The 54,040-nt window shown below is 61.3% G+C and carries 60 protein-coding genes and 1 pseudogene (2 of these 61 cut by a window edge); 37 read left to right on the top strand and 24 right to left on the bottom strand.

Annotation, left to right across the window (positions count from 1 at the left end; translation table 11 throughout):
- Window positions 1-639: the 3' portion of a spermidine synthase gene (locus FP026_RS01405; RefSeq protein ID WP_149632854.1), read on the top strand. Its footprint begins 30 nt before the window's first position; the window shows 639 of its 669 coding nt (coding positions 31-669); its start codon lies off the left edge, out of view; it ends in the stop codon at window positions 637-639.
- Window positions 640-648: 9 nt separating this feature from the next.
- On the opposite strand, the gene FP026_RS01400 is transcribed toward FP026_RS01405, so the two are convergent.
- The 5 genes from FP026_RS01400 to FP026_RS01380 all read right to left on the bottom strand — a co-directional run bounded on the left by FP026_RS01400 (window position 649) and on the right by FP026_RS01380 (window position 3,579).
- Window positions 649-1,053, bottom strand: coding sequence for a GFA family protein (locus FP026_RS01400; RefSeq protein ID WP_149632853.1), 405 nt, complete (start codon window positions 1,051-1,053; stop codon window positions 649-651).
- Window positions 1,054-1,058: 5 nt separating this feature from the next.
- Entirely contained in the window at window positions 1,059-1,541 is a 483-nt protein-coding gene (locus FP026_RS01395) for an SRPBCC family protein (protein WP_149632852.1), read from the bottom strand.
- Window positions 1,525-1,866, bottom strand: a complete 342-nt coding sequence (locus tag FP026_RS01390) for an ArsR/SmtB family transcription factor (protein WP_149632851.1) — start codon at window positions 1,864-1,866, stop codon at window positions 1,525-1,527. The genes FP026_RS01395 and FP026_RS01390 overlap by 17 nt, the downstream gene beginning before the upstream one ends.
- 91 nt (window positions 1,867-1,957) lie before the next feature.
- On the bottom strand, window positions 1,958-2,344 hold the full coding sequence (locus FP026_RS01385) for a VOC family protein (protein WP_149632850.1): 387 nt from the start codon (window positions 2,342-2,344) through the stop codon (window positions 1,958-1,960).
- A gap of 14 nt (window positions 2,345-2,358) precedes the next feature.
- Entirely contained in the window at window positions 2,359-3,579 is a 1,221-nt protein-coding gene (locus FP026_RS01380; RefSeq protein WP_432444079.1) for an MFS transporter, read from the bottom strand.
- 157 nt (window positions 3,580-3,736) lie between these two features.
- Between FP026_RS01380 and FP026_RS01375 the strand changes: the two genes are divergently transcribed.
- The gene (locus FP026_RS01375; RefSeq protein ID WP_149632849.1) at window positions 3,737-4,612 is read left to right on the top strand and encodes a LysR family transcriptional regulator; all 876 of its coding nucleotides are present in this window, start codon (window positions 3,737-3,739) and stop codon (window positions 4,610-4,612) included.
- Window positions 4,613-4,675: 63 nt separating this feature from the next.
- On the opposite strand, the gene FP026_RS01370 is transcribed toward FP026_RS01375, so the two are convergent.
- Complete coding sequence (locus tag FP026_RS01370) at window positions 4,676-5,578, bottom strand: LysR family transcriptional regulator (protein ID WP_149632848.1); 903 nt, start codon at window positions 5,576-5,578, stop codon at window positions 4,676-4,678.
- 126 nt (window positions 5,579-5,704) lie between these two features.
- On the opposite strand from FP026_RS01370, the gene FP026_RS01365 reads away from it, so the two are divergent.
- Window positions 5,705-6,454: an SDR family oxidoreductase gene (locus FP026_RS01365; protein ID WP_149632847.1), complete on the top strand. Its 750-nt coding sequence runs from the start codon at window positions 5,705-5,707 to the stop codon at window positions 6,452-6,454.
- An 84-nt stretch (window positions 6,455-6,538) separates the two neighbouring features.
- Here the strand turns inward: FP026_RS01365 and FP026_RS01360 are convergent, their stop codons facing one another.
- Entirely contained in the window at window positions 6,539-6,985 is a 447-nt protein-coding gene (locus FP026_RS01360) for a nuclear transport factor 2 family protein (protein ID WP_188112478.1), read from the bottom strand.
- Window positions 6,986-7,198: 213 nt separating this feature from the next.
- On the opposite strand from FP026_RS01360, the gene coaBC reads away from it, so the two are divergent.
- On the top strand, window positions 7,199-8,410 hold the full coding sequence (gene coaBC / locus FP026_RS01355) for a bifunctional phosphopantothenoylcysteine decarboxylase/phosphopantothenate--cysteine ligase CoaBC (protein ID WP_149632845.1): 1,212 nt from the start codon (window positions 7,199-7,201) through the stop codon (window positions 8,408-8,410).
- On the opposite strand, the gene FP026_RS01350 is transcribed toward coaBC, so the two are convergent.
- Window positions 8,397-9,212, bottom strand: coding sequence for a class II glutamine amidotransferase (locus FP026_RS01350; protein WP_149632844.1), 816 nt, complete (start codon window positions 9,210-9,212; stop codon window positions 8,397-8,399). The two genes, coaBC and FP026_RS01350, sit on opposite strands and share 14 nt — an antisense overlap.
- Window positions 9,213-9,777: 565 nt before the next feature.
- Between FP026_RS01350 and otsB the strand changes: the two genes are divergently transcribed.
- Together otsB and otsA are read left to right on the top strand one after the other, a co-directional pair.
- Window positions 9,778-10,572: a trehalose-phosphatase gene (otsB, locus tag FP026_RS01345; RefSeq protein ID WP_149632843.1), complete on the top strand. Its 795-nt coding sequence runs from the start codon at window positions 9,778-9,780 to the stop codon at window positions 10,570-10,572.
- A 110-nt stretch (window positions 10,573-10,682) separates the two neighbouring features.
- Window positions 10,683-12,059: an alpha,alpha-trehalose-phosphate synthase (UDP-forming) gene (gene otsA, locus FP026_RS01340; protein ID WP_149632842.1), complete on the top strand. Its 1,377-nt coding sequence runs from the start codon at window positions 10,683-10,685 to the stop codon at window positions 12,057-12,059.
- A gap of 1 nt (window position 12,060) precedes the next feature.
- Here otsA and FP026_RS01335 read toward each other — a convergent pair whose 3' ends face one another.
- Window positions 12,061-12,969 (bottom strand): choline sulfate utilization transcriptional regulator, encoded by a 909-nt coding sequence (locus tag FP026_RS01335; protein WP_149632841.1) that lies wholly within the window; start codon window positions 12,967-12,969, stop codon window positions 12,061-12,063.
- A gap of 99 nt (window positions 12,970-13,068) precedes the next feature.
- Here FP026_RS01335 and FP026_RS30715 point away from each other — a divergent pair, with 99 nt between their 5' ends.
- The 3 genes from FP026_RS30715 (at window position 13,069) to FP026_RS01325 (ending at window position 15,020) form a co-directional block, all read left to right on the top strand.
- The gene (locus tag FP026_RS30715) at window positions 13,069-13,200 is read left to right on the top strand and encodes a hypothetical protein (protein ID WP_281408564.1); all 132 of its coding nucleotides are present in this window, start codon (window positions 13,069-13,071) and stop codon (window positions 13,198-13,200) included.
- A 20-nt stretch (window positions 13,201-13,220) separates the two neighbouring features.
- Window positions 13,221-14,735: a choline-sulfatase gene (betC, locus tag FP026_RS01330; protein ID WP_149632840.1), complete on the top strand. Its 1,515-nt coding sequence runs from the start codon at window positions 13,221-13,223 to the stop codon at window positions 14,733-14,735.
- Window positions 14,736-14,810: 75 nt separating this feature from the next.
- Complete coding sequence (locus FP026_RS01325; protein WP_004108310.1) at window positions 14,811-15,020, top strand: TOBE domain-containing protein; 210 nt, start codon at window positions 14,811-14,813, stop codon at window positions 15,018-15,020.
- Here FP026_RS01325 and tsaA read toward each other — a convergent pair.
- Both tsaA and FP026_RS01315 read right to left on the bottom strand, forming a co-directional pair.
- On the bottom strand, window positions 15,017-15,541 hold the full coding sequence (tsaA, locus tag FP026_RS01320) for a tRNA (N6-threonylcarbamoyladenosine(37)-N6)-methyltransferase TrmO (RefSeq protein WP_149632839.1): 525 nt from the start codon (window positions 15,539-15,541) through the stop codon (window positions 15,017-15,019). The two genes, FP026_RS01325 and tsaA, sit on opposite strands and share 4 nt — an antisense overlap.
- Window positions 15,542-15,564: 23 nt before the next feature.
- Window positions 15,565-16,590, bottom strand: a complete 1,026-nt coding sequence (locus FP026_RS01315) for an iron ABC transporter substrate-binding protein (protein WP_149632838.1) — start codon at window positions 16,588-16,590, stop codon at window positions 15,565-15,567.
- A gap of 305 nt (window positions 16,591-16,895) precedes the next feature.
- Here FP026_RS01315 and FP026_RS01310 point away from each other — a divergent pair, with 305 nt between their 5' ends.
- Together FP026_RS01310 and FP026_RS01305 are read left to right on the top strand one after the other, a co-directional pair.
- Window positions 16,896-17,288, top strand: a complete 393-nt coding sequence (locus tag FP026_RS01310) for a nuclear transport factor 2 family protein (RefSeq protein WP_149632837.1) — start codon at window positions 16,896-16,898, stop codon at window positions 17,286-17,288.
- 69 nt (window positions 17,289-17,357) lie between these two features.
- Window positions 17,358-18,187 (top strand): annotated as a pseudogene (locus FP026_RS01305) (helix-turn-helix domain-containing protein).
- A 46-nt stretch (window positions 18,188-18,233) separates the two neighbouring features.
- Here FP026_RS01305 and FP026_RS01300 read toward each other — a convergent pair.
- Complete coding sequence (locus FP026_RS01300; protein ID WP_149632836.1) at window positions 18,234-19,817, bottom strand: peptide chain release factor 3; 1,584 nt, start codon at window positions 19,815-19,817, stop codon at window positions 18,234-18,236.
- A 91-nt stretch (window positions 19,818-19,908) separates the two neighbouring features.
- On the opposite strand from FP026_RS01300, the gene dut reads away from it, so the two are divergent.
- On the top strand, window positions 19,909-20,379 hold the full coding sequence (gene dut, locus FP026_RS01295) for a dUTP diphosphatase (RefSeq protein WP_149632835.1): 471 nt from the start codon (window positions 19,909-19,911) through the stop codon (window positions 20,377-20,379).
- Window positions 20,380-20,389: 10 nt separating this feature from the next.
- Here the strand turns inward: dut and FP026_RS01290 are convergent, their stop codons facing one another.
- A complete protein-coding gene (locus tag FP026_RS01290) occupies window positions 20,390-20,854 on the bottom strand; it encodes an Lrp/AsnC family transcriptional regulator (protein WP_149632834.1) in 465 nt (154 codons plus the stop codon).
- 108 nt (window positions 20,855-20,962) lie between these two features.
- Between FP026_RS01290 and FP026_RS01285 the strand changes: the two genes are divergently transcribed.
- Both FP026_RS01285 and FP026_RS01280 read left to right on the top strand, forming a co-directional pair.
- A complete protein-coding gene (locus FP026_RS01285) occupies window positions 20,963-21,877 on the top strand; it encodes a DMT family transporter (RefSeq protein WP_149632833.1) in 915 nt (304 codons plus the stop codon).
- Complete coding sequence (locus FP026_RS01280) at window positions 21,874-22,176, top strand: NIPSNAP family protein (RefSeq protein WP_149632832.1); 303 nt, start codon at window positions 21,874-21,876, stop codon at window positions 22,174-22,176. Before FP026_RS01285 ends, FP026_RS01280 begins: the two co-directional genes overlap by 4 nt.
- Window positions 22,177-22,179: 3 nt before the next feature.
- On the opposite strand, the gene FP026_RS01275 is transcribed toward FP026_RS01280, so the two are convergent.
- Genes FP026_RS01275 through FP026_RS01265 form a run of 3 tightly spaced genes read right to left on the bottom strand, consistent with a single transcriptional unit; the run spans window position 22,180 to window position 24,021 of the window.
- Window positions 22,180-22,806, bottom strand: a complete 627-nt coding sequence (locus FP026_RS01275; RefSeq protein ID WP_149632831.1) for a phosphoglycerate mutase family protein — start codon at window positions 22,804-22,806, stop codon at window positions 22,180-22,182.
- Window positions 22,806-23,438, bottom strand: coding sequence for a LysE family translocator (locus FP026_RS01270; protein ID WP_149632830.1), 633 nt, complete (start codon window positions 23,436-23,438; stop codon window positions 22,806-22,808). The genes FP026_RS01275 and FP026_RS01270 overlap by 1 nt, the downstream gene beginning before the upstream one ends.
- 25 nt (window positions 23,439-23,463) lie before the next feature.
- On the bottom strand, window positions 23,464-24,021 hold the full coding sequence (locus tag FP026_RS01265; protein WP_149632829.1) for a cysteine hydrolase family protein: 558 nt from the start codon (window positions 24,019-24,021) through the stop codon (window positions 23,464-23,466).
- Between the two features lie 129 nt (window positions 24,022-24,150).
- On the opposite strand from FP026_RS01265, the gene FP026_RS01260 reads away from it, so the two are divergent.
- Both FP026_RS01260 and cysK read left to right on the top strand, forming a co-directional pair.
- Window positions 24,151-24,768, top strand: coding sequence for a LysE family translocator (locus FP026_RS01260; RefSeq protein WP_149632828.1), 618 nt, complete (start codon window positions 24,151-24,153; stop codon window positions 24,766-24,768).
- A 136-nt stretch (window positions 24,769-24,904) separates the two neighbouring features.
- Window positions 24,905-25,873 carry a cysteine synthase A gene (cysK, locus tag FP026_RS01255; protein ID WP_149632827.1) on the top strand — a complete coding sequence of 323 codons (969 nt, stop codon included), beginning with the start codon at window positions 24,905-24,907 and terminating at the stop codon, window positions 25,871-25,873.
- A 201-nt stretch (window positions 25,874-26,074) separates the two neighbouring features.
- On the opposite strand, the gene FP026_RS01250 is transcribed toward cysK, so the two are convergent.
- The 4 genes from FP026_RS01250 to FP026_RS01235 all read right to left on the bottom strand — a co-directional run bounded on the left by FP026_RS01250 (window position 26,075) and on the right by FP026_RS01235 (window position 30,451).
- Window positions 26,075-27,607, bottom strand: a complete 1,533-nt coding sequence (locus FP026_RS01250) for a YifB family Mg chelatase-like AAA ATPase (RefSeq protein ID WP_149632826.1) — start codon at window positions 27,605-27,607, stop codon at window positions 26,075-26,077.
- 192 nt (window positions 27,608-27,799) lie between these two features.
- Window positions 27,800-28,747 carry a glutathione synthase gene (gene gshB, locus FP026_RS01245; protein WP_149632825.1) on the bottom strand — a complete coding sequence of 316 codons (948 nt, stop codon included), beginning with the start codon at window positions 28,745-28,747 and terminating at the stop codon, window positions 27,800-27,802.
- A 108-nt stretch (window positions 28,748-28,855) separates the two neighbouring features.
- Complete coding sequence (locus FP026_RS01240; RefSeq protein WP_188112467.1) at window positions 28,856-29,359, bottom strand: cupin domain-containing protein; 504 nt, start codon at window positions 29,357-29,359, stop codon at window positions 28,856-28,858.
- Between the two features lie 96 nt (window positions 29,360-29,455).
- Window positions 29,456-30,451 carry an endonuclease/exonuclease/phosphatase family protein gene (locus FP026_RS01235; protein ID WP_149632823.1) on the bottom strand — a complete coding sequence of 332 codons (996 nt, stop codon included), beginning with the start codon at window positions 30,449-30,451 and terminating at the stop codon, window positions 29,456-29,458.
- A gap of 269 nt (window positions 30,452-30,720) precedes the next feature.
- Here FP026_RS01235 and FP026_RS01230 point away from each other — a divergent pair, with 269 nt between their 5' ends.
- Window positions 30,721-31,146, top strand: a complete 426-nt coding sequence (locus tag FP026_RS01230) for a hypothetical protein (RefSeq protein WP_149632822.1) — start codon at window positions 30,721-30,723, stop codon at window positions 31,144-31,146.
- A 141-nt stretch (window positions 31,147-31,287) separates the two neighbouring features.
- On the opposite strand, the gene FP026_RS01225 is transcribed toward FP026_RS01230, so the two are convergent.
- Both FP026_RS01225 and rsmI read right to left on the bottom strand, forming a co-directional pair.
- Complete coding sequence (locus tag FP026_RS01225; protein ID WP_188112466.1) at window positions 31,288-31,668, bottom strand: YraN family protein; 381 nt, start codon at window positions 31,666-31,668, stop codon at window positions 31,288-31,290.
- Window positions 31,661-32,569, bottom strand: coding sequence for a 16S rRNA (cytidine(1402)-2'-O)-methyltransferase (gene rsmI, locus FP026_RS01220; RefSeq protein ID WP_149632821.1), 909 nt, complete (start codon window positions 32,567-32,569; stop codon window positions 31,661-31,663). Before rsmI ends, FP026_RS01225 begins: the two co-directional genes overlap by 8 nt.
- Before the next feature lie 252 nt (window positions 32,570-32,821).
- On the opposite strand from rsmI, the gene dnaN reads away from it, so the two are divergent.
- From dnaN to FP026_RS30075, 7 genes are all read left to right on the top strand, one after another.
- Complete coding sequence (gene dnaN / locus FP026_RS01215; protein WP_149632820.1) at window positions 32,822-33,940, top strand: DNA polymerase III subunit beta; 1,119 nt, start codon at window positions 32,822-32,824, stop codon at window positions 33,938-33,940.
- A gap of 159 nt (window positions 33,941-34,099) precedes the next feature.
- On the top strand, window positions 34,100-34,693 hold the full coding sequence (gene pmtA, locus FP026_RS01210) for a phospholipid N-methyltransferase PmtA (RefSeq protein ID WP_149632819.1): 594 nt from the start codon (window positions 34,100-34,102) through the stop codon (window positions 34,691-34,693).
- 20 nt (window positions 34,694-34,713) lie between these two features.
- A complete protein-coding gene (locus FP026_RS01205) occupies window positions 34,714-35,301 on the top strand; it encodes a histidine phosphatase family protein (protein WP_149632818.1) in 588 nt (195 codons plus the stop codon).
- 1 nt (window position 35,302) lies between these two features.
- Window positions 35,303-35,995: an orotidine-5'-phosphate decarboxylase gene (pyrF, locus tag FP026_RS01200; RefSeq protein WP_149632817.1), complete on the top strand. Its 693-nt coding sequence runs from the start codon at window positions 35,303-35,305 to the stop codon at window positions 35,993-35,995.
- Between the two features lie 27 nt (window positions 35,996-36,022).
- Window positions 36,023-36,310 carry a DUF1330 domain-containing protein gene (locus FP026_RS01195; protein ID WP_075856622.1) on the top strand — a complete coding sequence of 96 codons (288 nt, stop codon included), beginning with the start codon at window positions 36,023-36,025 and terminating at the stop codon, window positions 36,308-36,310.
- Window positions 36,311-36,422: 112 nt separating this feature from the next.
- Window positions 36,423-37,403, top strand: a complete 981-nt coding sequence (locus FP026_RS01190) for a complex I NDUFA9 subunit family protein (protein WP_149632816.1) — start codon at window positions 36,423-36,425, stop codon at window positions 37,401-37,403.
- A gap of 288 nt (window positions 37,404-37,691) precedes the next feature.
- Window positions 37,692-37,856 carry a hypothetical protein gene (locus FP026_RS30075; protein WP_168841288.1) on the top strand — a complete coding sequence of 55 codons (165 nt, stop codon included), beginning with the start codon at window positions 37,692-37,694 and terminating at the stop codon, window positions 37,854-37,856.
- Between the two features lie 69 nt (window positions 37,857-37,925).
- Here the strand turns inward: FP026_RS30075 and FP026_RS01185 are convergent, their stop codons facing one another.
- Window positions 37,926-38,726 carry an undecaprenyl-diphosphate phosphatase gene (locus tag FP026_RS01185; RefSeq protein WP_149632815.1) on the bottom strand — a complete coding sequence of 267 codons (801 nt, stop codon included), beginning with the start codon at window positions 38,724-38,726 and terminating at the stop codon, window positions 37,926-37,928.
- A gap of 147 nt (window positions 38,727-38,873) precedes the next feature.
- On the opposite strand from FP026_RS01185, the gene FP026_RS01180 reads away from it, so the two are divergent.
- The 10 genes from FP026_RS01180 (at window position 38,874) to FP026_RS01135 (ending at window position 50,874) form a co-directional block, all read left to right on the top strand.
- Complete coding sequence (locus tag FP026_RS01180; protein ID WP_112343583.1) at window positions 38,874-39,566, top strand: glutathione S-transferase family protein; 693 nt, start codon at window positions 38,874-38,876, stop codon at window positions 39,564-39,566.
- A gap of 77 nt (window positions 39,567-39,643) precedes the next feature.
- On the top strand, window positions 39,644-40,801 hold the full coding sequence (gene queG, locus FP026_RS01175) for a tRNA epoxyqueuosine(34) reductase QueG (protein ID WP_149632814.1): 1,158 nt from the start codon (window positions 39,644-39,646) through the stop codon (window positions 40,799-40,801).
- Window positions 40,801-41,673, top strand: coding sequence for an SDR family oxidoreductase (locus FP026_RS01170; RefSeq protein ID WP_149632813.1), 873 nt, complete (start codon window positions 40,801-40,803; stop codon window positions 41,671-41,673). The genes queG and FP026_RS01170 overlap by 1 nt, the downstream gene beginning before the upstream one ends.
- Window positions 41,674-42,068: 395 nt before the next feature.
- Window positions 42,069-42,437, top strand: a complete 369-nt coding sequence (locus FP026_RS01165; RefSeq protein ID WP_149632812.1) for a septal ring lytic transglycosylase RlpA family protein — start codon at window positions 42,069-42,071, stop codon at window positions 42,435-42,437.
- 211 nt (window positions 42,438-42,648) lie between these two features.
- Complete coding sequence (locus FP026_RS01160; RefSeq protein ID WP_149632811.1) at window positions 42,649-43,938, top strand: RsmB/NOP family class I SAM-dependent RNA methyltransferase; 1,290 nt, start codon at window positions 42,649-42,651, stop codon at window positions 43,936-43,938.
- Window positions 43,939-44,139: 201 nt separating this feature from the next.
- The gene (locus FP026_RS01155) at window positions 44,140-45,426 is read left to right on the top strand and encodes an imelysin family protein (RefSeq protein ID WP_149632810.1); all 1,287 of its coding nucleotides are present in this window, start codon (window positions 44,140-44,142) and stop codon (window positions 45,424-45,426) included.
- Window positions 45,427-45,470: 44 nt separating this feature from the next.
- The gene (locus tag FP026_RS01150) at window positions 45,471-47,030 is read left to right on the top strand and encodes a di-heme oxidoredictase family protein (protein ID WP_149633138.1); all 1,560 of its coding nucleotides are present in this window, start codon (window positions 45,471-45,473) and stop codon (window positions 47,028-47,030) included.
- Between the two features lie 113 nt (window positions 47,031-47,143).
- Window positions 47,144-48,241: an imelysin family protein gene (locus FP026_RS01145; protein ID WP_432444078.1), complete on the top strand. Its 1,098-nt coding sequence runs from the start codon at window positions 47,144-47,146 to the stop codon at window positions 48,239-48,241.
- Between the two features lie 114 nt (window positions 48,242-48,355).
- Window positions 48,356-49,441, top strand: coding sequence for a DUF1513 domain-containing protein (locus tag FP026_RS01140; RefSeq protein WP_149632808.1), 1,086 nt, complete (start codon window positions 48,356-48,358; stop codon window positions 49,439-49,441).
- Window positions 49,442-50,070: 629 nt separating this feature from the next.
- Window positions 50,071-50,874, top strand: a complete 804-nt coding sequence (locus FP026_RS01135; protein ID WP_149632807.1) for an alpha/beta hydrolase — start codon at window positions 50,071-50,073, stop codon at window positions 50,872-50,874.
- A 16-nt stretch (window positions 50,875-50,890) separates the two neighbouring features.
- Here the strand turns inward: FP026_RS01135 and FP026_RS01130 are convergent, their stop codons facing one another.
- Window positions 50,891-51,967, bottom strand: coding sequence for a DUF2252 family protein (locus tag FP026_RS01130; protein WP_149633137.1), 1,077 nt, complete (start codon window positions 51,965-51,967; stop codon window positions 50,891-50,893).
- Window positions 51,968-52,130: 163 nt separating this feature from the next.
- Here FP026_RS01130 and FP026_RS01125 point away from each other — a divergent pair, with 163 nt between their 5' ends.
- The 3 genes from FP026_RS01125 to guaA all read left to right on the top strand — a co-directional run.
- A complete protein-coding gene (locus tag FP026_RS01125; protein WP_149632806.1) occupies window positions 52,131-52,592 on the top strand; it encodes a PaaI family thioesterase in 462 nt (153 codons plus the stop codon).
- Window positions 52,589-53,230, top strand: coding sequence for a 5'-methylthioadenosine/S-adenosylhomocysteine nucleosidase (locus FP026_RS01120; RefSeq protein ID WP_149632805.1), 642 nt, complete (start codon window positions 52,589-52,591; stop codon window positions 53,228-53,230). Before FP026_RS01125 ends, FP026_RS01120 begins: the two co-directional genes overlap by 4 nt.
- Before the next feature lie 103 nt (window positions 53,231-53,333).
- Window positions 53,334-54,040: the beginning of a glutamine-hydrolyzing GMP synthase gene (gene guaA, locus FP026_RS01115; RefSeq protein ID WP_149632804.1), read on the top strand. 856 nt of this gene lie beyond the right edge of the window; the window shows 707 of its 1,563 coding nt (coding positions 1-707); the start codon lies at window positions 53,334-53,336; its stop codon lies beyond the right edge, outside the window.

Raw genomic sequence — 54,040 nt, 5'->3', positions numbered from 1 at the left:
AAAATCCCTGGCGGCGGCGAGCTTCGCTTGAAGCAGCGCGGCCAGGAATTCTCCATCATGCTTGGCACCAACGAGCTGATGAACAGCCGCCTGAGCGGCTCCGAGCGCGCGCTTGCCACGCTTTCCTGCGAAAAGATCAAGGACCGGAAGACGCCGCATATTCTAATCGGCGGCCTCGGTATGGGGTTTACCTTGCGTGCGGCCCTCGGCGAACTCGGCGCGGACGCCAAGGTCACGGTTGCCGAGCTGGTTCCGGCTGTCGTGACCTGGGCACGCGGACCGATGGCAACGGTCTTCGACGGTTGCCTTGATGATCCACGCATCGCCATCCACGAAGGCGATGTACGTCCGCTCATCCGTGCCCGCAAGGCGACCTACGACGCCATCCTGCTCGATGTCGACAACGGCCCGGACGGCATCACGTCGGAGGCCAATGACGGTCTTTACGATTATCAGGGATTGAAGGCGGCGCGCGACGCGCTGCGCCCCGCCGGTATCCTTGCCGTCTGGTCTTCGGGACCGGACGAGCGCTTTACACGTCGCCTGCGCGACAGTGGTTTTACCGCCGAGGCGGTCAACACGCGCGCCAATGGCAAGACCGGCGCGCGCCACGTCATCTGGCTGGCCACCAAAGGCTAAGCCCTCGCGCTAAAGATAACGCGTTTCCTCCGGCGCGCGATCGAAGCGATCGTCGCGGCCGTCGAAATAGCCGACGGGAAGGGAGGCTAATTCCTCATCGGTGGCATCATCCAGGCAGCTGATGCTGATCGCATAGAACTTGCCGCCGAGTGCGGGGTTTTCACCCCAGTTGAAGGAGCTGATGCCGCAAGTCTTGCAGAACAGGTGATGCAGGATGCGAGGGCCGAATTGATATTCGCCGATGCTGTCCTCGCCCGAGGTCAGGCGGAAATCCGCGGGCGTGGCAACAGCCAGCCAATTGCGCTTCTTCTTGCAGATCGAGCAATTGCATTTGAAGGTGCCGCCCTTCAGGTCTAGATCGGCTTCGTAGCTGACGGCGCCGCAATGGCAGCTTCCGTGATAGGTCTTCTTCATCACTCTCATCCTTCCCTTGAGGTGGCTTCTGCGTAGGCGACATACTTATCGAGGGCTTGTTCCCAGCCGCCAGTCTGCAATCTCAGCTCTGTATCGTCAGGCAGCTCGACCTTGCGGAAGACGAGGTGCGTCTTCTCGCCACGCTCGTGAAACTCCACGGTCACCTGCATCGGATGTTCGGGCCTACCCTCCTGGTTTTCCCAGGCGAAGGTGAAGACGAGGCGCTCTGGCGGGACGATCTCCAGATAGCGGCCGTGGCTCCAATATTCCTTGCCCTCCGGCGTGAGAATGCAGTGTCGCCAGGCGCCCCCTTCCCGCAGGTCGACGGAAACGGATGGCGCCGTCATGTTTTGCGGTCCCCACCAGCGCATCAGATGTTGCGGTTCCGTCCAGAGGCGAAACAGCAGGGCACGCGGCGCGGCGATTTCGCGGGTCAGCACGATCTCGCGCGGCGGGCGCATACTGCCGCCCTCAGTTGCTGGGGTCATCCACTCCTCCCTTTTGCAATAGCGCCGCATAGGCTTCCAGGCGATCAAGATTGTCGTTCCAGAACTGCCGGTAGCTTTCCAGCCAGTCATCCACCTGCCGGAGCGGCTTGGGTTCCAGCCGGCACGGCCGCCACTGCGCCTCCCTACCCTTCGAAATCAAGCCTGCTCTTTCCAGCACCTTCAGATGTTTGGAGACGGCAACCAGCGACATGTCGAAGGGTTCGGCGAGCTCGGAGACGGACGCCTCCCCGGTCGCCAGCCGAGCCAGGATCGCCCGGCGGGTTGGATCGGCTAGAGCCGAGAGGGTCATGCTCAATGTGTCCATATGAGATGATAAACCAGACAGTTAATTAACTTATTGGTTTAATATAGAACGCAAGCGAGCGATGTCAAGAAGCGCCTGTCGGCGCGCAATCTCAGGAAACGATGTTGGACAATTCGATCAGGTTGTTGTCCGGATCGCGGAAATAGACCGAGAGAATGGGTCCTGTCGCGCCGGTTCGGCGGACGGGGCCTTGCGTAATCGTGGCGCCTTCGGCTTTAAGGTGAGCGATGATGTCATCCAGCGGCGTCGTGCTGATGAAGCAAAGGTCGGCCGAGCCCGGTGTCGGCCGCTCGGCCTTGGGCTCGAATTCATGTCCGACGCGATGCAGATTGATCTTCTGATTGCCGAAGGTCAGAGCCTTGCGGCCCTCCCCGAAGGTCTCAATGCCCATGCCGAGGACGCGGGCATAGAAATCGCAGCTCTCATCGATGCTCGCAACCGTGAGCACCAGATGATCGAGATGATCGATACGGATCATGGCAGCCTCCTGCCTTAACGGCGCGCCAGCCTGGCAACGGCAAAAGCGCTGACGAGACATAGTGCCAGCATGGCGAGGATGAAGGCAACCACGGCATTCCAGCCATCGGCAAGCCAGAAATAGCCGCCGACCGAACCCGCTATGCTGGAGCCGAGATAATAGGCCAGCAGGTAGAGCGAGGAGGCATGCCCCTTGAAGCCATGGGCCAGCCGCCCCACAAGCGCGCTGGCGACGGAATGGGTCATGAAGAAGCCGATCGTCACAAGAACGATGCCGAGAATGATCAGCGGCAGGGAGCCGGAAAGCGTCACAGCAGCACCGAGTGCCGCAATCAGCACACCGACCGGCAGCACGACGAAATGGCCGATGCGATCACCGAGCAGACCCGCCACCCAGGAAGCGACGATGCCGAAGAGATAGGCGGTGAAGATCAGGCCGAGCTCGATCTGGCTGAGATCATAGGGATCGGCGACGAGACGGAAGCCGGCATAGTTATAGACCGTGACGAAGGAGCCCATGACGAGAAAACCGATGGCAAAGAGCAGCGGCAGCGCGGCATTACCGAAATGGCCGCCCCAGGCCTTCACATGAAAGGCGGCATCGAAGCCCTTGCGCGGAGTAAAATTGCGCGACGGCGGCAGCAGATAGAGGAAGCCGACGGCTGCGATCAGGCCGAGAATGCCGATGGCAGCGAGCGCCGGCCGCCAGCTCAAGGATTCGGCGATCGTCCCCGTGACCACACGGCCGGCCATACCGCCGAAGGCATTGCCGGCGATATAGAGGCCCATGGCGCCGCCGAGGCCGCGCGGTTCGATTTCCTCAGCCAGATAGGTCATGGCGACAGCCGGCACGCCGCCCAGCAGAAAGCCCTCGAGAGCGCGGACGGCAAGCAGCATATGCCAGCTCGGCGACACCGCGCAGACGATCGTACAGATTGCTGCGCCGAGCAGCGATATGAACATCAGACTGCGGCGGCCGAGGCTTTCGGAAACGGCAGCGGCACCGAAGATCGCAAAGGCCAGGAAGCCGGTCGAAAGCGACAGCGACAGCGAGCTTGCAGCCGGCGTGACACCGAAATCCTCGGAGAAGATCGGCATAAGCGGCTGCACGCAATAAAGCAGCGAGAAGGTGGCAAAGCCCGAGAGAAACAGTGCGATGGTCGCGCGGCGGAAAGCGGGTGTGCCGCGCGTGAGGAATTGGCGAGACTCCGCCTGTGGCTCGCTCTTGACGAGCATCAATTCAGAACTGGACGGGACTTCGGAAGCAGTTGTTTCCTGCATTCTAGCGGCGCGGAACATGGGCACCAACCTTTCTTGCCCTGAAATCTAGTCAGATCCGCTTCATTAGTCCAATATATGGAACAGGCGATCTCAATAGCTTTTGGAGATAGCGATGGAGCTACGTCATATCCGCTATTTTCTGGCGCTCGCGGAAGCGGGGAACTTCACCCGCGCGGCCGCCAACCTCGGGATTGGCCAGCCACCGCTCAGTCAGCAGATCCGGGATTTGGAAAACGAGGTGGGCGCGCAACTGTTCCACCGCGTGCCGCATGGCGCGGAGCTGACGGCTGCCGGCGAGGCCTTCCTGGCCGAAGCAAAAATGGCGGTCGATGCGGCGGAAAAGGCAAAGCTTGCCGCCCAGCGCGCCAATCGCGGCGAGATCGGCCGCCTGTCGCTCGGCTTTACCGCCTCTTCCGCCTTCAATATCATCGTCACATCAACCATTCGCGAGTTTCGGGGGCACTGGCCGGAAGTGCGGCTATCGTTGACCGAGATGAACACCAATGCGCTGATGGAGCGGCTGATGCGCGGCGAGATCGATGCGGCCTTCATTCGCCCAGGCCTGGAAGATCCGCGGGATGTTCGCCTGAAACGCTTTGCCGACGAGCCGATGCTGATCGCGCTGCCGGCGCATCATCCATTGGCGAAAAGGGAGCGCGTGCCGGTCGCCGCGCTCGCCGGCGAGCCTTTCATTCTCTTCCCGCGCATGGTGGGCCTCAGCCTCTACGACGATATCGTCGCCGCCTGCCGCGAAGCGGGCTTCGACCTCGTGGTGACGCAAGAGGCGCCGCAGATCCCCTCCGTCGTCAATCTCGTCGCCGCCAATCTCGGCGTTTCCATCGTTCCGGCTTCGATCGCGCAGATCAAGCTCGATGGCGTCGCCTATCGGCCGATCGACGGGCCGCCGGTCGTGGCGCGCCTCGGCCTTGCCAGCCTCAAGGCACAGAGATCGCCCGTCATCGCCAATCTCATGAGCCTGATTGCCTGATTAGCCAGCTATTTGCTTTTCACGTAATTCCGGACGCAAAACCGCTTCACGCTTTTGCTGGAATTACTCCAGCTCCCAATAGGGCGGATCGCCAAAGGATTTCTTCAGGTGATCGGCCATCGCGCGGAGTTTGGCCGAGGGATTGCGCCCCTCGGGATGGGCCATGAAGATGAACTCCGGCTCCGGGCGGTAGCCGATATCGATCTCGACGAGCCGTCCTTCCCTCACCGAAGGCCCTGCGATGAAAGCCGGCAGCAAGGCAATGCCGAGCCCGGCAATCGCGGCATCGTGGAGGACATCGCCATTGTTGACGCCCAGTGCCAGCTTTGCACGGATGACGACAGCGCCGTCTGGTCCCTCGAAACGCCAATCCGCGACGCCGCGATTGGTGTAAAAAATACCGCGATGATCTTCGAGATCGGAGAGCGAAGCGGGTTTGCCGTGGCGGCTCAGATAGTCCGGTGAAGCGACAAGAAAGCGGCGGCTGCGGGCGAGCTTCCATGCGACGAGGCGCGAGTCGGCAATCAAGCCGTGGCGAATGATTGCGTCATAGCCATCCGAGGCGGCATCGACCCGGCGGTCGTCGAGATCAAGCGTCAGCTCGATCTCCGGATGGTCGGCGAGAAACGGATAGAGAGCCGGCCCGAGATGCAGGCGGCCGAAGGTGACGGGCGCGGCGATGCGCAGCGGTCCCATCAACGTGCCGCGCCGCTCGGCGAGATCGGCCGCAGCCTCGCGCACCTCCTGCGCGATGCGGGTCGCGCGCTGCAGAAAGGCGGCGCCGTCCTCCGTCAAGGTCAGCTTGCGGGTCGTGCGGTGAAGCAGGGTTGCCCCCAACGCCTTTTCCATGTCCGACAGACGCTCGCTGACGACGGATTTCGACAGGCGAAGCCGACGCGCCGCCTCGCTGATGGATCCAGCCTCGGCTACGGTCACGAACGTTACTATCCCGTCGATCTTCAGCATCGTTCGGAAACTCCGAATTCGAATTCCTCTTTTTGCAGACTAATCCGAACGATAAAATCAGGCCATATCTTTCTCAACGGAAACAGCGGAGGACAAGCCCTCCCCAACCACTGAAGGGATAAAATCATGTCACGCCTGCAAAACAAAACGGCACTCATCACCGGCGGCACCAGCGGCATCGGCCTGGAAACGGCCCGCCAATTCATCGCCGAAGGAGCTCGCGTCGTCGTCACCGGCAGTAGCGCTGCCAGCGTCGAAGCCGCCCGCAACGAGCTTGGCGACAATGCTCTCGTCATCCAGGCCGACGCCGGCAATACCGACGGCCAGAAGGCCGTTGCGGAAGCAGTCAAGAAGGCTTTTGGTCATCTCGACATCCTCTTCGTCAATGCCGGCATCGCCGAGTTCGGCCCGCTCGAACAATGGAGTGAAGCCGCATTCGACAAATCCATCGCCGTCAACGTAAAGGGCCCGTTCTTCTTGGTTCAGGCCCTGCTGCCGATCCTCTCGAACCCGGCCTCGATCGTGCTCAACACATCGATCAACGCCCATATCGGCATGCCGAATTCGAGTGTCTACGCCCTGACGAAGGGTGCCTTGCTGACGCTTGCGAAGACGCTTTCGGGCGAACTGATCGGACGCGGCATTCGCGTCAACGCCGTCAGCCCCGGCCCGATCGCAACGCCGCTGCACAGCAAGTTCGGCCTGTCCGAGGCCGACGCCAAGGCCATGGCTTCGCAGATCCAGAGCCAGATTCCTGCCGGCCGCTTCGGCAATTCCAGTGAGGTCGCCAAGGCGATCGTCTTCCTCGCTTCCGACGAATCCGCCTTCACGGTCGGTGCCGAGCTGGTCATCGACGGCGGCATGAGCACTCTGTAAGCACCAGCATCGCGCCGCAAGCCTGAGGTTGCGGAGCGATGCCCCAGGGAGGAAGAGGCCCTTCTCCTCCCTGAAAACCCACTCTCAGAACATCGTATTATTGTTCTTCGACGTCTCGGGGATCGGCTGCACCGAATCCCAATGTTCCTGGATCTTGTTGTCCTCGACGCGGAAGATGTCGACGATGGCGCTGCCGCGGTCGCCGGGCTGGCGAACGGCGTGGACGCGCAGGATCACATAATCGCCATCGACCATGACGCGCTTGATCTCGCTCTTCGACTGCGGAAAGTTTTTCTTCAGGTAGTCGATGAAGCCGCGCAGGCCCTCCGGACCATCGGCGGCAAGAGGATTGTGTTGGATGTAGTTGCCTAGGTATTTGGAAGCCGCGTCGAAATCCTTGTCGTTCAGCGCTTTTTGGTAGAACTCCAAAACGATCTCCTTGTTCTTCAGCTCTTGCGGCGAATAGGCACGTTCGGCAAAGGCCGGCATGGCGGCAGCCATGATTGGCAGGGCGATCATCGCGACTTTCATCAGTTTCAAGGCGTTACTCCTTCGATCGTTAACGCGTTCAGATTTGTCGAGACGGAAGGCGCTCGCAAATGACAAGGGCGTGAGGCCCAGGTGATTAGCCGCCGGAAATGGAGGCAAGCGGGGCCTAAAACCGTCTTGAGGGAATGCCGCGATTGCCTATGACACGCCAAAGGCTTAGGCTTGTGAGCAAAAGAACAGGCGACGGGTTCAGGCATGGTTCTCGCAGGAAAGCGCATCCTTCTCATTATCTCCGGTGGCATCGCGGCCTATAAGAGCCTCGATCTCATTCGCCGGCTGCGCGAGCGCGGCGCAAGTGTGCGGCCCGTCATGACATCGGGCGCACAGGAGTTCATCACGCCGCTTGCCGCCGGCGCGCTTGCCGCCGATCACGTCTTCACCGATCTGTTTTCGCGTCAGGATGAACAGGATGTCGGCCATATAAGGCTGGCGCGCGACTGCGACCTCGTGCTGATCGCGCCCGCGACTGCCGATCTGCTCGCCAAGATGGCCAACGGGCTGGCGGACGATCTCGCCTCGACCATATTGCTTGCCACAGACCGGCCTGTGCTCGCAGCCCCCGCCATGAACCCGAAGATGTGGGCGCATCCGGCAACCAAGCGCAACGTTGAGACGCTGCGCAGGGACGGTATCACCTTCGTCGGGCCGATGACGGGTGAAATGGCCGAGAGCGGCGAGAGCGGCGCGGGGCGGATGGCGGAACCGCTCGATATCGTCGCGGCGGCCGAGAGACGGCTGGATGACGGCGCCAAGCCGCTCGCCGGCAAGAAGGCGGTCGTCACCTCCGGCCCAACGCATGAGCCGATCGACCCCGTGCGCTACATCGCCAACCGCTCGTCCGGCCGGCAGGGCCATGCCATCGCGGCCGCCCTTGCGGCACTCGGCGCCGACGTCACTCTGGTTTCCGGCCCGGTGACCATACCCGATCCGGTCGGCCTCCATGTCATCCATGTCGAACGGGCGGACGAAATGCGCGACGCGGTGCTTACGGCCCTTCCGGCTGATATCGCCGTGATGGTGGCAGCGGTCGCGGACTGGCGCGTCGCCTCCGCATCGGACCAGAAGATCAAGAAACATCCGGGCGAGTCGATCCCAACGCTGGCGCTCACGGAAAACCCCGACATATTGAAAACCGTCGGCCACCATACGCAGCGGCCGAAACTCGTCATCGGTTTTGCCGCCGAAACGCAGGATGTCGAGAGCAATGCCCGCGCGAAGCTGGAGCGCAAGGGCGCCGATTTCATCGTCGCCAACGATGTCTCACCCGCGACCGGCATCATGGGCGGCACAAGAAACCGCGTGACGATTATCAGTCACGACGGCGTAGAGCAGTGGCCCGATCTCGATAAGGACGAAGTGGCCACACGGCTCGCAGCACTGATATCAGCGCAATTCAGGCAGGGATAGCGGCTGCCGGTAGTCGCTCGGCGGGCGCGCGCTCTTTCGGCTGGAAGGGCGTGACATGGACGCCGGTATCGTCGATCATGACGGCGCTGCCGTCCGGGATCTCACGCCAGGCATCGACATCGTCATTCAACGGCTCGGAAACGAGGCAGTACCCCAAGCCGACGGGCGAGGCGTAGAGCGTCGGCGCCTTGCGGTCGGTGGCATAGCGGATGGCGTAGAGCGACTTGCCGTCGGAAAAGGCTGATGTGAAGCGCACCAGCGCCGAACCGGTCAAATGCAGCGACAGCCCTTCGACGAAACCGATGGTCTGAGCGATCGCCGCAGTCGGATTTGTCGCCAGGCCGAACTGCATCGCCAGCAGGAATAGAAGCTCGGAATCGGTCGTGCCGCTGCGGGCATTAAACAGCCGGTCGTCGAGCATGGCCTCCATCGGGCGGCGCAGGCGATCGAAATTGGAAATCTGGCCATTATGCTGGAACGACCAATTCTCGAAGACGAAGGGATGGCAATTGTCGCGCCGCGTGCCGCCGCCGGTGGCCGCGCGGACATGGGCGAGGAAGAGCGGCGAGCGGATCTGCCGCGCCAGGCTCTTGAGATTACAATCGGACCAGGCCGGCAGGATATCGCGGTAGCGGCCAGGCTCCGGCCGATCGCCATACCAGGCGATGCCGAAACCGTCCCCGTTGGTCGCGGTCTTGGCGCGCGTGGCGCAATGGGATTGTTCGATCAGGGAGTGGGCGGGCGAAGATACCAGCTCCTCCAGATAGAGGGGGTCTCCACGATAGGCTGCCCAGCGACACATGCGTCTTTATACTCCGATTCCCGCTGTGTTCCTGTCCCGCGGGAGAATGGCAAATCTTGGACGATTGTTTATGCGGAATGGGTAATAAAGTCTTAATTTTCCGTCGTCTGCGGCGCAAGATGACAGATATTCGACGCTTCGTCCGATCACATTCAGCATCGAAACATTTTCTTCGTGAAGCCCGATGTCATAGGGCTTTTCGCGAGGATGCAGCGAGCATAGGTATTTCAATGCGACAATAAGTGTGAAGCTCTCAGAGATTGTGCCTCTTGCATCAGGTCAAATTTGAGCTACGTTGAGCTTGTCTGAAACGTAACGAAAGGAAGGTGATCCAATGTCTAGTGAGATTTCGGTCTTTGTATACGGCATGGAAATGGTTGTGAACGTTGCGAGGCAGCCCTCGCTCTGACCAACACCTTCCCGAAGCGTTCGCCGCTTCAGGCCAGTTACGGGCCAAAGCTCATGGGGGGTCGCTCAAGGCGGCCCCTTTTGATTTTCAGCCGTTCGTTTTTTTCCTTGCCAATTTTTCCTTGCCAAACGGGAAGAGCGCCTTAGCTAACCCAGCATGTCTTCTCAGGAACAGCCCGAACAGGGTGAAGCCAAGCCAAGGCCGCTGAACGAGCCGGCCCTTACCGCACTCTCATTGTATCCGCAGGACTGGGCCTTGTTCCTCGATATCGACGGAACCTTGCTCGATCTTGCCGAAAGACCGGAGGCGATCGTCGTGCCCGACTATCTGCCCGGCACGCTTCATGCCCTCTCCCGTCAGCTTGGCGGCGCGCTCGCCTTGGTCACAGGCCGCGCCATCGAATTCGTCGATCCGCTGTTTGCGCCCTTCCGGTTTCCCGTCGCCGGCCTGCATGGCGCGGAGCGCCGCGATGCCGCCGGACGGCTGCGGCGGGCGCATATTCCTCTGGCTTTCCAAGCGATGAAGCAGACCATTGCATATGAGGCACAAGCCTGGCCCGGCGCCATCGTCGAGGACAAGGGCGCTGCGGTCGCGGTTCATTTCCGGCATGCACCCACATACGAGATGGAGATCGGCGAAGCCATGCAACGCCATCTGGAGGAAGCCGGTCCCGACTGGAACCTGCAGCGCGGCAAGATGGTGATCGAAATCTGCCCGGCGCACGCCAGCAAGGGACATGCCGTTGAGGCGTTTCTTGCCGAAACGCCCTTCGAAGGGCGCCGCCCGGTGACGATCGGCGACGACGTGACCGACGAGACGATGTTTGCCGCTGCCAACCGTCTCGGCGGCCAATCCGTACGCGTTGGCGAAGGCAACGGAAAAACGCTGGCACGTGCATCCATTGGCTCGCCTGCGCGTTTAAGGGACGTGTTGGGAACGCTCGTCAAGTAATCCCTCGATCACTGCGGCGCCCTCCAGCTTCTAATTTTCCCGCAATTCCGAACGGAAAACCGCTGCGCACTTTTCCGGAATTGCTTTAGCCTTCTCGAAAGGAAGAATTCGTGAGTCGACTCATCATTGTTTCCAACCGCGTTTCCGTGCCCGATCACAAGGGTGCGGCAGCAGCGGGCGGCCTTGCCGTGGCGTTGCAGGCAGCCCTTGCCGAGCGCGGCGGCATCTGGATGGGCTGGTCCGGAAAATCGAGCGGCGACATCGAGCCCGAGCCGCTGCAGATGACGCAGGACGGCAACATCACTTATGCGCTGACCGATCTAACCCAGACCGATGTCGAGGAATATTATCAAGGCTTTGCCAACCGTGTGCTCTGGCCGATCTGCCATTACCGGCTCGATCTCGCCGAATATGCCCGCAAGGAAATGACCGGCTATTTCCGCGTCAACCGCTTCTTTGCCCATCGTCTTGCACCCCTGATCGAACCCAACGACATTATCTGGGTTCACGACTATCACCTCATTCCATTGGCGGCGGAGCTGCGGCAGATGGGCTTGAAGAACCGTATCGGCTTCTTCCTGCATATTCCCTGGCCGCCGGCAGACGTCGTGCTCGCCATGCCGGTGCATGAGGAGATCATGCGAGGCCTCTCCTCCTACGACCTGCTCGGCTTCCAGACGGACCATGATCTCGAGAACTTTGCGGGCTGCCTGAAGCGCGAAGGCATGGGCATCGAGAAAAGCCCTGGCCATTTCAGTGCCCATGGCCATGATTTTCGCGGTGGTGCCTATTCGATCGGTATCGAGACGGCAGGCTTTGCCGAATTCGCCCGCAAGGCCGCGTCGCACAGTATGGTGCAGAAAGTGCGTCAAAGCATCGAAGGCCGCGACCTGATCCTCGGCGTCGACCGGCTCGACTATTCCAAGGGCATCACGCAGCGCATCGACGCCTTCGAACGCTTCATCACCAACAACCCCGCCCACCAGCGCAGCGTCACCTATCTGCAGATCACGCCGAAATCGCGTTCCGAAGTGCCGGAATACGAGGCGATGCAGCATGCGGTTGCCGAGCAGGCCGGCCGGGTCAACGGCGCGATCGGCACGGTCGACTGGGTGCCGATCCGCTATATCAACCGTTCGATCAGCCGCCCGATACTGGCGGGCCTCTACCGGCTTGCCAAGGTCGGGCTGGTGACGCCGCTGCGCGACGGCATGAACCTCGTCGCCAAGGAATATGTCGCCGCGCAGGATCCGGAAAACCCGGGCGTGCTCGTACTCTCGCGCTTTGCCGGGGCGGCACGCAAGCTGAAGGGCGCCTTGCTGGTCAATCCCTATGACGTCGACGGCACCGCCAATGCGCTGGCGCGCGGCATCAACATGCCATTGCAGGAGCGACAGGAACGCTGGCGCGGCATGATGGATTATCTGCTTGAGAATGACGTATCACATTGGTGCGAGACGTTTCTTGCCGATCTCACGGCGGAATAGATCATGATTGTCCGGCGGCCGCCTCGGCGAGCAGCCATTGCGCCAGTTGCTCGGCATGCGGATTCGGCGTCGATGGCGGCAGCAGCCAATAGCCCCGGGCAGGCGCTTCCAGCACGGGGCCGGCCGTCACTAGCGTCCGGGCGGCCAGCAGCGAATCGACAAGACCGATCCAGCCGATTGCCACGCCCTGCTCGCTAAGCGCGGCCTGCACGACGAGCGAGTATGTATTGAAGCGCAGATCGCCGCGACCGGCATAGGCATCCCGAGCGATACCGAAGGCGGAAAGATAGCTCTCCCAGTCGAACCATGGCGACGGCATCTCCGAATCGAGATGGACGAGGGTGGTGCCCGCAAGCTGCGAGGGATCGGTGAACGGGCCGTGACGTTCTGCAAAACCCTTGGTGCAGATCGGTATGACCTTCTCCGGCAGAAGGAGCGTGGCAGCGGGGCCGAATTCGCTGCGCGTTCCGAAGAAGACGGCGATATCGCCGCTCTCCGGCCCGCCGCGATCCAGCCGCTGCGTGGCGACGATCTGGATATCCACTTCGGGATGAAGCAGCCGGAACGCATGCATGCGGGGAATGAGCCAGAGCGCGGAAAAGGCGTAGTCGGTCCGCAGGCGAACGGATGGCCGCTCCGCCTCGGCGCGGAAACTGCGCACCAGATTGTCGACGCTGCCGACCGACTTTTCAACGATCTCGAACAGGCGCCGGCCCTCCGGCGAGAGCTCGACGCCGCGATGCTGGCGGCGAAACAGAGCGACGCCCATTTGCTCCTCGATGCGGCGGATCTGATAGCTGACGGCCGGTTGCGTCAGGCCAAGCGCCGAGGCAGCGGCGGACAGGCTGCCGGAGCGGCCTACTTCCAGGAATATCCGCAGCCAGCCAAGATCGACCAAACGTTCAGCCATAAAATTTCCTTTTGGCATCCATTGAAAAATGCCTGCTTCACAGGAGGAACTCTACTGATGTTCAATAAAATAATCCAATAACAAGAGGGAACCATCGTCATGTGCATGTCTGCAATGAGTCTGCTGACGGCCGGCGCGCTTCTATACGCCTTGACGCCCTGGCTTGCCGGCGTCACCACTATCGACGGCAAGCCTGGCCTCGAGGCCGTCAAAGCCGCCATCGGCCTCTGATTTCCGAGAAAGACACCAGCATGTCCCGCCCGAATATCCTCATCCTTATGGTCGATCAGTTCAACGGGACGTTCTTCCCAGACGGCCCGGCCGAGTTCCTGCACGCGCCGGTCCTGAAGGCCCTGGCGAAGCGCTCCGTACGCTTTGCCAACAGCTATACGGCGAGCCCGCTCTGCGCACCGGCGCGGGCCTCCTTCATGTCCGGACAATTGCCGAGCCGCACCCGCGTCTACGACAATGCCGCCGAATTCTGCTCCGACATCCCGACCTTCGCCCATCACCTGCGCGCCGCCGGCTACCAGACGGCGCTGTCGGGCAAGATGCATTTCGTCGGCCCGGACCAGATGCATGGCTTCGAGGAGCGGCTGACGACCGATATCTACCCCGCCGATTTCGGCTGGACGCCTGATTATACCAAGCCCGGCGAGCGCATCGACTGGTGGTATCACAATCTCGGCTCGGTGACCGGAGCCGGCACGGCCGAGATCACCAACCAGATGGAATATGATGATGAGGTTGCCTATCACGCGAACCGCAAGCTCTACGATCTCTCACGCAGACAAGACGAGCGGCCCTGGTGCCTGACCGTCAGCTTCACGCATCCGCATGATCCTTACGTCGCACGTCGCCGCTTCTGGGATCTCTATGAGGATTGCCCGGCGCTCGACCCCGAAATCGGCGAAATCCCCTTCGAGCAGCAGGACCCGCATTCGCAGCGGCTGATGAAGGCGTGCGATCACACCGCCTTCGATATCACGCCCGAACAGATCCGCCGGGCGCGTCGCGGCTATTTCGCCAATATTTCCTATGTCGACGAGAAGATCGGCGAGATTCTGGAAACGCTCGAGCGCGGCCGTATGGCCGACAACACCATCATCCTCTTCGTCTCGGACCATGGCGACATGCTCGGCGAGCGCGGCCTCTGGTTCAAGATGAACTTCTTCGAAGGCTCGGCCCGCGTGCCGCTGATGATATCGGCCCCCGGCTGGCAACCGAAGCGGATCGACCAGCCGGTTTCGACGCTCGACGTGACCCCGACGCTGGCGGCCCTTGCCGGCATCGACATCGCATCGCTTCGCCGCTGGACCGATGGCGAAGACTTGACGCCGCTCGCTCTCGACACCGGAAGCCGCAGCCCCGTGCCGATGGAATATGCCGCGGAAGGCTCCGAAGCGCCGCTCGTGGGCCTGCGCGACGGCCGCTACAAGCTGACCCTTTGCGAGAAAGACCCGCCCATGCTCTTCGACATCGACGCGGACCCGAAGGAGCTGACCAACCTGGCCGGCAACCCAGCCCACGCCGAAACGCTGAGCCGGCTGACGGCGCAGGCCATGGAGCGCTGGAACCTTGCAAACTTCGATGCTGCCGTGCGGGAAAGCCAGGCACGGCGATGGGTGGTCTACACGGCCTTGCGCAACGGCGCCTATTATCCATGGGACTATCAGCCGCTGCAGAAGGCGTCCGAGCGCTACATGCGCAACCACATGGACCTCAACGTGCTGGAGGAGAACCAGCGCTATCCGCGAGGCGAATAAAGGGAACAGGATTTCGATGGCCCGTCGCCGGAGAGGACGATATTGTCGCACCGGCCAAAAAAATGGAGACTATCCATGAAAATCAGCGCGAGAAACCGCCTCAAGGGCAAAGTCGTCGAAATCACCAAGGGTGCGACGACCGCGCATGTCCGCATCGACATCGGCAACGGCTCGATCGTCACCTCCTCGATCACCAACGAGGCGGTCGACGAGCTGGGCCTGACGGTAGGCGCCTCGGCCTATGCCGTCATCAAGGCATCCGACGTCATGGTCGCGGTGGACTAACTTTTCTGACAGTAATGCGCCGTCTCGCCGTCGCCGGTCTGGAAGTCTCCGGGCTGCGGCGGCGCGATCGGTTTGAACAGCGTGCGATCCGGCTTCAGATCGAGCAGCGGCGTACCGTCTAGGCAATCGAGGCCGCGCACCAGCAGCACAGGCCCCTCCACGGCTTCCAGCTTGACGATGGAGGTGCCGATGGGATTGGGCCGCACCGGCGAGCGCAGCGAGAAGGTGCCATGCACCTTGCCGCTGTTGGCCGGGCTCTGCAGCACGATGTCCCGGCGCGAACGATCCAGCCAGTAGAGAACCTCCAGCCGCTCGAAGGCTTCCACGCCCTGCAGCGCCGCCACCCAGGGCTCGAAGATCTCGATCCGGCAGAGCGGGCCGTCATGCCGGCCCTGGCGCGGCGTTTCCATGCGCGATGTCCAGGGCGTTGAAATGCGGCCGATGAAGGTGAGACCGGCATCCGAAGCTGCGGGCGGCTCGACGGCCACCTCGTTTTCGCGAATTTCGTTTTCCCGAACCATGAATGCCTCCTCGACCTCAGAGCTTACTTCACGCCCTTCAGCAGCGCCGCCAACTGATCGTTGGTCAGATCGACCTGATAGAACAGCTTGTAGAATTGTTTCACATCGTCGGAAAAATCGCTGCGGAAGAGCCTCGGATAAATGAGCTTCTCCATCCAGCGCACGCCAAGCAGCCGGTTGACGCCGGGCGGCGAATCGAACCAGCCGAAGGGCAAGGACGGTGGCACGAAGATCTTGCCGTCCTTGACGGCTTTGATCCCAGCCCATTGCGGATCGCTCCTCACCGATGCGGCGAAAGCAGGGCTCTCAGCAATGATGATATCCGGGTTCCAGCCGACCACCTGTTGTACGTTCACCTTGGCGAGACCACCCTTGCCGGCGGCAGCGGCGACGTTCATCGTGCCGACGGCATCGAGGATCTCCAGATTGATCGAGCCGGAGAGCCCGGTTTCCAGGCCATCGGCACCACGGCCGTAATAGACGCGCGGTCGCGGATCGTTCGGCAGCGTGGCAAGCTTCTCGTTCAGGTCCTTGATTGCCGCATCGGCATAATCGGCCAGCTTGTTGGCGCGATCCTCGACGCCGATCAGGGCGCCGACATCGCGAAGCGTATCGGCGGTGCGGGCAAAGCTGCCGTCGATGAGGATATAGGGAATGCCCGTCTCGCTCTGCACCTTATCGGCCAGCGCCTTGTAGGTGGGATCGACGGTGCCGGCGTCGAGGATGATGTCGGGCTTGGCGTCCATGACCGCCTGCGAACTGATGGTCCCGTCCTTGCTCGTCAGGCGCCCGATCGTGGGCAGCGACCGCACGGAGGGCAACAGGTAGGCCTTGGCGGCGTCATCGGGCGCATGCACCCAGCCCACCAGTTTCTCGGGCGCCAACACATAGACCAGCGTGGCTGCCGGCGGCCCGGCCACCAATATGCGGTTGATCTTGTCTGGCACCGACACCGTGCGGCCGGCCGCATCGGTGATGATTCGCGCTTCAACCGCGGCCGGCAACAAGCCGACGAAGGCTAGCGCGAGAACCGCAAGAAATTTCATCATAAAAGCTGCTCGTTCTGATCGGGGGGACCTCGGGGCGGCACTATGGCATAGCGCTATATTGGATGGAACATCGCGAAGGTACTATTCCAAAACGAAACGCATCCGAACCGATCGGATCAGCATGAGACGCAATCGTCCGGTCTTCATTACATCTGATGTAATTGAGAGCGGCATTCGTCTCGGCGTATTTAGAGACCATCTTCTTGCAGGAAGAGCTTATTCAGCCCTTCAACCAAAGAGAGCCCTCACCCGGAACGATGTCGACGGCCACGACGTCATTCCAACGGCAGGCTCAGGAGAATTCCATGACGACGATGTCATTCACCAAGAAAGAAGCCCCGCAATGGCTGCTCGCCTTCTGGCGGGAAATCGACGACAAGACGTTTGGCGAAGGCTTTGATTGCCTCGCGGAAGACGCCACATGCAATCTCGGCATTGCCAACTGGAAGGGCCGCGACACCATTCGCCAGAACTTGCGCGCCTTCATCGACACAGGTTTCACCGCGTTGCATGATGTCACCGAATATTGGGATGCCGGATCGCTGAAAGTGTTCCGCGGGACCGTGACCATGACCCCCGACGACCACACACAGGCGGTGGTCAAACCGGTCATGACGCACTTTTTCTATATGGATGAGGCCGACCCGACGAAAGTGCGCCACTGGTACGGCGCAGTCGGGCCGGTTGCCTTCTCATAAAAAGCGATGCTGGCGGGGCTTTTGATTGAGGCCCCGCCATGCCAAACGAACGAAGCGAGGCTTTGCAGGATGAGTTCTTTCCCCACAGAACTGAGATTGCCAAACGAGCTCGGCCCGCAGCTGCGCGCATGGCGCGACACGCGCGGCAAGAGCCAGCTCGAGCTGTCCCTCGACACTGGCATTTCGCAGCGCCAGATCAGCTTTATCGAAAGCGGCAGGAGCACGCCCGCCGCCAGAATGTCTTGCGTCTTGCCGATGCCTTGGACGTTCCGTTTCGCGAACGCAACACGCTGCTGCTCGCCGCCGGCTATGCACCGATCTATTCCGAAGGAAGTTTTGACGATCAGGAGATGCAGGGCGTGACCAACGCGCTCAAGCGCATGCTGCGTCAGCACGAGCCTTTCCCGGCCGTCGTGATGGACCGCTACTGGAACGTCCTGATGACCAATGATGCGACGCTGCGCTTCTTCGGCCATTTCACCGATATGGCCGCCCGCCCGGCGCCGCGCAATCTCCTGCATCTCATGTTCGATCCCTCAGGCATGCGGCCCTTTATTCCGGATTGGAACACGACGGCCAAAAGCCTTTTGGGACGAGTCTTCCGCGAGTCCGTCGGCCGTGTCATCGACGCGCGAACGAAGGAGCTTATCGACAGCCTGCTCGCCTACCCCGATGTGAGTGCCGAATGGCAGACATCGCCGGCGATCGAGAATGCGCCGATCATCCCCCTGTCCTTCATGAAGGACGGTCATGTCTTGAGATTTTTCTCGCTGGTGACGACGGTCGGCACCCCGCAGATGATCACGACGCAGGAGCTGCGGGTCGAATGCATGTTTCCGCTGGATGACGCCACGGAGGTTCGGTACGCGGAACTGATGAAGGCGGCAGCGGAACAATAGCATTATGAGCCACAGGCAAATCGCCCGTGGCTGCCAACCTCCGATATTACGCCGCCTTGACGGCGTGATATTCCTTGATCGCTACCATCTTGATAGCCGGATAACGTTCCGCTTCGTAGCGCAACGAGAAGCCATCCTGGGCGAGGAAGACCGGATCGCCATCGAGATCGCGGGCGATATCGCCGCGGCGCTGGGTGACGAACTTTTCAAGATCGACGGACTGGTCGGCCGAAATCCAGCGGCAGACGGAGAAGCGCGACATTTCGAAGGAAACCGGCAGGCCATATTCGGCCATCAGCCGCTCCTTCAGCACGTCGAGCTGCAGGGCGCCGACGACGCCGACGATGGCGGGAGAGCCGTCTTCCGGCGAAAAGAGCTGCACGACGCCTTCTTCGGCCATCTGCTGCAGCGCTTCCTTGAGCTTCTTCGCCTTCATAGCATCCTCGAGGCGCACGCGGCGAAGGATTTCCGGCGAGAAGTTCGGCACGCCCTGAAAGACCAGGGATTCGCCTTCCGTCAGCGTATCGCCGATGCGCAGCGTTCCGTGGTTGGGAATACCGACGACGTCGCCGGCATAGGCGGTGTCGGCGAGCTGGCGCTGCGAGGCGAAGAAGAATTGCGGCGCGGTGAGACCGAGCTGCTTGCCGGTGCGCGACAGCCGCGCCTTCATGCCGCGCTCCAGCTTGCCGGAGCAGATGCGTGCAAAGGCGATGCGGTCGCGGTGGTTCGGGTCCATGTTGGCCTGGATCTTGAAGACGAAGGCCGTCATCTTGTCGTCGGTGGCGTGAACCGTCCTGATATCGGCAACCTGATCGCGCGGCGGCGGCGCGAAATCGCCGAGCGCGTTGATGAGATCGCGAACGCCGAAATTGCGTAGCGCCGAACCGAAGAAGACCGGCGTCATATGGCCTTCGAGGAAGGATTCCCGATCGAACGGCCGGCACGCCTCGATTGCCAGTTCCGTTTCGTCGATGAAGGCTTTACGCTCGTTTTCCGGCAGCCTATCAGCGACGGTTCGCGGGCCATTGACGGGGGTCGCGGTGACCTCGGTGTCGGAACCACGAACGGTATTGGATGCCAGATGATAGGAGCCGCAGAAGGTCTTGGAGCGGCCGATCGGCCATGTAATCGGCGCGGTGTCGAGCGCCAGCTTCTCTTCCACTTCATCGAGAATTTCGAAGGGATCGCGGCTTTCGCGGTCCATCTTGTTGATGAAGGTGATGATCGGGATGTCGCGCATGCGGCAGACTTCGAACAGTTTCAGCGTCCGCGGCTCGATACCCTTGGCGGCATCGATGACCATGACCGCGGCATCGACGGCCGTCAGCGTGCGATAGGTATCGTCGGCAAAGTCTTCGTGACCGGGTGTGTCGAGAATGTTGAAGACGTTGCCTTCATATTCAAAGGTCATGACGGAGGTCACGACCGATATGCCGCGCTCACGCTCGATCTTCATCCAGTCGGAACGCGTCTGCATGCGATCCTTCTTCGCCTTGACCTCGCCGGCAAGCTGAATGGCGCCGCCGAAAAGCAGCAGCTTTTCAGTGAGCGTCGTCTTGCCCGCGTCCGGGTGAGCGATAATAGCGAATGTGCGGCGGCGGGAGACCGCCTCGGCGAGACTTTCGGCCATGCTTGTGAATCCTGTGAATTGGCGCCGTATCTAGCGACTCAAAGGCCTAAATGCAATTGACCTCGGGCGTTCGCGCGCAAACTAATGCCGCATGACCATTCACACCGATATCAGCCCGACCCTGAAGCTCATCCGCCTGCCGCATGGCGAAGGCCTGGAGCTGCCCGCTTATGAGACCAAGGGTGCCGCCGGCATGGACCTACGCGCCGCCGTCGAAGACGGTGAGACGCTGACGATCGCCCCCGGCAAGCGGGCGCTCGTGCCCACCGGTTTCATCTTCGAAATTCCGGATGGCTTCGAGGCGCAGATCCGCCCACGCTCCGGCCTTGCCTTCAAGAACGGCATCACCTGCCTGAACACACCGGGTACGATCGATAGCGACTATCGCGGCGAAGTGAAGGTGCTGCTTATCAACCTCGGCGAAGAGCCTTTCGAGATCACCCGCGGCATGCGCATCGCGCAGATGATCATCGCGCCGGTTACCCAGGCCCGCATCGTCGAGACGACCGAGGCAAGCGAAACCAAGCGCGGCGCCGGCGGCTTCGGTTCTACCGGCGTATGATGACGGAGTTCTAGCGGGAAAGCGGCGGCAGCCGTCGTTTGACGGGTGTCGCCTTGATCATCGACGTGTTCGTCTCCGCGCGCTCGGTGATCTTGTCCAGGATGCCGTCGAGTTCGCCCATGGAGCGCACTACCAACCTCCCGATAAAGCAATCGTCGCCGGTGACCTTGTCGCATTCGATGAATTCCGGCGTCTCCTGGATGATCCGCTCGACGACATGGAGCTGACCGGGCAGAGGCCGGACGCGGACGATCGCCTGCAAGGGATAGCCGATGGCCTCCGGTGCGATATCGACCGTGAAGCCGGAGATGATGCCGCGCTCCTCCAGCCGGCGCAGCCGCTCTGCCGCACTCGGCGACGAAAGACCGGCTGCTTCCGCCAGTTCCTTCAGCGATATGCGGGCGTTGCGCGCCAGCGCCTCCAGCATTCGCTGGTCGATCCCGTCGAGACCCAGGGAGGTGTTAGGAACACCCATGACATGTCCTTATTTAATTAGGTGAGGAGATTTTCATGCCTAAATAAATCTATATTATCCATGCTTCCGACGCAATATGATCGGCTCCGATAGATGGGAGCCAAGCTAATGAACGAGACAAGACGCGGCACGATGGAAATGTCGGCGGCGATGCTGATTTCAGGCACGATCGGCTGGTTCGTATTGATGTCAGGACAGGCCGTAACCGGCGTCGTCTTCTGGCGTTGCTTCTTCGGCGCGCTGACGCTGCTCGTCATCTGCGCGGCCATGGGCCTGCTCCGTCCCAACATCCTCAATCGCAAGACATTTTCCATTGCGGTCGGCGGCGGGATCGCCATCGTTCTCAACTGGCTGCTGCTGTTCGCCGCCTATTCGCACGCCTCCATTTCCATTGCCACGACCGTCTACAATACGCAGCCCTTCATGCTGCTGGGGCTCGGCGCGCTGTTCCTCGGCGAGCGGATCACCTTCACCAAGCTCTTCTGGCTGGCTCTCGCCTTTGCCGGCATGGCGGTCATCGTCGAGGGCAAGCCGGGCGAGGGAACCGGCGTCGGAAGCTATGCGATCGGCATCCTGCTTTCGCTGGGCGCGGCGTTCTTCTATGCGCTGGCGGCCATTGCGGCGAAATGGCTGAAGGGCACGCCGCCGCACCTGATCGCTCTCATTCAGGTTTCGACGGGTATCCTGATGCTGGCGCCCTTCACCGATTTCTCAGGCGTTCCGCGGGATGCCGGCGGCTGGTCGATCCTCATCACCATGGGCATCCTGCATACCGGCCTGATGTATGTGCTGCTTTACGGCGCCATCCAGAAGCTGCCGACGCATCTGACCGGCGCGTTGTCCTTCATCTACCCGATCGCCGCCATCGTGGTCGATCGCTTCGCCTTCGGCCATGTGCTGGGCGCCGCCCAAATCCTCGGCGCGAGCATCATCCTTGCGGCCGCGGCCGGCATGAATCTCGGCTGGACGATCCCCCTGCCCTGGCATAGAAACGGTGGTCTTTCAAAGGGGACCGCCGAATGATCACCTGCTATCTGCGCTATACGATCGACCCTTACAAGCTCGCCCAGTTCGAGCATTACGCCAAGCTCTGGATTCCGCTGGTCAACCGGCTGGGCGGCACCCATCACGGCTATTTCATGCCGCACGAAGGCACGAACAACATTGCGCTGGCGCTGTTCAGCTTTCCGAGCCTTGCCGCCTATGAGGAATATCGGCTCAAGATGGCCGAGGATGCGGAATGCCAGGCCGCCTTCGCCTATGGCGAGGAAACGCGCTGCATCGTCAGCTACGAGCGCAGCTTCATGCGGCCGGTATTCTAAGACCTATTTAGCCGGAGTCGGACAGGTTACGGAGCGGCCGTCAAGGCCCTCCGCCATCTTCTCGAAGGTCGCGCCCATACCGGCCTTACCACCGCCGATGCGCAGCACATAGAGGCTGTCGAAATCCTCGCCTTGCCATTTCGGCACCGCCTCGTCATCCCCACCATTATCGCTCAACAGCTGCCGGGCAAGCTTGACGATCTGTTTGTGCTCCCAGGCGACGAAGACCAGCTTGCCGGCATAAGCAGGCTTTTCCAGCTCGGTTTTCAGATCATCGGTATCGTCATAGCCGAAGCTGGTATCAACAGGCAGTCCAAGCGCGACGGCAGTCGGCTCGATGGTGGCGAGCGGGCGGATGTAATCGTAGGAAGTACCGGAATCGTCCTTCCGCTTCGACGGATCCGGCGCAAAGATCGCCGTCGGCTTGCCGAAGAGCTTGGCCAGTACCCGTGGCAAAGCCAGCGCCCGGTTGAGTCCCTGGCAGCTCAATTGGCCAAGACCCGCCTCGGGCTTTTCGCCATGACGCATGAAGACGATCGTCTGCGTAGCCGTTTCCGCCGCCGAAGCGGAACCCCAGAGCGATGCCAGCGCCAGAATGCCGCTCGCAAGGGGCAGCGAAATGCTCCGCATCAGCGCTGCGCCTCGAAAGCCATTCGTACGGCGAGCCCAGCCAGCACCGTGCCCATCAGCCAACGCTGCACCAGAGCAAAGGACGGGCGGCGGGTGAGGAACATCGCGATCCAGCCTGCACTCAGCGCGAAGATGGCATTGAATGTCACGCTAATGACGATCTGCGCAAAACCGAGAACAAGCGATTGAGTGAAGACGCTGCCGGCGGCGGGATCGATGAATTGCGGCAACAGCGACAAATAAAGGATCGCGACCTTAGGATTGAGCAGGCTGGTCACCAGCCCCATGGAGAAGAGCCGGCGCGTGCTATCCTTCGGCAGTTCGCGCACCTGAAATGCGGAGCGGCCGCCGGGCTTCAGCGCATTCCAGGCGAGCCAGGCAAGATAGGCCGCGCCCGCCAGCCGCAGCGCATCATAGGCGAAGGGAACGGCGAAGACGAAGGCGGTGATGCCCAGCGCGGCCGAGAACATGTAGAAGAGGAAGCCGCAGGCCACACCACCGAGCGAGATCAGCCCGGCTACCGGCCCCTGCGAGATCGAGCGCGACACCAGATAGATCATGTTCGGTCCAGGTGTCAGCACCATGCCGAGAGCGATCAGGGCAAAGGTGATCATACTGGTCAGATGCGGCATAAAGCCTCCGGCGTCGGAAAGATCTTCAGAAAAGAATTTCGCTGGCAACAGCAAGCTTGATTTCATGCGGCCCGGCATCGAAGCCGTCAAGCAGCATATTGTGGTGGGTGACAATGTCTTCGAAAGTGAGCTTGCCCATATCGGCCGTGGTATGACCGTCGGAGATCAGCGTGACGTCGAAACCGAGCGAAACGGCGCGACGTACAGTCGTATCGACGCAGAACTGCGTCATGCAGCCGCCGACAATGAGGTGGCTAACGCCCCGCGCCCGCAGCCGCGCCTCGAGGTCGGTTTCAAAGAAGGAATCGCAGCTCGTCTTATGCACCACGACATCGCCGGCTTCGGGGGCGATTTCCCGGCGCAATTGCCAGCCTTCGCCGCGCTTTGCCAGGCGATGACCCGGAGTGCCGTCATGCTGGACGATGAAGGCGGGGATGCCGGCGGCACGCGCCTTGTGCTTCAGTGCTGCAAGCTTGGCGACGACCGCCTCCAGCGCCGCATCGATATCAGGCTGACGCTCCGGCGTGCCAAGGCCGGTCAGGATGGAGTTCTGAAGATCGATCAGGAGCAATGCGGAAGACATGATATCCTTGGGCAAAGCGGTTTCGACGCGCCGTCAACGTCTTGGTAATATGTTCGCGGCGCCAGCGCAATCGCTTGAAACCGCAAAGGTGGTGCGGTAGAGCAGGCACCATCTGAGGAGGAAATGGCCATGACGCTTGCATCCCTGCTCGCCTATTGCGGCGCGCTCTTCGTTGCGGCGGCCATTCCAGGCCCCGGCATCACGGCGATCGTGGCGCGCGCCCTCGGCTCCGGCTTCCGCGAGACCTTCTTCATGGGCCTCGGCCTTGTACTCGGCGACACCATCTACCTGACGGCGGTCGTTCTCGGTCTTGCTTTCGTGGCGCAGGCTTTCACCGAGGTCTTCATCGTCATCAAGATCGCGGGCGCGCTTTATCTCGGTTATATCGCCTGGAAGCTCTGGACTGCCGGCCTGCTCGCCGCCGATATCGCGGCGAAGAAATCGAGCGGTGCCGGCATGTCCTTTCTCTCGGGCCTATTAGTCACACTCGGCAACCCGAAGACCATGCTTTTCTATATTGCGCTCGTGCCGACGCTGATCGACATCGGCGGCATCGGCCTGCGGGAATATGTAACCCTGGTGGCGGCAACCTTCGTCGTTCTTCTGATCGTGCTCGTTCCCTATATGCTGCTCGCCTCGCGAGCCCGGACTTTCCTCAAGAAGCCGAGAGCGCTGCAGATCCTGAACAGGGTTGCGGCCAGCATCCTCGCCGCCACGGCCGCCTTCATAGCGGCGCGTGCAGCCTGAAATAAACATCCCCAAAGAAAGGCTGTGGGAGATTCTTTTCTCACGGTCGACGCGGCGACAAAGGGCGCGCACTCTGGTTTCCGCGGGCGTTTGATCCTATTGTCACTGCATAATTCAAATGTAGGGAGAGCTACCCATGTCCGACACCCGCAAACCCGGTCGCGGCCGCGTCTATACTTCGATCACCGAGACCATTGGTGACACGCCGATCGTCCGCCTCGACAAGCTGGCGAAGGAGAAGGGCGTCAAGGCCAACCTCCTGGCAAAGCTTGAATTCTTCAACCCGATCGCCTCGGTGAAGGACCGCATCGGCGTCGCCATGATCGAGAGCCTGGAGTCACAGGGCAAGATTGCGCCCGGCAGGACCGTGCTGATCGAGCCGACCTCGGGCAATACCGGCATCGCGCTCGCCTTCGCCGCAGCTGCAAAAGGCTACCGGCTGATCCTCACCATGCCGGAGACCATGTCGATCGAACGCCGCAAGATGCTGGCGCTGCTCGGCGCCGAACTGGTGCTGACCGAAGGCCCGAAAGGCATGAAGGGCGCGATTGCCAAGGCGGAGGAACTGGCCTCAAGCCTGCCGGACGCCGTCATTCCGCAGCAGTTCGAAAATCCGGCCAACCCGGAAATCCATCGCAAGACGACGGCCGAGGAGATCTGGAACGATACCGAAGGCAAGGTCGATATCTTCGTTTCAGGTATCGGCACCGGCGGCACGATCACCGGTGTCGGCCAGGTGCTGAAGGCCCGCAGGCCCGATATCAAGGTCATCGCCGTCGAGCCGACGGATTCGCCGGTTCTTTCCGGCGGCAATCCCGGCCCGCACAAGATCCAGGGCATCGGCGCCGGCTTCGCACCGAAGATCCTCGATACCCATGTCTATGACGAGGTGGTTACCGTCAGCAATGACGAGGCATTCCAGCATGCCCGTCTCGTCGCCAAGCTCGAGGGCGTGCCGGTCGGCATTTCCTCCGGCGCGGCGCTGGCAGCGGCGATCAAGGTCGGTCAGCGCCCCGAAAACGAGGGCAAAAACATCGTCGTCATCATCCCGTCTTTCGCCGAGCGCTATCTCTCGACGGCGCTGTTCGAGGGACTTGGCGGCTGAATGAGCCTGTCATCGGATTGAATTGGAAGGGGTGCTTCGGCGCCCCTTTTTCATTCAGGCGGACGGGAGGCAATCAGGCGCTATCTGGAGCCGCTCAGCTTTTCAGGGAAACTCTGAACCGCTCCATCTCTTTATTGTCTCGCAATTCCGGACGGAAAACCGCGCGGCACTTTTCCTGGAACCACCCTAAGCCTCGAATTTTCAGGCGTGCGCGGCCAGCCGCTCGCCGGCAATACGGTAGGAGATGGCTTCGGCGAGATGGATGCGGCCAACGGTCGGTTTATCATCTAGATCGGCGAGAGTTCGAGCGACCTTGAGGATGCGATGATAGCCGCGGGCCGAAAACTTCATCTTCTCGGCCGCATCGCGCAGCAACTGCAAGCCGGCGGCATCCGGCTCGGCGATGGTTTCGATCATCGCCGTCGAGCAGCGGGCGTTGGTGGCGACGTCTTTCATGCCGGCTCGCTCGAAGCGTTCCAGCTGCCGTTCGCGAGCGCGTGCAACGCGGAGCGCGACATCGGCGCTCTTTTCGGCCGCAGTCGGCCGGATCAAGTCGGCAGCGGAGACGGCGGGCACATCGATGCGAATGTCGATACGATCGAGCAAGGGGCCGGAAATGCGGCCCTGATAATCGGAAGCGCAGCGCGGCCCACGGGCGCAGGTGTGGCCCGGCTCGCCGGCCATGCCACAACGGCAGGGGTTCATCGCCGCTACAAGCTGGATGCCGGCGGGATAGGAGACACGGTGGTTTGCCCTGGCGATGACGCACTCTCCGGTTTCGAGCGGCTGGCGCAGCGCATCGAGTGCCTGCGGCGAAAACTCCGGCAGTTCGTCAAGGAACAGAATGCCGTGATGGGCGAGTGAGACTTCGCCCGGCCGAGCGCGCATGCCGCCGCCGACGAGCGCCGCCATGGTGGCGGAGTGATGCGGTGCGCGATAGGGCCGACGATCGGAGAGCTTGCCGCCGGAAAGCTGGCCAGCGATCGAATGGATCATCGACACCTCCAGCAGCTCGTTCGTCGACAGGGGCGGCAGGATCGACGGCAAGCGCGAGGCGAGCATCGACTTGCCGGAACCGGGCGGTCCGACGAACAACAGATTATGGCCGCCGGCCGCCGCCACTTCCAGGGCGCGCTTGGCGCTTTCCTGCCCCTTGATATCGGCAAGGTCAGGCAGATTGGCGGCATTGGCGCGAACGGACGGTTCCGGCCGCGACAGGACCTGGGTGCCACGGAAATGATTGGCGAGCGCGATCAGGCTGCGCGGCGCCAGAATATCGATCTCCTTGCCGGCCCAGGCGGCTTCCGGCCCACTTTCGGCAGGGCAGATCAGCCCCTTGCCCATGGCATTGGCGGCGATTGCCGCCGGAAGCGCGCCGGCAACCGGTGCGATGGTGCCGTCGAGATTGAGTTCGCCGATGACGGTATAGGACGACAGGGCATCGGCGGGGATGGCGCCGAGCGCCGCCATCAGGCCAAGCGCGATCGCAAGATCGAAATGGCTGCCCTCCTTGGGCAGGTCCGCCGGCGCGAGATTGACGGTGACTTTCTTCGGCGGCAAGGCAAGGCCGGAGGCGTGCAGCGCCGCCTGGACCCGCTCCCGGCTTTCGGCCACAGCCTTATCGGGCAGGCCGACGATATGCATCAGCACCTTGCCCGGCGCGATCATCACCTGCACTTCGACGGGTACGCCCTCGATCCCCTGAAACGCCACCGTACTGACGCGCGCTACCATGCCCTATCCCCTGTCGCCGAACCCGTTTGCCGTTACGTGCCCCGATCAGCAAACTTCGGGTTGCAATCTGGCACAAGACAAGGAATGAAACAAGAACAATAAACGAACAAAACTTCACCCAGACATGTCGAAATCATCGACGCGCCTGGGTGAGCATTATCGTTCAGCTGAAAGCGTGGTGGGAACTGCCGATCAGGCCCGCTTGGCTTCGATCGCATCCCAAAGCAGGCTGGCGATATCGGCGCCGCCGAAGCGCTTCACTTCGCGGAGACCCGTCGGCGAGGTGACGTTGATCTCGGTCATGTAGTCGCCGATGACGTCGATGCCGACGAGCAGGAAGCCTCGCTCCCTCAGGGCCGGTCCGATGCGCTTGCAGATTTCCTGTTCGCGCGCCGTCAGCTCGGTCGCTTCGGCGCGACCGCCGACATGCATGTTGGAGCGGGCGTCATGCTCGGCCGGCACGCGGTTGATCGCGCCGACGGCCTCGCCGTCGACGAGGATGATGCGCTTATCGCCCTTGCGGACATCAGGCAGATATTGCTGGGCAATGAAGGGCTCGCGGAAGAGCTGGCCGAACATTTCGAGCAGGGACGAGAGATTGCGGTCGTCGCGCGTCGAGTGGAAGACGCCGGCGCCGCCATTGCCGTAGAGCGGCTTCAGGATGATATCGCCCATCTCATCACGGAAACGGCGGATTTCAGCCGGATCACGGGTGATCAGCGTCTTCGGCATGAGATCGGCGAATTCGGTGACGAAGATCTTTTCCGGCGAATTGCGCACCCAGGCCGGATCGTTGACGACGAGCGTCTTCGGATGGATGCGCTCGAGCAGATGCGTCGAGGTGATATAGGCCATGTCGAATGGCGGGTCCTGGCGCAGCAGCACCACGTCCATTGTCGAGAGATCGACGCGCTCGGGTTCGCCGAGCTCGAAGTGGTCGCCCTTGACGTCGCGCAGGATCATCGGCTCGACCGAGGCATAGACCTTGCCGTCGCGCATGCTCAGCCGCTCGGGCGTGTAGTGGAAGAGCTTGTAGCCGCGGTTCTGCGCCTCGAGGCTCATGGCGAAGGTCGAGTCACCCGCAATGTTGATGCTCTTCACATGGTCCATCTGGACCGCAACATTCTTGATACCAGCCATAGTCAGCCCTCGCTCGAATTTGCGCACAGATGTAGGTCGACCAGCATCCAAACGCAACGGCTATTCAAGGGCTTCCCTCAGAGGTTTGCTCGACCAGGCTTGCCGCACTCAGGCGGCAAGACCCTGTGCGCCGCCCTGGCGGACGAAGTTGCGCAGGCGATAAGCCATGGTCAAAGGCTTCGGGAACGGCTTGCGTAAAAAGGCAACCTTGCGCAGGTAGCGATCGATGCGCCATGTCGCCCAGGTGCCGCCGGCGAAATAGGCGACATCGCCGGCGCTGAGCGTCCGCTCGACGCCATCTTCCGTGGTGATATGCACCTCGCCTTCGAGGATCATCACCGTTTCGTCCCAGCCGAAATACCAGCGAAATTCGCCCGCCGTGCAATCCCACAGCGCGGTCATGGCGGCATCGTCCTGCCCGCGCGAATGCTCGGCGATACGGGCAACCGGATCGCCCGCCAGGATCCAGGACGGCTCGATCGGCGACGGCTTCATTTCCATTTCGTTGCTGGCGCCAGCCACGAAGCTTTTCGACCGCGGCAGCGCGACCACGACCGGGACGGCACGCGCGGCAAAGGCCGCCATGCTCGTCAACATCAGTTTCAAGACCATGCAATCCCCCAATTCCATGCGCGTCTGCGATCTCTTCGCATGGAAGCGGTAACGGCGCGGTTCATGAAACCCAGTGCATTTTAACGATCGCAGCGATCAGGCCGAAAAGCCTTCGATCGTGCAGACGATGATGTCATGGTCGGAGAGCGGCTTGCCCTCTTCATTAAGAGAGGAAACGAGGTGACTTTCGCCGATCTTCAAACCCCGGCTCAGGAACCAGTCGAGCTTCATGGCGCGATCGGGAAAGCGCGTGATCAGGCTTGGACGCGTGCTCGTCTGATCGAGCGGACCGCCGTGGCATTCGAAGCCGCGGCCTTCGGCCATAGCGAACAGCGTATCGGTGGAGAAATCGCCGCCGGTATGGTTGCCGGTATTGAGATCGCCACCGATCAGGATCGGCAGGCCGGGGGCGAAGGCTTCGACGGCATCGATCAGTGCCGCCATCTGCCGCTCGCGATAGGCAGCGGTCGCTACACTTTCGAGGTGTACGGAAACGGCAACGATAGGACCGGCCTCGGTCCCGACGATGGCACCGACGGCACAGCGATCGCCGATGCGCGGCTGCTCGTTACTGTCATTGAACCAAACGGCCTCGCCGGGCAGGCGGAACAAGAAAGCATCCCTGAGGGCGACGGAGGCCATCAAGGCATTGCCGTGAAAGCCCTTTTCGTTGAAATCGTCGCGGCAGTAGGAACGCTCGATGTCCGAACCGAGGCTGAGTTCGAGAAACTCGACGCCATAGGCATGGTTCATGCCGAGTTCGCCGGCGATGATGCCGGTCGGGTCGCGCTGCTCGGTGCGGGCCATGCCCAGATCCATCTCCGACAGCAAAATCAGTGGCGCCCCGGTCGCCCGCAGCTTGGCCGCACTTTCCTCGGGAAACAGGCAGCGCTCGAGATTCCAGGCAGCGGCCGTAAACGGAAAGGACAAGACCTCGACTTGCGCATCCGCCCCGCCGATGCGCACCGCATTCAGGCAGGCGAGCGATGCAAGTTTCTCGGCGTGAACGGCAGCGGTCTTTTCGAGCGAAACGAAGCTCTTGCGCTCCTGCTGCGAGGGAACGGTAAAGGCGGAGACGGTGTTGCGGATCATGATGGGCCTGCGAAAACGTCAGCGGGAAACGACCCGAACTGAGCTAGGTGTGTAAGTTCGTGCAGCCATAAGCGCCTTTTATGACGCAACCGTGATAGGCGAAATGCGGACTGCTGAATTGATAGACTTCATTCCGGCCTGACGTTTGACCTGAAAATACTTCCGCTCTCGATTACGATCGTCCAATTTAGCAATCCTAAAATGTAAAAAATGTTGACTTTACTCGCCCCAAGCCGATGATGTCAGTGCTCATTCAAGTGGGGATACTGATGAGTGGGGCCAACAAGCAAGGTGGATTATTGTCCACATTGGCGGGTAAGATCACGACGTTGACGGCAGTCGTCGTCGCGTTATCAGGTCTTGTCATCGCCATTAAGAATTTCCCATCCATTTGGGACGGCGGTAAGCCTGCAGCTTCAGCGCAGAACGATTGCATAGAACCTTATAGATGGCGTCTCGCTGTCGAAGGCGATCATGTCTGCGTCACTAACGATACATTTCTGGCTGTCCTTCAGGATAACCAACGCGCAGCTTCGCGGCGCAATCCAAATGGCGGCCCTTATGGCGCCGACACATGCATCTCCGGCTACGTTTTTCGCGATGCCTTTCCGGGCGATCGGATTTGTGTCGAACCGTCGACCCGCTACGCCGTCATGGTTGATAATCAGCAAGGCCCTTTCCGCAAAAAACAGTAATAGGCCAAATAGCAAGCCTCCGCTTCAAAAAGCCTTTCCAAAGCATGTCGCGCAAAAGTGTGCAGCGGTTTTGCGATAACGACACGCGCAAAATCAAGAATCTAAAGCGCGAGAAGCGAATCTGAAAGATCGCGATGCGCTTTAGAAGGCATCCGGAAAATGCCGGGGCCAGCGGCCTGGCAGGATGGCGACGATATCGTAGCGCTGCGACAGACGGGCGAAATCCGGTTGCCGCGCCAACCAGAGGTCGCTGGCACCGCGAATGCGTCTTTGCGCGGAAAAGGAGACGGCATCGATCGCCTCCTGCTCGCCGCGCCTGGCTTTGACCTCGACGAAGACGGCGAGATCGCCTTTGCGGGCGACGATATCGATTTCACCGAGCTTGGTGCGATGGCGGATCGCCAGGATGCGATAGCCCTTGAGCATCAGGAAGGCAGCGGCGAGATATTCGGCGACATGGCCGCGCCGCCAGGCCTTTTGCCGCTTCAGCCTTCCGCCGGCCCCGAGCTTCATATCAGCCATGGCGCTCCTTCATGCCGAGGAGGCGCTGATACAGCTCCTTTCTCGGCAGGCCGGTCAGACGCGCAGCTTCGGTTGCCGCCTTGGCGGTCGGCATCGTCCCTGAGAGATCGGCCAGGATGGCATCGACATCGGCCTCCGCCACAACACTTTCCGCCGGCGGGCCGACGAGCCAGACGATCTCGCCCTTCACATTGTCGACCGCATCATAGAATGACGCGAGTTCTGAAAGCGTGCCGCGGCGAAATTCCTCGAAGGTTTTCGTCAATTCTCGACAGACGGCGCCCGCCCGCTCTCCGCCAAGCACATCGGCGGCGGCGGCAAGCGTGGCGGCGATGCGATGCGGCGATTCAAAGAAGATGAGGGTCGCGGGGACGCCCGCAAGCTCAGCCAGACGGTCGCGCCGGCCCTTGTCCTTGGCGGGCAGGAAGCCGGCAAAGAAGAAGGCATCGTTCGGCAAGCCGGAACCGACGAGGGCCGCAAGCGGCGCCGACGCGCCGGGGATGGGAACGACCTTGTATCCCGCCTCGATTGCCTGCACCGCAAGCCGATAGCCGGGATCCGAGACGAGCGGCGTGCCTGCATCGGAGACGAGTGCCACCGATCGGCCGGCTTCCAAAGCCTGCAGCAGCCGCGGACCGGCCTCATCGGCATTGTGCTCGTGGTAGGCATAGGGCTTGTTCTGGATGCCGTAGCGATCGAGCAGGACGCGGGTAACACGCGTATCTTCGCAGGCCAGCACGTCGGCACCGGCCAGCGTTTCCAGCGCCCTCAGGGTGATATCGCCGAGATTGCCGATCGGGGTGGCGACAAGGTAGAGCGCCGGTTCGAGGGGACGGGCCGGAATCTGATTGTTGTGCAGGCGGAAACTGCGCGCCCCGCCGCTTGAATGCTCTTCGTTCATGCCGGTCCTGAATTCGCTTGGGATTCACAGGCCTTTATGGGCGAGGCGCGAGCAGACGGCAAGAGCGGTGGAATTCCTGTGAGCATTGTCGGCCAAATGTTCGATTGGCGCTCGACAAAGGGTTCATGCCTCTTGCATTCGGATGGAGAAGTCTGCCAAGTTGCCTGTCCAATCTTTCGGGCCTTGTCCGAAAACCAGTCGCTCGGGCGCCTCGGGCCGCCCGGCAAGTCACGGTCGAAAGCGGTAGCATCCATGCGTATTACAATAGAGCGGTCGAACCTCCTGAAGTCGCTGAACCACGTGCATCGCGTGGTCGAGCGTCGCAACACGATCCCGATCCTGTCCAACGTCCTGCTGAAGGCCGATGGTACAAGCCTCGACATGAAGGCTACCGACCTCGATCTCGAAATCACCGAGGCGACGCCCGCCAATGTCGAGCAGCCCGGCGCCACCACCGTACCGGCGCATCTGCTCTACGACATCGTGCGCAAGCTGTCCGACGGATCGGAAGTACTTCTTGCCACCAACACCGACGGCAGCTCGATGACGGTCGCCTCCGGCCGTTCAAAGTTCTCGCTGCAATGCCTGCCGGAATCGGACTTCCCGGATCTCACCGCCGGCAGCTTCAGCCATTCGTTCAAGCTGAAGGCCGCCGACCTGAAAATGCTGATCGACCGGACACAGTTTGCGATTTCCACCGAGGAGACGCGCTACTACCTGAACGGCATTTTCTTCCACACGATCGAGAGCGGCGGCGATCTGAAGCTCAGGGCCGTCGCCACGGACGGTCATCGTCTGGCCCGCGCCGATGTCAGCGCCCCTTCCGGCTCCGAAGGCATGCCCGGCATCATCATCCCGCGCAAGACTGTCGGCGAGCTGCAGAAGCTGGTTGACGCGCCGGACACGATGGTCACCGTCGAGGTTTCCGATGCCAAGATCCGCCTGACGATCGGCTCGATCGTCATGACGTCGAAGCTGATCGACGGCACCTTCCCCGATTACCAGCGCGTCATCCCGGCCAACAACGACAAGGAAATGCGCGTCGATTGCCAGAGCTTCGCACAGGCCGTCGACCGCGTTTCGACGATTTCGTCCGAGCGTGGCCGCGCCGTGAAACTGGCACTGTCGGACGGGCAATTGCTGCTGACGGTCAACAACCCCGATTCGGGAAGCGCGACCGAAGAAGTCGCTGTCGGCTACGAGATGGACCCGATGGAAATCGGCTTCAACGCCAAGTACCTGCTCGACATCACCGCACAGCTGTCGGGCGATTCTGCCGTGTTCCTGCTTGCCGATGCCGGCTCGCCGACGCTCATCCGCGACACGGCCGGCGACGACGCCCTTTATGTATTAATGCCGATGCGCGTATAACGAAACCAAAGCGCCCTTTATGCGTTTATTCAACGCAAGGGCGCTTTTATTTGATCCTTTGTGAAATGCGACATTTTCTCTTGTTATTGCGTCATCGCATTGCAAGATTTTAGAGAAGCGGTATGTAAGTCGCGACCGTGACATCTGGTGGGGGAGAACATGGCGCTGCGTCTCAAGGAACGGCTGGGCAAGAAGTTCGACGAGGAGATCCGTTTCTTCAAAGGCATGATGCAAGGGCCGAAGACTGTGGGATCGATCGTTCCCACCTCATCGATCACAGCTCGGAAGATGGCTGGTGTCATCAACACGCAATCCGGGCTGCCGGTGCTGGAGCTAGGGCCAGGAACCGGAGCCATCACCAAGGCGATCCTGGCACGCGGCGTCGAGCCGCAAAACCTCGTCGCGATCGAATACTCGACCGATTTCTACAACCATCTCGTCAAGCTTTACCCCGGCGTCCATTTCATTAATGGCGATGCCTTCGATCTCGATACGACGCTGGGCGTGCTGCGCGGCCAGACGTTCGATTCCGTCGTCTCAGGCATCCCCCTCCTCAATTTTCCGATGAAAGCGCGCGTCGCATTGCTGGAAAGCCTGCTGGACCGTATGCCGCCCGGCCGCCCGGTGGTGCAGATTTCCTACGGGCCGGTTTCGCCGATCATCGCCAAGCCGGACCGCTATCATATCCGGCACTACGACTTCATCGTCCGCAACATTCCTCCGGCCCAGCTATGGGTCTATAGCCGCAGCTGAGGCAATCGCCGAGATAATCCATGTACGCTCTTTATATTACGCACCCGCAGGTGCGCATCGATCCTGCCGTGCCCGTGCCGGAGTGGGGCTTGTCCGAAATAGGCACTGAGCGGGCGCGGCTGGCGGCGAGCCGATCCTGGGCAGGCAAGCTAGGCCTGATCGTCTCCAGCGGCGAACGCAAGGCAATCGAAACGGCTGAGGCCCTGGCGACGGCAAGCGGCGCGCCGATCGAAATCATCGAGGCCATGCACGAAAACGACCGCAGCGCCACGGGCTTCCTGGCCCCGCCGGAGTTCGAAAAGGCCGCCGACTGGTTCTTCGCCAATCCGCGTGAAAGCTTCAAGGGCTGGGAACGCGCCATCGACGCGCAGGCAAGGATCGTCTCCAATGTCGATGCCGTTCTTTCGCGACACGATCCGCTGATGCCGATCGCCTTCGTCGGACACGGTGGCGTCGGCACGCTGCTGAAATGCCATCTGGAGGGAAAGCCCATCGCGCGCCAGGGCGATCAGCCGCCGGGCGGCGGCAATCTTTTCTGTTTCGACCTTGCGAAGCGCGCCATCTCATGCGACTGGACACCTATGGAAGATTGGATGGGATGGGCTTGATATGACCGCACGCGACCGCTTGATCGTTGGACTGGATGTTCCAAATCTTCAGGAGGCCGAAAAAGTGGTCGGCGCCCTCGGCGATGACATCCTCTATTACAAGATCGGCTATCAGCTCGCCTTTGCCGGCGGGCTGGAGTTCGCCCGCGATCTCGCCGCCAGCGGCAAGAAGATCTTCCTCGACATGAAGCTGCTCGACATCGACAACACAGTGGCCTCCGGCGTGGAGAATATCGTCAAGATGGGCATGTCGATGCTGACGCTGCACGCCTATCCGAAAGCCATGCGGGCGGCCGTCGAAGCGGCCAAGGGCTCCGACCTCTGCCTGCTCGGCGTCACCGTGCTGACCTCGATGGACGAAGGGGATCTCATCGCCGCCGGTTATGAGTACGATCCGCATACGCTGGTGCTGCGCCGGGCCGAACAGGCGCATCTCGCGGGCATGGGCGGTATCGTCTGTTCAGCGGAGGAATCTGCCGCGGTCCGCAAGATCATCGGGCCTGATATGGCGCTGGTGACTCCTGGCATCCGGCCAGCCGGCAGCGACAAGGGTGACCAGAAGCGCGTGATGACGCCGGCCGCTGCCATCAAGGCGGGCTCCAGCCATCTCGTCGTCGCAAGGCCGATCGTCAAGGCGGCCGATCCGAAGAAGGCCGCCCGCGCCATTCTCGCCGAGATGGACGCCGCGCTCTAACATACCGAAACAAGCAGGGAGGAAAACATGCCAAAGGGATATTGGATCGCGCGCGTGGATGTCCGCGACCCGGAGCGCTACAAGGACTACGTCGCCGCCGCAAAACCTGCCTTCGAGAAATACGGCGCGAATTTCCTTGCCCGCGGCGGCGCGTTCACGCCGCTTGAGGGACAGGCGCGCGGCCGCAACGTCGTCATCGAATTTCCATCGCTGCAGCACGCCGTCGATTGCTACAACTCGCCGGAATACCAGATCGCCGCCAAAATCCGCCAGCAAGTGGCGGACGCGGAAATGGTTGTCGTCGAAGGGGTTTAAGCCCCTTGAAACCGCGACGCTGCAACGCAGCGCGATAGCACTTCACCTCGGCGCCCGGATCGGCTAAGACGAAACCAGATCAGCCCAATCCAAGCCTTTCGAGGAGCCTGCCATGACCCTGTCCAACCTCCCGCCGCTCGTGACCGTGTTCGGAGGATCAGGCTTCATCGGGCGGCATGTCGTGCGTGCGCTCGCCAAGCGTGGCTATCGCATCCGCGTTGCCGTGCGCCGCCCCGATCTTGCCGGCTTCCTGCAGCCGCTCGGCAATCTCGGCCAGATTTCGATCGTCCAGGCCAATGTGCGCTACCGCAACTCGATCGACCGCGCCGTCGAAGGCTCGCAGCATGTCGTCAACTGCGTCGGCATCCTTGCCGAAAGCAGCCGTAATACCTTCGACGCCGTGCAGGAATTCGGTGCCAAGGCGATCGCTGAGGCCGCACGCGGCGCCGGCGCATCGCTGACGCATATTTCCGCCCTCGGTGCCGATGCCAATTCGCCCTCGGCCTATGCCCGCACCAAGGCTCGCGCGGAAGCCGCCATCCTGTCGATCAAGCCTGATGCGGTTATCCTGCGCCCCTCGATCGTCTTCGGACCCGAAGACGGCTTCTTCAACAAGTTTGCCGACATGTCGCGCACGGCACCCTTCCTGCCGCTGATCGGCGGCGGCAAGACCAAATTCCAGCCCGTTTATGTCGAGGATATCGCCGAGACCGTTGCCCGCAGCGTCGACGGAAAACTGAAGGCCGGCACGACCTATGAGCTCGGCGGCCCGGAAGTGCTGTCTTTCCGCGAATGTCTCGAGATTACGCTTTCGGTCATCAACCGGAAGAAGTCGCTTGTCTCCATTCCGTTCGGCATCGCCTCGCTCATCGGCTCGGTCGCCTCGCTCGTGCCGCTCATCACTCCACCGATCACCTCCGATCAGGTCACGCTGCTGAAGAGCGACAATGTCGTTTCCAAGCAGGCGGAAGCGGAAGGACGCACATTGAAGGGCATCGGCCTGCTGCCGACGCTGCTCGTCTCCGTGCTGCCGTCCTATCTTGTCCGCTATCGTCCGCAGGGCCAGTTCACCGGCTCCGGCAAGGCTGCCTGACGATTCGGCAATTCAACGAAATTCAAAACGCCGCCGGCTCCGCCGCGCGGCGTTTTTTATCGTTCGAATGCTGCGGCAGACGGCTTGCGTGCGCCGCAATCCCGCTCTCATTCACAGCTTAGCGTTGCCTAAAAGACGCACTGTGGAAATAGTCGCATTAACGTCAAATTTAACATGAACATTTATTGCTATTGCTCATCTCACTGACTAACACAGCCGCGCGTCTCAGGCTTGAACAATGAACCGGTCCGCGGCGCGCTTCACACTTCTGCGGAAAGGCATTTTTCGATGGGCAAGTCTATCGCGCTTTTGTTTGCGTGCGCGGCATTGGTGATTCTCGCCGGCTCTTTCGTAGCCCGCGGCAGCATCGCCTCGGTAAAGGGCGAATGTGCGCCGACCTACGGCGTCGACCCCTGCACCACGGGCTCTATCGACACGTCCTCCTCGAACTGATCGGGCACGAAAAAGGCCGGTTCTCACCGGCCTTTGCGTTCTTCGGTATCTTGGTGTCAGGCGAGCGCCTCAGCCGATCGTATAAAGACCGATCAGGCCGAGCACGCCGATGATGATGCGCCACCATGCGAAAGGCGCGTAGCCGCGACGCGAGACGAAATCGAGCAGCGCGCGCACCACGAACAGCGCGGAAATGAAGGCGGTAAAGAAGCCGACGACGATCAGCAGCCCTTGATCCATGCTCAGATCGTGACGGCTCTTCCAGAGATCGAGCGCAAAGGCACCCGCCATAGTGGGCATGGCCAGGAAGAAGGAAAATTCGGCGGCGGAGCGCTTGTCGGCGCCGAGCAGCAGCGCGCCGACGATCGTTGAGCCGGAGCGCGAGGTTCCCGGGATCATGGCCAGGCACTGGAAGAAGCCGATCTTGATGGCCATCGGCCAGGAGAATTCATAGGCGCTGGTGTATTTCGGCTTGAACTCGATCTTGTCAATGACAAGCAGGACGATACCGCCGAGGATCAGCGAGATACAGATCACGACCGGGGTTTGGAACAGCACGGTCTTGATGAAGTCATGCGCGAGAGCGCCGATGACGGCGGCCGGCAGGAAGCCGAACAGGACGGCCAGAACGAAGTGGCGTGCCTTGACGCTGACGGGTAGTGCCTTGGCGATCTGAACGAGCCGATTGAAATAGACGAGCAGGATGGCGAGAATCGCACCGAGCTGGATCAAAACGTCGAAAGTAGCGGCTTCCTTGAAGCCGAGAAAATGTCCGAGCAATATCAAATGGCCCGTCGAGGAGACCGGAATGAACTCCGTAAGCCCCTCCACAAGGCCCAAAACCAGCGCGATAATAATTTGTTCAGCCATATCGTGTCCTTTGTCAAACGGCCGGGCGGCCCGATTCGCTTGTGCAAACTAGGCCAAGATCCTATAGCTTCAACCGATGACAAATGACTAGGGCCGCAGAATAGCGACCAAAACTCCGTAGCATCAATCAGAAACACCCGAGTACCAATGCCGACGCTGTATCACCACCCGATGTCATCCTCCTCACGGTTCGTTCGTCTGATCCTGACCGAATACGGTTATCAGACGGAACTGATAGAGGAGCAGACCTGGGAAAAGCGACGCGATTTCCTGGCGCTCAATCCCGCCGGCACCCTGCCCGTCTACGTCGATGACAGCATGCGGGCACTCTGTGGCGCGACCGTGATTTCCGAGTATCTCGACGAGACGCATGGGGTGCTGAAGCGGGATCGCCGGCTGCTGGCCGAAGATCCGTTCCAGCGCGCTGAGATTCGCCGGCTGACCGAATGGTTCATGCAGAAGATGGAGCAGGACGTCACCCGCCCGCTGACGCGCGAGCGTGTGTTCAAGCTACAGATGACCGCCGAGCAGGGCGGCGGGGCACCCGATTCCAAGGTGATGCGCATGGCGCGCGGCAATATCCGCCAGCACATGAAATATCTGTCCTGGCTTGCGGGCTCACGGCAGTGGCTCGCGGGCGAGCGGCTGAGCTATGCCGATCTTGCCGCCGCCGCCTCGGTTTCCGTGCTAGACTATTTGGGCGAAATCGACTGGACGGAATCGCCTGTCGCCAAGGAATGGTATCAGCGGCTGAAATCGCGACCGTCCTTCCGTCCGATCCTGGCGGAGCGCGTGCGCGGTGTCACCCCGGTTTCGCACTACGCCGATCTGGATTTCTAGAGCGTTTTTTCCCGCAGTTCCGGACGAAAAACCGCTAACACACTTTCATCCTGGAATTGCTATGACGAGGGCTCGATATGCCCGCTAATCGCGAAACGGAAAAAGCGGACAAGCGCCGAAGCACATTGACTGCTTTCCTGCGGGAGGAAGCGCGCGCCCAAGGATTCGATCTCTGTCGCATCACAAGGCCGGATGCCATTCCGGAGGCGGCTGTCCGGCTGGGGCAATTCCTCGACAAGGGCCATCACGGCACCATGGGCTGGATGGAGGAGACGCGCGAAAGGCGCGGCGATCCGCGCGCACTTTGGAGCGAGACGCGTTCCATCGTCGTCTTCGGCCTCAACTATGGGCCCGATGAGGATCCGCGCGGCATCCTGGAGAAAAAGGACAAGGCTGCGATCTCCGTCTACGCGCAAAATCGTGACTATCATGACATCATCAAGGGGCGGCTGAAGGAAATCGCTACCCGCTTTGCCGCGCGCTCGAAGGAGGACGTCAAGGTTTTCGTCGATACCGCGCCCGTCATGGAGAAACCACTGGCGGCTACGGCCGGCCTCGGCTGGCAGGGCAAGCACACCAATCTCGTCAGCCGCGCCTTCGGCTCCTGGCTGTTCCTCGGCTCGATGTTCACCACGGCCGATCTCGAGCCGGATCAGCCCGAGATCGACCATTGCGGCTCCTGCCGGGCCTGTCTCGACGTCTGTCCAACCGCCGCCTTTCCCGCGCCCTACCAGCTCGATGCGCGCCGCTGCATCTCCTATCTGACCATCGAGCACAAGGGGCCGATCGATCCGCAGCTTCGGCCATTGATCGGCAACCGCATCTATGGCTGCGACGACTGTCTTGCCGCCTGTCCCTGGAACAAGTTCGCAAGCGCCGCCTCGGAAATGAAGCTGGTGGCGCGGGAGGATCTAAAGGAACCGTCGATCGCCTTTCTGCTTGATCTGGACGACGCTGCCTTTCGCACATTCTTCAGCGGCTCGCCGGTCAAACGCATCGGCCGGGATCGGTTCATCCGCAATGTGCTCATCGCGGCCGGCAATTCAGGCGAACGCTCCTTTATAGAGAGATGTCGTCAATTGGCTGCGGATCCCTCGCCCGTCGTGCGCGGCATGGCCGTCTGGGCACTGTCGCGGCTGATGGCGGCTGGCGAGTTCCGTGCATTTGCGGCAGAAAGAGATGACGAGGCGGACGAAGAGGTTCGCGCGGAATGGACATTGGCGGGAGCTCTATGATGCATGTGATGATTTTCGGCTGCGGCTATTCGGGAACGGCCATCGCCAAGGCTTTCGCCGGCGCGGGCGTTCGCATCACGGGCACGACGCGCTCGGCCGACAAGGCCGAGCTGCTGACGAAGGAAGGCATCGAGGCCTTCGTTTTCGACGGCGAGACGCTCGATCCCGCTTTGGCCGAGGCGATGACTACTGCGACGCATCTGGTGCAGTCGATCGCGCCTGGAAAGTCCGGCGATCCGCTGCTGCGGCTGGCGCAGCTCAATCTCAAGGCGCTGATGCCGAAGCTGGAATGGATCTGCTATCTCTCGACCGTCGGCGTCTATGGCGACCACAAGGGCGCCTGGGTCACTGAACAGACCTCTCTGCATCCGATCGCGGATCGTTCGGTCGAGCGCGTCGAGGCGGAAGACGGCTGGCTGCGCGTCGGCATCAGGCTCGATCTTCCCGTTGCCGTGCTCAGGCTTTCCGGCATCTATGGCCCCGGCCGCAATGCCTTCTGCAATCTGGAAAAGGGCACGGCGCGACGGCTGATCAAGGCGAACCAGGTGTTCAACCGTATCCGCGTCGAGGATATCGGCGCCTGCGCCCACTTCCTGTCCGAGCACAAGCTCGGCGGCATATATAATGTCACCGACGACGAACCCGCGCCGCCGCAAGATGTGATCGCCGAGGCCGCCCGGCTCATGGCTGTCGAGCCGCCGCCGGAACAGGCTTTCGAGACAGCCGAGCTGACGCCGATGGCGCGCTCCTTCTATGGCGAGAACAAGCGCGTCTCGAACAAGAAGCTGCGTTCACTCGGCTTTGCCTTCCGTTATCCGGAATACCGCATGTCGCTTACCGAGCTCTGGTCGTCCGGACGGTGGCGCGGTTAAAGGACTATCTTCCCGCAGCGAAAAATCGCATGAAAATTCCTACTTAGCCGGCTGGCCTAGTTCAATTTACTCCGCATTTAAGGTTAACGACCTCTAAAATTGCACAAATGCGGCAGCGATTATGGCAAAGTCGGAAAATTATTTTTTCAATTTTCGTGATCCCTCGCAATGTGGCGAGTTCACAGGAAAATTTATTCCATTTTTAACTGATTTTATTAGGTTTTTTCCACGATCAAGCAAAGCCATTGATTAGTCACAGTATTTGCCTAAAATCACAAATGTTACATCTTGTAACATTCCGTGATCGAAAGTGGCACTTTTTCGCCATTTTTGGCCTGATTTAAGCCCGCCGCCTACCCAGGGCGCAAGTTCAATAACTTGAGGGAAAAATCGGTTTGAAGAAAATTGCACGTTCTTTGGCAATCGCCGCAACTATATCCGCCTCCATTGCAGTCATTTCGACACCGGCATCTGCATCGACTGGATGCGGAGGCGCTTCCTGGTACGGAGGAAGCTCCAAAACTGCTTCCGGGGAACGTATGAGTTCCGGAAATCTTACTGCAGCCCATCGCTCGCTCGCCTTCGGCACGCGCCTGCGGGTCACCAACAAGCATAACGGCCGCAGCGTCGTCGTTCGCATCAATGACCGCGGACCCTTCATTCGCGGACGCGTTCTCGATCTCTCGCGTGCCGCAGCACAGAATATCGGCATGGTTGCCTCCGGTACCGCCAAGGTCTGTTACGACGTCGTCGCCTCGAAGTAATCGCTCGATCAAGCCGGATCCATCAGGCATTTCGGCGCGACGCTTGCTCTCTCCGTCAATCGCGGCTACGACGCGGTTGGGACGTCTCAATAATCCGCCGCCACGTGCAGTCTTCGTGCGGATTGCTGAGGCGTCGGCTATTTTGATAGGGCGCAACGCTTCCCGGTAAATTCCGCTGAGTTCGGGACGGTGCGCAAGCAGGAGAGTGTGAATGCGTCTGGGCGGCCGATTGCAGGGGGCCATCGAAGTTCTTGCCGATATCGAAGCGCGCAAGCGACCGGTGGCCGACGCCCTGAAGGATTGGGGCCTTGCCCATCGCTTCGCCGGTTCCGGCGACAGGGCCGCGATCGGCAACATCGTCTACGACGCCCTGCGCATGCGGCTTTCCCATGCCTGGCTGATGGGTGACGACAGCCCCTCAGCGCTTGCACATGCCGTACTCTTTCGCCAATGGGGCCTGACGCCCGAGGCGCTGACCGCCGAACTCGACGGCGATAAATTCGCCCCCGAAGCGCCGAGCGCCGAAACCCTGGCTGCCTTTGCGACCCGCAAGCTCGAAGACGCGCCGCTTCACATCCAGGGCGATATTCCTGAATGGGTCGAGCCTTCATTCCAGCACGCCTTCGGCGACAGCTGGCTTTCCGAGGCGAAGGCTCTTTCCGAACGCCCCACGCTCGATCTTCGCGCCAACACCCTGAAGGCAGACCGCGCCAAGGTCGTAAAGGCGCTGGAACGCGCAGGCGCGCAAGCATCGAAGATTGCCCGTTTCGGCATCCGCATTCCCGCCGGCGAAGGCGCATCGCGCCTGCCGAACGTTACTGCCGAGCTTTCCTTCCAGAAGGGTTGGTTCGAGGTGCAGGATGAGGGCTCGCAGATCGTCGCCGACCTCGTCCTGCCCGAGGAAGGCGACCAGGTGCTCGACTATTGCGCAGGCGGCGGCGGCAAGACGCTCGCCATGTCGGCCGCAATGCACAACAAGGGCCAGGTCCATGCCTATGACACCGATCGCCGACGGCTGGCACCGATCATCGAGCGGCTGAAGCGGGCCGGAACCCGCAATGTCCAGGTCCATGACGAACGCAATGCCTTGCTAGCGCTGCGTGGCAAGTTCGACAAGGTTCTCGTCGATGCGCCCTGCACCGGTACGGGCACCTGGCGACGTCGGCCCGACACGAAATGGCGGCTGACGCAGAAGAACCTCGACGAGCGCACCAGCCAGCAGCAGGAAGCTCTCGCCCAGGCCGGCGAATTCGTCCGCCCCGGCGGCTCACTGCTCTATGTCACCTGCTCGGTTCTGCCTGAGGAGAACGAGGCGCAGGTCAACCGTTTCGCCAGCCTCAATCCGGATTTCGAGGTCGTCGAGACCTTGAGCTCCTGGGAAAAGCTGTTCGGCAAAGACATGCCGCGGCCCCATTCTTCCGACGGCCGGACCATCACGCTGACGCCGGCCTCCACCGATACGGACGGCTTCTTCTTCTGCCGCCTGCAGCGGAAGGGATGAGGCTCAATCCATCCGCCCGCGACAGACGGCAGGCGGATGCCTCTTTTTCTTAACAATCCATTCCATTCGTAAGGCCGACATCCCTAGGATTCGGCCTTAAAACCATTCTAAACTAGAGCGTTTGACACAAGTTTATTTTTCATACATGACACAAAATGCCAAGTTTTTGGACGGTGCCCCCGCCGTCACCAGGAGAGGAACATGAAATTTAAGATCAATTTTGGCGCCGTGCTTGCGGTGGCCGTTGCTACATCTGCCGCGTCCGGCCTGCCCGCCCTTGCTGCTGCCCCTGAACCGGCTGCCGTTCTCAAGCATTACGCAGAGCTTGCCCATGCCAAATATCAGGACTCGCTGACGACCGCGAAGGCGCTCGACAAGGCGATCGATGCCTTGCTTGCTAACCCGAGCGACAAGACGCTGAAGGCGGCGCGCGCGGCCTGGGTCAAGGCTCGCGTTCCCTATGCGCAGTCGGAAGTCTATCGCTTCGGCAACCCGACCGTCGACGACTGGGAAGGCAAAGTGAATTCCTGGCCGCTGGACGAAGGCCTGATCGACTATGTCGACGCCTCCTACGGCACGGAAAGCGACGAGAACGCGCTCTATGTCGCCAATGTCATCGCCAACAAGACGATCAAGATCAACGGCAAGGATGTCGACGCATCGCATCTGACGCCGGAATTCCTGTCGGGCACGCTGCATCAGGCCGGCGGTGTCGAGGCGAACGTCGCGACAGGCTACCATGCCATCGAGTTCCTGCTGTGGGGCCAGGACCTGCATGGCACCGGAGCGGGCGCCGGCGAGCGCCCGGCAACCGATTACGATCTGAAGAATTGCACGCACGGCAATTGCGACCGCCGCGCCGAATACCTGAAATCCGCCTCGACGCTGCTCGTTGCCGACCTGCAGGACATGACGGACAAGTGGGTGCCGGAAGGCGAAGCCACCAAGCATCTTGAAGCCGATCCGAAAGCTGGCCTGACCGCCATCCTGACCGGCATGGGCTCGCTCTCCTACGGCGAACTTGCCGGCGAGCGCATGAAGCTCGGCCTACTGCTGCACGATCCGGAAGAGGAGCAGGATTGCTTCTCTGACAATACCTATAACGAGCACAATGGCGACGCGATCGGCGTCGCGTCTGCCTATACCGGCACCTATACCCGCGTTGACGGCACCAAGATGAAGGGTCCGTCTCTGCGCGATCTGGTCAAGGCCAAGGATCCGGCACTCGACAAGGAAATGGAAGGCAAGCTCGACACGACGCTTGCAGCCATGAAGGCGCTGGTGCATCGCGGCGAGACGGTCGAGAAATACGATCAGATGATCGGCGAAGGCAACAAAGAGGGCAACGCGACGGTTCAAAAGGCCATCGACGGCCTGCTCGACCAGACGAAGAGCATTCAGCGTGTCATCGCCACACTCGACCTTGGCACGATCAAGCTTGAAGGTTCGGACAGCCTGGACAATCCTAACGCCGTCTTCAAGAAGTAATAGGGATGGTGGCAGCGCGACACGGCGCTGCCACCCCGACACTCATGACAAGCATCCCGGCCAACCGCGCCCTGCTGCCCGCCCTCGCTGCGGGTTTTTTGGTTTTTTCGATCACGCTGGCCGCCGCCGGCATTCTCGATTTTCCGGCTGTTCGTACCGATCTTGCGCCCGAACAACTGAAGCGGGTGCGCGACGTCACCCGCGCGACTACGGATTTCTCCAAGGCCGAGCCCTATGAAGCGATGCAGGGCGGCGCGCTGACCTCGATCGATCCCGTCAATCGCGATATCTTCTCGCAGCCCTCGGCCAATCTGAGTTCGGAGCGCGGACAGGATTTCCATCTCGGCAACGCCCTCTTCCGCAAGCTCTGGGTTTCGGCCCCCTCTTCGACACAGGCCTCCGATGGGCTCGGACCGCTGTTTAATGCCCGCTCCTGCCAGAGCTGCCATATCCGTGACGGCCGCGGCCATGGGCCCGATGCCGCCGGAACGGCAGCGACCTCGATGGTCCTGCGTCTGGCACGGACCGCCGTCACGCCGGAAGAGGAGCAAGCGATCAGGGATTTCCGCGCGCTGAATTTTCCGGACCCCACCTACGGGGCGCAGCTGCAAGATCTCGCCGTGCCCGGGCTCGCCGCCGAAGGCAAGGTGACAGTCAGCTACAGCGAGGAGACGGTGGCGCTTGCGGGCGGCGAGACGGTGACGTTGCGCAAGCCGACATACGGCGTGAGCGACCTTGCCTACGGGCCGCTCACCCCCACGACGACGATTTCGCCGCGCATCGCGCCGCCGATGATCGGCCTCGGCCTGATCGAGGCCATTGCGGATGCCGACATCCTTGCCAATGCCGACCCCGACGACAAAAGCCGCGGCGGCATTCGCGGTCGCCCAGCCATCGTCCGCGACCATCGCACGGGTGAAATCGCGCTCGGCCGTTTCGGCTGGAAGGCGCAGAACGCCACCGTGCGCGACCAGGTGGCTGATGCCTTCTCGGCCGATATCGGCATTTCGACGCCGGATCGGCCGAATCCCTATGGCGATTGCACGCCTAAGGAACCGCGTTGCCTCGCCATGCCGAACGGCATCCAGAAGCGGCTGGGCGATACGGAAGCGCCGGATCCGGTCCTTCCTCTCGTCACCTTCTATTCCGAAAATCTCGCCGTGCCGGCCCGCCGCAAGGCGAGCTTTCCCGATGTGCTGCACGGCAAGGAGCTATTCTACCGCTCCGGCTGTGCAGCCTGTCACACGCCGAAATTCGTGACCCGCGACAACCTCAAGGGCAGCGATGGCAAGGATTCCCCGCAGGCCTTCCAGCTGATCTGGCCCTATTCCGATTTCCTGCTGCATGACATGGGCGAAGGCCTTTCGGATGGGCAGCAGGTGGGCGTGGCATCCGGTCGCGATTGGCGCACGCCGCCGCTCTGGGGTATAGGCCTGACACAGACGGTGAGCGGCCGGCAGGCTTACCTGCATGATGGCCGCGCCGGCACGCTGACCGAAGCCATCCTCTGGCACGGAGGAGAGGCGGAAAAAGCCCGCAATGCATTCGCCGGTCTTTCGAAAGACGATCGGCAAGCCCTCGTCAACTTTCTGGAGTCCCTTTGATGCGCCATTGGAAACGCCCGAAGCATTTCCGCTCTGAACGGAGTCACGGAAATGCTCCGTCCCATTGTTCTCACGCAATTCCGGACGCAAAACCGTTGCGCACTTTTGCTGGAATTGCTCTGGCCGCCAGTCTTCTGCTTAACGTCACGGCCCTGCCTGCCCATGCCGGGGACGCGGCGACCACCGGCGCCGGATTGAACGAAGCGGCGGTACCGGCCACGCTAGAGAAGGCGGTGGACGACGTCATCCGCCCGGGCTATCGCGCCATGCATGACTCGGCCTCGAAGCTGACGGCGGCGATGAATGCGCTTTGCGCCGACCCTACGGACACGACGCTTTCCGGCGCCAAATCGGCCTTCGGCGATACCGTGAAGAGCTGGTCGCGCATCGAAATCGTCGATACCGGTCCGATCATCGAGAAGAACCGCTTCGAACACATCCTCTTTTATCCGGACCGCAAGGGCGTTGGCCTCAAGCAGGTGCAGGCGCTGATCGCCAAGGCGGACGAGCAGGACACCACCGTCGAGGCCGTCGCCGGCAAGAGCGTGGCGCTCATGAGCATGACGGCGCTCGAATATGTGCTCTTCGGCAATGGTTCGGACGTTCTCGTCAAGGACAAGCAGAGCTTCCGCTGCCGTTATGGCGCGGCCGTTGCCGGCAATATCGAAAACACGGCCAAGGAAATCGCCGACGAATGGGATGCGCCCGACGGCGTGCAGAAATCCTGGAAGTTTCCGGGCAAGACCAGTGACGATTTCATGGACAACAAGGAGGCCGTGACGGCATTGCTGGGTATCCTCGTGCATGGAGCCGCCAATGTCCGCGACCAGCGGCTGGAAACCTTCTACAAGGGCGATTTGGCAACGGCGCGGCCGAAGATGGCGATCTACTGGCGCTCGGCCAACACCTGGACCTCCTTTACCGGCAATATCGAAGGCTTGAAGACGCTCTGGGAAAAGGCCGACATGGCAAGCCTGCTGCCACCAGACAAGCGCACTGCCGCCACGAAGATCGACGGCCTCCTGAACGAGCTTGCGACGACGGCGACGACGATCAATCCGGATATCGAGGCGGCCATCGGCAACGATGCGGAGCGCGCCAAGATCGACAAGCTGCTTTCCGTCAGCCGCGACCTCGCCACCAGTTTCAGCGACGAGTATGGCGGCGCCATCGGGCTTTCTGCCGGCTTCTCCTTCGCAGACGGGGATTAGAACATGATGCCGAAAAGTGTTTGCGGTTTTCGGGCGACATCATGTTCTACTTCTTCGATTTTAGAGCGGATGATTTCAGGTCGAACAGACCTAAAATCATCCGGCTCTGGGCGCATGCGCAGCGGCCTTATCGATCGGAGAGCTTTCGTCAAGGCGGCGGGGCTGACCTTCCTCGCGTCGCTCAAGCCCGATGCCCTGATGGCGCTGGAACGGGCGGATGCGGTCTATGCCTCCGGCATCCGTGCCGCGGACGGCTCCTTTGCCGTGGCGACCGTGACCGAACAGGGGCGTATCGTCGATCAGGTCGCCCTGCCGGCCCGCGCCCACGGCATGGCTTTTTCCAAGGCCACCGGCAAGACTGTCGCCTTCGCGCGGCGTCCCGGCACCTATGCAATGATCTTCGATCCCTGGAACAAGGCCGAGACGATCGTCATTGCCGCCAAAGAGGGCCGGCATTTCTACGGACACGGCACGTTTTCGCCCGATGGCAAGCTGCTCTATGCCAGCGAGAACGATTTCGACAACAATCGCGGCATTATCGGGCTCTATGACAGCAGCAACCGTTTTGCCCGCGTCGGCGAATACGAGACCTATGGCGTCGGACCGCACGACATGACGGTTTCGGACGACGGGCGGTTCCTGATCGTTGCCAATGGCGGCATCGAAACCCATCCGGATTTCGGCCGCACCAAGCTCAATCTCGACCATATGGAGCCGTCGCTGACGCTGATCGATGCCGCCAACGGCCGGCTGATCGAGAAACATGTCCTGCCGCCGCAATATGCCCAGGTCTCGACCCGGCATGTCGATATCGACGCCAGCGGCCGGGTCTGGTTTGCCTGCCAGTATGAGGGCCACCGCAACGACCTGCCGCCGCTTGTCGGCCATTTCGCGAGGGGCGAGGACCTGACCTTCGTCATCCTGCCCGACGAGACGACCCGGGCGCTTGGCAATTACGTCGGCGCTATCGCCGTCAATCGCGCCGAAAACCTCGTGGGCGTGACTTCACCGGTCGAAGGGACCTCAGTGACGCTGGATGCGAAAACAGGCAAGGTGCTGAAGGTGGAGAGTATCACCGATGCGGCCGGCATCGCGCCGGCCCGCCATGGCTTTGCCGTTACCTCCTATGGCGGCGATTTCCTCGGCGAGCACAGCGATGTGGCCTGGGACCAGCACATCGTGCGTATCACCCGCGACTGATCGTTGACTGAACTGCCCAGAGCAATTCCAGGAAAAGTGCGAAGCGGTTTTCCGTCCGGAATTGCGTAAAAACAACAGGATAGAGCGTTTTCGCGCTTCGGAGAAAAGCGGAAAGGCTCTAAGCGAGCTTGCTGGCCTCGATGAAACGCCGTCGCCGCAGTCAGAATATGCGCCCGCATGCGGCCGCGACGCTATTTCCCCGTCTTCTTCCGCGATGGCCTGCATGATGGCTTCATGCTGCGGATACGGTCGGACAACAACTCGCGATCTTCAGCCGCGTCACCCAGCCCATCCATCGCTCCCAGCCCTTCGAGAGCAATCAAGGCTTGTATGCAAAAACATCTCCCCTCATTGCTTCTGCATACAGATGATCAATCACGCAACCGTTACGCATCCAATTATTGACTAAAAATGCTATTTAGAATACAAAAGCAGTCACCAGCCTCGCTTTTGCATACATAAAGCAAGCTCGACGCTGAACCGGAATACAGGATCTCGCATATTTGACCCGCGCTTTCGGTCATATGCCGCTCCGAGATATACAAGATTTCAGAAGCTACACCGTTCCGATAGTCGGCGCGGACGGCTTTCTGGTGCCCGTTTATCCTCAACACCTAAGGATCACGATCATGATGATGACCAGACGGAATTTCTCGACCGCCATTGTTGCCGGCGCCGCCGCTTCCCTCATTTCCACGCGCGCCATGGCCGCCGGCACCTCGGCTGCGGCCTCCGGCGCGGCCAAGTCCGCGCCATTGAAGGCTCGCAACGTCGTCCTAGCACATGGGCTTTTCGCGGACGGCTCCTGCTGGACCGAGGTCATCGCCCGGCTGCAGGCCAAGGGGCTCAGCTGCACGGCGGTGCAGAACCCGTTGACGACGCTTCCTGAAGCAGTCGCATCAGTGCAGCGTGTTCTCGATCGCCAGGACGGCCCGACCGTCCTTGTCGGACATTCCTTCTCCGGCATGCTCGTCACCGAAGCAGGCGTGCATCCGAAGGTTTCCGCGCTCGTCTATGTCGCAGCCCGCGCACCGGATGCCGGCGAAGATTATACGGCGCTTGCCAAAACATATCCGACACCGCCGGCCTCGGCCGGCATCGTCTTCGATGGCGATGAAGGGCGACTGACCGAGGAAGCTTTCCTGCGCGACTTCGCCGGCGACCTGCCCAAGGCCAAGGCAGAGGTGCTTTACGCCGTGCAGGAGCCTTTCCAGAAGGCTTTGCTGACGGGCAAGACCACCCAGGCCGCCTGGCGCAGCAAGCCAAGCTGGTATGCCGTTTCCACCGAAGACAGGACCATCAATCCGGATCTGGAACGCTTCATGGCCAAGCGCATGGGTGCCAAGACCATCGAAGTAAAGGCCAGCCATCTCTCATTGATCTCGCATCCCGATACGATCGCCCATCTGATTTTGGAAGCCGCCGGGCATTGATCGATCTGTTGGCCGGCTAGCCCTTCCAGGCAAATTCGGCTTGTTCCGCGCTGACTGCCGCCGTGGCCGCCTTGGCTGCCGCGCGGAGCCAATCCGAACCTCGAGCATCGAGATCTGCAAGAACGCCTGGGATGAGCGAAGCATCGTTGGCGTGGCAATTGGCGATCTCAAAGCCCATGAGATCCAGCATCTCGGGCGACAGCAGCACCTGTGCATCGCCGTCGACTTCGATCTTGCGGCTGTTGGGCGACAGGCGGCGCACCAGCAAGGTTCCCGTGACCTGATAACGCGGATCGGGCGAGCGCGCCCGTCCGCCAGCGATGACCCCCGTGCGGATCTTCTTGTCCGATGGATCATGCTTCAGCGACCAGCCGGATTGAAGTAAGGCCTTGACCTCACGCAATACCGGCCCGCCGCGCCATTCGACATAGGCGACGAAGCGCGGGCGGCCCAGGCTGCCGGTGCCGGCCAGACGCGGCTTCGGCTCGAATGCTGTCTCCGGATCCGGCAATGCCTTGTGCAGCGCCTTGAGATAGCGGTCCGCCACGGGATCGGTCGCCGTCGGCAGATTGCGATATTTTTCCCAGAAAGCCTTACGCTCGGCATTCGGCAGCAGCACGGCATTGCGCAGCCATTTGTAATCGCGCTCGAGAATGACGGGAGACGGCTGCCGCAAGCCGCGGCGATAGCCGGCCAGAATGCTGTCAGCAACGACGCGCGGCGTCGGCCCGTCTTCGCCGCGCGCCAGGATCGCGCTCACCGCAAGGCGCACGAGGTCAAGCGCATAGGGCATGACGGCCGCCTCGTCGAAATCATTGGCACCCCAGACGAGCCTTCCCTCGTCATCGCGCCAGGTGCCGAAATTTTCGAGATGCGTATCGCCGATTGCCAATAGCTGCGGGGCATTCCTGAGGTCGGGGCAAATGTCGAGGATCGTCTCGGCCCAGCGCCAATAGGTTCCCCGCAGGAAAGAGAAGCTATCGCCCTTCATCAGCTTGTGCTTCTTCGCCAGCCCCGCTTCCACCAGATCAGCGCCGAGCTGCGCCCGCATCCAGGTTTCATAGGCCGTTACCGATTGCAGGATCGTCGTCATCTTCGCCCTCGCCGTCAGCGTCTCAGTTTCGGATAGCATGGCGAGCCGATCGTGGAAATTCGATGTCGGCGCGGCAGGCCGGGACGCCTCCGCTTTTCCACCGGATAACCCTTGTCCAAACGGCCTCTCCGTGCCAATTTCGCACCCGCGAAAAGGGGACGGCATGACAGGGCCAGATGAGACCGGGAGCAGCGGCGATTTTCGGAGCCGCATCCGAACGAGCTTCGAGCGGCAAGCGGCGATGGCGACGATCGGCGCGGAGTTGACGCGCGTCGAGCACGGCACGGTGGAGATCGAGCTGCCGTTCGATGTGAAGCTGACGCAGCAGCACGGCATCCTGCACGCCGGCATCATCGCTGCGGCACTGGATTCTGCCTGTGGCTTTGCCGCCTACAGCGTCATCGACCCTTCCGCATCCATCCTTACCATCGAATTCAAGGTCAACCTGATGTCGCCCGGGCGCGGCGAGCGCTTCTTGTTTCGCGGCGATGTCACCAAGCCCGGCACGACGATCATCGTCGCCGACGGCCGCGGCTATGCCATCGGCGACGGACCGGCCAAGCTCATTGCCTCGATGACGGGAACGATGATGGTTATCCGGGGCAGAGAGGGAATTAGCGGATGAAATTCGAACTGAAGCGCGTTTCAGGCAAATCGATCCTGTTCGTCATGGCGGCCGAGGCCGAATATGGCCCCTTCCTGCGTTCGCGCATCGATCCGCTGATGACGGGCGTCGGCCCGGTCGAGGCGGCCATCGCGCTCACCCGCGCCTTTGCGCAGCTCGAGGCGCAGGGAGATCTGCCCGATCTCGTGGTTTCACTCGGTTCGGCCGGCTCCGCCAAGCTGGAACAAGCGGAAGTCTATCAGGTTACCTCGGTTTCCTACCGCGACATGGATGCTTCGCCGCTCGGCTTCGAGAAAGGCCGCACGCCCTTTCTCGACCTCCCCGCGACGATCGAGCTGCCGTTGCGCATCCCGACCATTGCCGAAGGCAGCCTTTCGACGGGAGCCAATATCGTCTCCGGTACGGATGCCTATCAGCGCATCGGCACCGACATGGTCGATATGGAAACCTTCGCGGTGCTGCGCGCTTGCCAGATCTACGGCCTGCCGCTGATCGGCCTTCGGGGCATTTCCGATGGCCAGGTCGACCTGCAGCGCATTTCCGACTGGACGGAGTACCTGCATGTGATCGACCGCAAACTGTCCTATGCCGTCGATGGCCTGTTTACGGCGCTGGAAGACGGCGTATTCTGGTTCTAAAAGGCCTGAGACGACGAGAATTAAGGACAATCGGGACAATAAAATCGGCAGCGGCATGATTTGCCCGATTGCCAGGGAAAGCGCTTTTCATTAAAGGCTCGCCATGACCCAGACAGCACATCCAGACACCGTTCTCATCGTCGATTTTGGCAGCCAGGTGACGCAGCTCATCGCACGGCGTGTGCGCGAAGCGGGCGTCTATTGCGAAATCGTTCCCTTCCAATCCGCCGAAGCCGGCTTCAAGCGGCTGCAGCCGAAAGCCGTGATCCTGTCAGGCAGCCCGGCCTCGACCGTGGATGAAGGCTCGCCGCGAGCGCCGCAGATCATCTTCGACAGCGGCATTCCGGTCTTCGGCATCTGCTACGGCCAGCAGACCATGTGCATGCAGCTCGGCGGCAAGGTCGAGAGCGGACATCACCGCGAATTCGGCCGCGCCTTTCTGGAAGTCGACAAGGATTGCGCCCTCTTCGAAGGCCTGTGGTCGAACGGTTCGCGCCATCAGGTGTGGATGAGCCATGGCGACCGTGTCACCGCGCTGCCCGAAGGCTTCGAAGTGGTCGCCACCTCTTCGAATGCGCCTTACGCCTTCATCGCCGATGAGAAGCGCAAATATTACGGCGTGCAGTTCCACCCCGAAGTGGTGCATACGCCCGATGGCGCCAAGCTGATCGGCAACTTCATCCATAACATCGCCGGCCTCAAGGGCGACTGGTCGATGTCGGCCTATCGCGCCAAGGCGGTGCAGGCGATCCGCGATCAGGTCGGTGACAAGCGCGTCATCTGCGCGCTCTCCGGTGGCGTCGATTCCTC

Source organism: Martinezella tropici, assembly GCF_008370325.1.
In the GTDB taxonomy this organism is placed as follows: domain Bacteria; phylum Pseudomonadota; class Alphaproteobacteria; order Rhizobiales; family Rhizobiaceae; genus Rhizobium; species Rhizobium tropici_B.
This window is presented reverse-complemented; position numbering and strand designations above follow the sequence as displayed.

Bases quoted from the DNA above. Each gene is read 5' to 3' on its own strand.
- FP026_RS01170 (WP_149632813.1), top strand. From the start codon at position 40,801: ATGCATGTGATGATTTTCGGCTGCGGCTATTCGGGAACGGCCATCGCC.
- FP026_RS01150 (WP_149633138.1), top strand. From the start codon at position 45,471: ATGACAAGCATCCCGGCCAACCGCGCCCTGCTGCCCGCCCTCGCTGCG.
- FP026_RS01285 (WP_149632833.1), top strand. From the start codon at position 20,963: ATGAACGAGACAAGACGCGGCACGATGGAAATGTCGGCGGCGATGCTG.
- FP026_RS01315 (WP_149632838.1), bottom strand. From the start codon at position 16,590: ATGATGAAATTTCTTGCGGTTCTCGCGCTAGCCTTCGTCGGCTTGTTG.
- FP026_RS01370 (WP_149632848.1), bottom strand. From the start codon at position 5,578: ATGCTGAAGATCGACGGGATAGTAACGTTCGTGACCGTAGCCGAGGCT.
- FP026_RS01385 (WP_149632850.1), bottom strand. From the start codon at position 2,344: ATGATCCGTATCGATCATCTCGATCATCTGGTGCTCACGGTTGCGAGC.
- pmtA (WP_149632819.1), top strand. From the start codon at position 34,100: ATGGCGCTGCGTCTCAAGGAACGGCTGGGCAAGAAGTTCGACGAGGAG.
- tsaA (WP_149632839.1), bottom strand. From the start codon at position 15,541: ATGGTTCGGGAAAACGAAATTCGCGAAAACGAGGTGGCCGTCGAGCCG.
- FP026_RS01135 (WP_149632807.1), top strand. From the start codon at position 50,071: ATGATGATGACCAGACGGAATTTCTCGACCGCCATTGTTGCCGGCGCC.
- FP026_RS01395 (WP_149632852.1), bottom strand. From the start codon at position 1,541: ATGACCCCAGCAACTGAGGGCGGCAGTATGCGCCCGCCGCGCGAGATC.
- pyrF (WP_149632817.1), top strand. From the start codon at position 35,303: ATGACCGCACGCGACCGCTTGATCGTTGGACTGGATGTTCCAAATCTT.
- otsB (WP_149632843.1), top strand. From the start codon at position 9,778: ATGTCTTCTCAGGAACAGCCCGAACAGGGTGAAGCCAAGCCAAGGCCG.
- FP026_RS01325 (WP_004108310.1), top strand. From the start codon at position 14,811: ATGAAAATCAGCGCGAGAAACCGCCTCAAGGGCAAAGTCGTCGAAATC.
- FP026_RS01180 (WP_112343583.1), top strand. From the start codon at position 38,874: ATGCCGACGCTGTATCACCACCCGATGTCATCCTCCTCACGGTTCGTT.
- FP026_RS30075 (WP_168841288.1), top strand. From the start codon at position 37,692: ATGGGCAAGTCTATCGCGCTTTTGTTTGCGTGCGCGGCATTGGTGATT.
- FP026_RS01265 (WP_149632829.1), bottom strand. From the start codon at position 24,021: ATGTCTTCCGCATTGCTCCTGATCGATCTTCAGAACTCCATCCTGACC.
- FP026_RS01365 (WP_149632847.1), top strand. From the start codon at position 5,705: ATGTCACGCCTGCAAAACAAAACGGCACTCATCACCGGCGGCACCAGC.
- FP026_RS01125 (WP_149632806.1), top strand. From the start codon at position 52,131: ATGACAGGGCCAGATGAGACCGGGAGCAGCGGCGATTTTCGGAGCCGC.
- betC (WP_149632840.1), top strand. From the start codon at position 13,221: ATGTCCCGCCCGAATATCCTCATCCTTATGGTCGATCAGTTCAACGGG.
- FP026_RS01380 (WP_432444079.1), bottom strand. From the start codon at position 3,579: ATGCTCGTCAAGAGCGAGCCACAGGCGGAGTCTCGCCAATTCCTCACG.
- FP026_RS01235 (WP_149632823.1), bottom strand. From the start codon at position 30,451: ATGATCCGCAACACCGTCTCCGCCTTTACCGTTCCCTCGCAGCAGGAG.
- FP026_RS01300 (WP_149632836.1), bottom strand. From the start codon at position 19,817: ATGGCCGAAAGTCTCGCCGAGGCGGTCTCCCGCCGCCGCACATTCGCT.
- FP026_RS01350 (WP_149632844.1), bottom strand. From the start codon at position 9,212: ATGTGTCGCTGGGCAGCCTATCGTGGAGACCCCCTCTATCTGGAGGAG.
- FP026_RS01275 (WP_149632831.1), bottom strand. From the start codon at position 22,806: ATGCGGAGCATTTCGCTGCCCCTTGCGAGCGGCATTCTGGCGCTGGCA.
- FP026_RS01155 (WP_149632810.1), top strand. From the start codon at position 44,140: ATGAAATTTAAGATCAATTTTGGCGCCGTGCTTGCGGTGGCCGTTGCT.
- FP026_RS01205 (WP_149632818.1), top strand. From the start codon at position 34,714: ATGTACGCTCTTTATATTACGCACCCGCAGGTGCGCATCGATCCTGCC.
- FP026_RS01400 (WP_149632853.1), bottom strand. From the start codon at position 1,053: ATGAAGAAGACCTATCACGGAAGCTGCCATTGCGGCGCCGTCAGCTAC.
- FP026_RS01140 (WP_149632808.1), top strand. From the start codon at position 48,356: ATGCGCAGCGGCCTTATCGATCGGAGAGCTTTCGTCAAGGCGGCGGGG.
- FP026_RS01360 (WP_188112478.1), bottom strand. From the start codon at position 6,985: ATGAAAGTCGCGATGATCGCCCTGCCAATCATGGCTGCCGCCATGCCG.
- FP026_RS01260 (WP_149632828.1), top strand. From the start codon at position 24,151: ATGACGCTTGCATCCCTGCTCGCCTATTGCGGCGCGCTCTTCGTTGCG.
- FP026_RS01375 (WP_149632849.1), top strand. From the start codon at position 3,737: ATGGAGCTACGTCATATCCGCTATTTTCTGGCGCTCGCGGAAGCGGGG.
- cysK (WP_149632827.1), top strand. From the start codon at position 24,905: ATGTCCGACACCCGCAAACCCGGTCGCGGCCGCGTCTATACTTCGATC.
- FP026_RS01250 (WP_149632826.1), bottom strand. From the start codon at position 27,607: ATGGTAGCGCGCGTCAGTACGGTGGCGTTTCAGGGGATCGAGGGCGTA.
- FP026_RS01160 (WP_149632811.1), top strand. From the start codon at position 42,649: ATGCGTCTGGGCGGCCGATTGCAGGGGGCCATCGAAGTTCTTGCCGAT.
- FP026_RS01310 (WP_149632837.1), top strand. From the start codon at position 16,896: ATGACGACGATGTCATTCACCAAGAAAGAAGCCCCGCAATGGCTGCTC.
- FP026_RS01240 (WP_188112467.1), bottom strand. From the start codon at position 29,359: ATGGTCTTGAAACTGATGTTGACGAGCATGGCGGCCTTTGCCGCGCGT.
- coaBC (WP_149632845.1), top strand. From the start codon at position 7,199: ATGGTTCTCGCAGGAAAGCGCATCCTTCTCATTATCTCCGGTGGCATC.
- FP026_RS01225 (WP_188112466.1), bottom strand. From the start codon at position 31,668: ATGGCTGATATGAAGCTCGGGGCCGGCGGAAGGCTGAAGCGGCAAAAG.
- gshB (WP_149632825.1), bottom strand. From the start codon at position 28,747: ATGGCTGGTATCAAGAATGTTGCGGTCCAGATGGACCATGTGAAGAGC.
- FP026_RS01190 (WP_149632816.1), top strand. From the start codon at position 36,423: ATGACCCTGTCCAACCTCCCGCCGCTCGTGACCGTGTTCGGAGGATCA.
- FP026_RS01390 (WP_149632851.1), bottom strand. From the start codon at position 1,866: ATGGACACATTGAGCATGACCCTCTCGGCTCTAGCCGATCCAACCCGC.
- dnaN (WP_149632820.1), top strand. From the start codon at position 32,822: ATGCGTATTACAATAGAGCGGTCGAACCTCCTGAAGTCGCTGAACCAC.
- FP026_RS01280 (WP_149632832.1), top strand. From the start codon at position 21,874: ATGATCACCTGCTATCTGCGCTATACGATCGACCCTTACAAGCTCGCC.
- queG (WP_149632814.1), top strand. From the start codon at position 39,644: ATGCCCGCTAATCGCGAAACGGAAAAAGCGGACAAGCGCCGAAGCACA.
- rsmI (WP_149632821.1), bottom strand. From the start codon at position 32,569: ATGAACGAAGAGCATTCAAGCGGCGGGGCGCGCAGTTTCCGCCTGCAC.
- FP026_RS01335 (WP_149632841.1), bottom strand. From the start codon at position 12,969: ATGGCTGAACGTTTGGTCGATCTTGGCTGGCTGCGGATATTCCTGGAA.
- FP026_RS01230 (WP_149632822.1), top strand. From the start codon at position 30,721: ATGAGTGGGGCCAACAAGCAAGGTGGATTATTGTCCACATTGGCGGGT.
- FP026_RS30715 (WP_281408564.1), top strand. From the start codon at position 13,069: ATGTGCATGTCTGCAATGAGTCTGCTGACGGCCGGCGCGCTTCTATAC.
- FP026_RS01270 (WP_149632830.1), bottom strand. From the start codon at position 23,438: ATGCCGCATCTGACCAGTATGATCACCTTTGCCCTGATCGCTCTCGGC.
- FP026_RS01290 (WP_149632834.1), bottom strand. From the start codon at position 20,854: ATGGGTGTTCCTAACACCTCCCTGGGTCTCGACGGGATCGACCAGCGA.
- FP026_RS01120 (WP_149632805.1), top strand. From the start codon at position 52,589: ATGAAATTCGAACTGAAGCGCGTTTCAGGCAAATCGATCCTGTTCGTC.
- FP026_RS01130 (WP_149633137.1), bottom strand. From the start codon at position 51,967: ATGACGACGATCCTGCAATCGGTAACGGCCTATGAAACCTGGATGCGG.
- dut (WP_149632835.1), top strand. From the start codon at position 19,909: ATGACCATTCACACCGATATCAGCCCGACCCTGAAGCTCATCCGCCTG.
- FP026_RS01185 (WP_149632815.1), bottom strand. From the start codon at position 38,726: ATGGCTGAACAAATTATTATCGCGCTGGTTTTGGGCCTTGTGGAGGGG.
- FP026_RS01195 (WP_075856622.1), top strand. From the start codon at position 36,023: ATGCCAAAGGGATATTGGATCGCGCGCGTGGATGTCCGCGACCCGGAG.